Genomic DNA, 55797 nt, shown 5'->3' on the forward strand with positions numbered 1-55797 from the left:
AGCGGCAAGCGCAGCGGCCGAAGACCGGTGCGTGGCGGCCGTGCGGGACCGCGAGGCGTCCTCTTCCTCGTTGCCAGCATCGTTGCCAAATATGATCCGCATCTGGCCGCTTTCCAGCAAAGGTTGCAGGCCGCCGGAAAGGAAAAGATGGTCATCCGCATCGCTCTCGCCAGAAAGCTGCTCGTCATTCTCAATGCAAAAGCACGCGATGCGCGAAGCGAGTTCGCAAATGCAACTTGACACCTCAGATAGTCGCTCATCCGACCTCGCTTCGCGAGGCCACCTTCTCCCACAAGGGGAGAAGGAGGAGCCTGGCGCATTCGGCTCAGCCACTCTCCAACATTGGCAATTAGCCATGACATCGATGGCTCTTCCTTCTCCCCTTGTGGGGCCCGAAGGGCGGGCGAGGCCCGTGACTCGTCCAGGGCGGTGGATCGGCGCGTAGCGCCGAGACGGTTGAGGGGTGATCCAGCTAGACGCGACTCCTCAAGCCGCTTGCAATCGCCGCCCCAGCCCCTCACGGATATGCCGTGCGAACTCCTGCGCCGCCGGCCCGACGCCGTGCCTCGGCAGATGCAGGTTGATGGCAAAATTCGGCAGCGGCGGCAGGCCGGCGTCGAACGGCAATATGTCGAGATCCGGAGGCACGGTGGAAGCCAGCCATGTGGTGACGGCGAGGTCCGAGCGCACCGTCGCCGTAGTCGCGTCGATGTTGCCGTTCTCGAACACGCTGCGCCATTCCAGCCCGTGCTCGTTGAGTGCCGACAGCACCGCCGGCCGGAAGGCGCAGGTGTCGGCGACGATCGAGACCGGCAGCGGCCGCTTGGCGCGGGCCGCCCCGCCCCTTGCGCCGACCCAGACCAGCCGGTCGATGGCCAGGCATTCGCCTGACGTCGGACCGACCCGCTCCTCGATCACCGCGAGGTCGATGGTTCCCGCAGCAAGTGCTGCCGCCAGTTCCGGCGAGGAGGCGCAGACCAGCGATATCTCGACCTGCGGATAGGCCTCGGCATAGGTCTTCAGCACCGGCGCCAGCAAGGTGCCGACAAGGTCGTAGGGCACGCCGAGCCGCACCTGGCCGGCGACAGCACTCCCCACCATGTCGGTCCAGATCTCGTCATTGAGGCTGAGCAGGCGCCTGGCTTTGTCGAACAACCGCTCACCGGAATGGGTCAGGCGCAGACCGCGCCGGTCGCGCTCGAACAGGCTGCAGCCGAGCGTGTCTTCCAGCCGCTTGACCTGCTGGCTGACGGCGCCCTGCGTCAGGTGCAGCACGTTCGCCGCCGCCGTCATGCTCGCTTTGTCGGCGACGGTGACGAAGGTGCGCACGAGGCTGGTATCGAGATTGCGGATCATTACAGCATTATAGATGCTAATGCTGATCATCGCAAACATTGCATTTACTGATGCGAGCCGGCGCCTACCATGGAGCTTCCGACAAGGGATGTCCCATGCTCCAGCCTATCCTGCCGCTGATCCTGTTTGCCTTCGTGGCCACTGCCACACCAGGCATCGCCACCACCCTGTCGACCGCTTCAGGCGCGCAGTTCGGCTTTCGCCGCTCGGTTCCGTTGATGATCGGCAGTGCTGCCGGCCTCGCGACCGTGACGGGTGCGGCGGCCGCCGGGCTTGCCGGTCTGCTGCTCGCCATGCCGTCGCTGCAGCTTGCCATGAAGATCGCCGGCTCGCTCTACCTCGTCTGGCTGGCAATCAAGATCGGCCGCGCCGGGCCGCCCAATCTCGATGTGGCCATGGCCAGGCCCAACAGTTTCCTGGGCGGCGCCGGCATCCAGTGGATGAACCCGAAGGGCTGGGCGATGGGGCTGGGCGCGGCTGCCTCCTTCGCCGCGCTTGCCGACGGGCCAGGCCAACTGGCGCTGCTGCTCGGCTCGACCTTCGGCCTCACCGCCGCCATCTCGCTGTCCGTCTGGTGCGTGGCCGGCATGGTGCTGGCACGGCTGCTCAAGACCGAGTGGCAATGGCGCGTGCTCAACATCGTGCTAGCGCTGGTGCTCGCCGCCTCGGTCATCCCGATGTGGCGGTCGGCGTAAGGCGCATACCCATTTCCTCTCCCCCGCGTTGCGGGGGGCGAGAAACCTAAGTCTTGCAAAGTCGGCGCCAGCCTTCCCGTCCAGCCTCAAGCGGCGTAGCGAGCTGCCGGCTTGTCGGCGTGCAGGCTGCCGTAGAAGGCCTGCCGGGCGCCGAGGAACGTGTCCAGCGTTCCCGTATCGGCAAGCGCCGGCACGGTGACGGCTTCGCCCCGCGCCAGGCCGACAAGGGCAGCATCGACCATATCGTCGGCGGTCATGACGATCTCCTTCGGAAGGGTATCGATATCGCCGCCGGAAAGCTCCCAGAAATCGGTCCGGGTCGCGCCCGGCAGCACCACCTGAACCCTTACCTCGGTATCAGCGACCTCGCGTTGCAGCGCTTCGGTGAAGTTGACGACATAGGCCTTGGTGCCGCTGTAGATACCGCCGAAAGAGGTATCGAAGGCCAGCACCGAGGCGATGTTGACGATCCCGCCGCGGTTGCGCGCCAAGAGCCCAGGCAGCACGGCGCGCGTCAGCCGGGTCAGCGCCACGACATTGACCTTGATCATGCGCTCGGCCCCGTCGGCGTCCGCGGTTGCCACCACCGCCTGACCGCCAAGGCCGGCATTGTTGACCAGCAGCGTCACGGTTTCGTCTGCCGATACGGCCTGTTCGACACGGCGCACATCGTCGTCGTCCGAGAGATCGGCGCTGATCACGCTGACCTTGCGATCATAGACGTAACGCAGCTTCTCGGCCAGCTCCTGCAGCCGGTCGGCACGCCGCGCCACCAGCACCAGATCGTAGCCCTGCCCCGCCAGCCGATCCGCATAGACCGCGCCGATACCCGATGAAGCGCCGGTTACGACCGCCGTACCCTTGTTTGCTTGTTCGCTCATTGTCCTGTTCCTTCTATCTCGAATTGTTGCTTCGACCTGGCCGAGGCATCGCAGGCATCAGCCTCTAGGCGCCCGGGCAAGTCGCCTGATTGATTTAGTGGTATATGCCACTTTTGTGAAGTAGGCATATGCCACTATCTTGTCAATGAGCGCATCCGGGATTATTTATCAGGCAGCAGCCGGACAGAATGTCGTCGCTGCCAAGGAACCATCATGTCGAAAGAGGCACCGTCCGGACTGACGCTCTGCAACAATGCCATGCTGCGTCGCGCGACGCGCAAGATTGGCCAGTACTATGACGATGTGCTGGCGCCCTCGGGTCTCAAGGCCACGCAGCAGGGCCTGCTCTACCAGATCCACGTCGGCAACGAGCCGGCGATGGGCGCCATAGCGGCTTCCCTGATCATGGACCTGTCGGCGCTCGGCCACACGCTGAAGCCCCTGATCCGCGACGGCTATGTCGAGACCTTCGCCGACCCCGCCGACCGCCGCGTCAAGCGGGTGCGGCTGACGCCGCAAGGCCTCGTCAAGCTCGATGAGGTGATGAAACTGTGGCATGTCGCCCAGCAACGCTTCGAAGCGGTGGTGGGCAAGGATCAGGCGGCAAACCTCCGCGCGGTGCTGGATGACATCAGCGCGCTGGATTTCGATATGCCGCCGGCCGCTTCTTCTGAGTGAAGAGCGGCCGGCATCATTCAAGTCCAGGTGTTATTCCGCCGGCATCGCCACCGGTCTGGCAAACATCCGCCCGGCCAGAATGATGCCGAGCCCGATGACCGGGAAGGCCGCCGCGATCAGGCCGAGATCGGCCGGCGCGCCGTAGCGCAGCACTGCCCCGCCGACCACCGCGCCCAGCGCCACGCCGAGATAGAGCGCCGAGGCATTGAGCGACAGCACGATCGGGGCCGCGTCGGGTGCGAGCTTGATGATGCGGCTCGCCTGCGCCGGCGGGAAGGCCCAGCCGACGATGCCCCACGGCACCATCATGCCCATCAGCGCCGGTCCGGCGAGGTGATGCGGCAGGAAGGTCGGGATAAGCGAGAACGTGACGAGCATGGCCGCGCTCAGCGCCAGCGACCAGCCGACAGTGCGCGTTGCGCCGAAACGATCGGCTGCCTGGCCGCCGGCAATGTTGCCGATGACGGCGCCGACACCGAAGGCGAGCAGCATGCCCGGCAGCGCGATCGGCGACAGCCCGGCGCCTTCAATGGCCAGCGGCGCGATGAAGCTGAACACGGTGAACGCGCCGATGAGGGCAAGCACCGTCGTCACCAGGATCGGCATCACGCCGGGACGCATGGCCGCCGCCAGCCGGCGCTTAAGCGGCAGCCTGGTGCCGATGATGCCGCGCGGCAGCCGGTACCACAGGATGGCGCCGGCGAGGGCGCCGAGGCCGGCAATGGCATAGAAAGTGCCGCGCCAGCCGGCGATGGCCGCGACCAGCGCGCCAAGCGGCGCGCCGACGGCGACCGCCACCGTGGTGCCGCCGACGACGACGGCGATGGCACGCGCCCGGTGATGGTCATCGACCAGCGCCACCGCCGTGCCTTGCGCGGTCGCCGCGAACAGGCCCGACGACAGCGCCATGATGATGCGTGCGACGAGCAGCACTTCGAAGGACGAGCTCAGGGCGGCGACGACATTGCCGATGACGAAGAACACCAGCGTCCACAGGATGACGCGGCGCCGGTCCCATTCACCGGTCAGCGTTGCCAGGACCGGCGTGCCGATCGCATAGGCGAGCGCGAAGGCGGTGATCAGCGAACCGGCGAGCGGCACCGAGATGCCGGCATCCCTGGCGATATCGGGCAGAAGGCTGGAGATGACGAAGCCTTCGGTCGAGATCGCAAACGATCCGAGCGCAAGCCAGAAGATTCTCTTGTCCATGGGAAAGCGTCCTTAGTTCAAAAGTTATTGAACAATTGGACATAAAAGGGCATCATGTCAATGAGCCAGGGCAAAATAGCAGAACCATGCTGACAGCACTGTGTCAGGACGGTCATGAAGTGGAGAAACCGTGTGTATGGGCTGAGCAGGATCGACGCGTTGAAATCGGCCCGAACTGCGCTTAGGTTCCAGCCATGAGCTTGCCACACCCCAATACGGACCAGATCAGCCTGCCCATCGTGCTCGGCGTGCTCGGCGACCCGACGCGGCTCGCCATCGTGCGCTATCTCGCCAGCAAGGAAGGCGTGCCGCTGAACTGCAGCCGCTTTCTCGACCTCGCCTCCAAGACCAACCTCAGCTACCACCTCGCCAAACTGCGCGAGGCTGGCGTCACCCGCGCCGAAGTGGTCGGCACCAACCGCATGATCACGCTCCGCCGCGCCGACCTCGACGCCCGTTTCCCCGGCCTGCTCGACAGCGTGATCGCGGCCGCCGCCGACGACGCCGCCCTGCCGGCGGTAGGCGGTCATGATTTGGAAGTGCCGGTCTGAACCTTTTCCTCGCGAAGCGGGGAGGAACCAAGTCCTGCCGCCCACCCAGGGAAGCTCCTCATGCGCATCGCCGTTCTCGCCGACATCCACGGCAATGTTCTCGCCCTCGAGGCCGTGCTCGACGATCTCGGGCATCGCGGCGGCGCTGATCTCACCGTCAATCTCGGCGACAGCGTTTCGGGTCCGCTCTGGCCGCGCGAAACGATGGAACGGCTGGAAGCGCTCAAGCTGCCGACGGTGCGTGGCAACCATGACCGCCGCGTCGCCGCCGATCCGGCCGATGAGACCATGTGGGCTTCCGACGTCTATGCGCAGCAGCGATTGACGCCAGCGCAGCGCGACGCATTGTTCGCCCAACCGCTGACCCTTGAGATCGCGCCTGGCGTCATCGCGTTCCATGCCCGCCCGGATCACGACGAGAAATACCTGCTCGACGCGATCGTCGATGGCCAGTTGGTGCGCGCGCCGCTGGCCACGATCCGGCGGCGGCTGAAGGCGCTCGACCCAGCCTGCCGCATCGCGCTCTGCGGCCACAGCCACCGGTCCGAGTTGATCCGCATTCCCGATGGTCCCGTCATCTTCAACCCGGGCAGCATCGGCTGCCCCGCCTATGACGACGACACGCCGCCGGCGCATGTCTCCGAACAGGGCTCGCCGCATGCGCGCTATGGCATCGTCACCTTGGGCGGCGGCGGTCAACCGGATCGCTTCGAGATGATCGCGGTGGACTACGACCACGAGGCGGCGGCACGGCAGGCCGAACAGGCGGGATGCCCGGAATGGGCGCACGGCCTGCGCACCGGCTTCATGCCGGAAGCGGCGCGGCCGTAATCCTTGAACCGCACCACCCGGCGCCATGGTTTGCCATCATGATTGGGCTGAATTTTCCGGCTTTCATGGCCGCGCGCCGTCCCCTATAAAACCGGCCGGATATGCGGCGAGACGGCCGCGGTGATTTGAGTATCGGCGCACGGCCAAATGATGAGGCGCACAGTTACGCTCCGAAAAAGTTTGCAGGCGCTGATTGCCGCTCCGCTGCTGATGGCGGCGTGGCCGGCCGTTGTTCCGGCGCATGCCGAAGAGGCGCCGTTCATCTCCGTCGTCACCGGGCTAGCCCCCGACGACCTGCTCAATGTCCGCGCCAAGCCGTCGGCGATCGGTAAGACCGAGGCCCGCCTGGCTGCCGGTGCGAGCGTGAGAAACCTCGGCTGCAACGACATTGACGGCCATCCCTGGTGCAAGGTCGAGTCTGACAATCCCAAAGCCAGCGGCTGGGCCCCCGCGCGCTACCTGGTGCCCCTCAATCCGGCGACGGTGCCCGGCCAGGCGGGGGACGCCGTGGCCACAGAAGCCGGCGCGACACCCGATGCACCCGACCTGACCGCCCGGCTGGGTAGCGCGGACCAGCCGGCCAGTCCCGAAACCATGCCGAAATCCGCGGCGGAGATCGCGATGCAGGATGCCTATGGCCTGGCGCTGGCGGCGAATGGAACCCTGCAAATTCCCTGCGCCCGCTACGTTGGACAGCCCATGGCGCCCTGCGCGGCGAGCGTGACGCGCAAGGGCACGGACAAGGCCGACGTGACCGTGACCTGGCCCGATGGCGGCAGCCGCGTCATCTCCTTCGATGCCGGCCTGCCGACAAGCTCGGACGCCGGCAGCAACTTCCGCTTCACCAGGGAAGGCAAACTCAACATGATCCGCATCGGCGTGGCGGAGCGGTTTGAGATCACGGATACGGTGGTGCTGGGGGACTAGGCACGCTCCAAAGGTCGGCGCGAGGGAATGAGGCGCTTGTTTGCTTAGCCCTGTGAACCCTTCATTTTCGGGGTTACATCGGGCAAAACTCTTCCCTATAAGGCCCTCCTAGCCTGATACGAGAATCGCGAGCACAACCGGCCGGGTCTTCCCGTCCCGGTTTTTTGTGCAAGCCCGCTGCCGAACGGAATTCACAGACATGCCCAGACGCACCGACATCAAGTCGATCCTGATCATCGGGGCCGGCCCCATCGTCATCGGCCAGGCCTGCGAGTTCGACTATTCCGGCACCCAGGCCTGCAAGGCGCTGAAGGAAGAGGGCTTCCGCGTCATCCTGGTCAATTCCAACCCGGCCACCATCATGACCGACCCGGAACTGGCCGACGCCACCTATATCGAGCCGATCACGCCTGAGGTCGTCGCCAAGATCATCGCCAAGGAGCGGCCCGACGCGCTGCTGCCGACCATGGGCGGCCAGACCGCGCTCAACACCGCCCTGTCGCTGCGCCGCATGGGCGTGCTCGAGCGTTACAATGTCGAGATGATCGGCGCCGACGCGCATGCCATCGACAAGGCCGAGGACCGCGCGCTGTTTCGCGAGGCGATGAAAACGATCGGGCTCGAAACGCCGAAGTCGATGCTGGCCAACGCCACCGACGTCAAGAACGCCGACCGCAAGACGCATGAGGCCGAGCGCGCCGCGCTGAAGGCCGAGAAGCCCGACAATCTCGACGCCGAACTCGACGCGCTGGAAACCCGCTGGAACCTCGGCGAAGGCGACCGCAAGCAGCGCTACATCAGCCATGGCATGGCGATCGCCGCCCAGGCGCTCGACCATGTCGGCCTGCCGGCGATCATCCGCCCCTCCTTCACCATGGGCGGCACCGGCGGTGGCATCGCCTACAACAGGGCTGAATTCTACGACATCGTCCAGTCCGGCCTCGACGCCTCGCCGACCACCGAAGTGCTGATCGAGGAAAGCGTGCTCGGCTGGAAGGAGTATGAGATGGAGGTCGTCCGCGACAAGGCGGACAATTGCATCATCGTCTGCTCGATCGAGAACATCGACCCGATGGGCGTGCATACGGGCGACAGCATCACCGTCGCCCCTGCCCTCACCCTCACAGACAAAGAATACCAGATGATGCGCAACGCCTCGATCGCGGTGCTGCGCGAGATCGGCGTCGAGACCGGCGGCTCCAACGTGCAGTTCGCCGTCAACCCCGCCGATGGCCGCCTCGTCGTCATCGAGATGAACCCGCGCGTCTCGCGCTCATCCGCGCTCGCCTCCAAGGCGACCGGTTTCCCCATCGCCAAGATCGCCGCCAAACTCGCCGTCGGCTACACGCTGGACGAGTTGGAGAACGACATCACCGGCGGCGCCACGCCCGCCTCCTTCGAGCCAAGCATCGACTATGTCGTCACAAAGATCCCGCGCTTTGCCTTCGAGAAATTCCCAGGCGCCGAGCCGGTGCTGACCACCGCCATGAAGTCGGTCGGCGAAGTCATGGCCATCGGCCGCACCTTCCAGGAGTCTTTGCAGAAGGCATTGCGCGGTCTGGAGACCGGCCTCACCGGCCTCGACGAGATCGAGATTCCCGGTCTCGGTCATGCGCTAGGTAACAACCCGGACGACCGCAACGCCATCCGCGCCGCCTTGGGCACGCCGACGCCAGACCGGCTGCGCATGGTGGCGCAGGCAATCCGCATGGGCACGTCGCTCGAAGACGTGCACGCCATGTGCAAGATCGACCCGTGGTTCCTCGAACAGATCGCTGGCATTCTCGCCATGGAAGCCCGCATCCGCGAGCACGGCATCCCCCAGGATGCCGTCAATTTGCGCATGCTGAAGGCCATGGGCTTCTCCGATGCCCGCCTCGCGTCGCTGACGAAGACCGACGCCGAAGTGGTTCAGAAGATTCGCGAAAAGCTCGACGTTCATCCGGTTTATAAGCGCATCGATACCTGCGCCGCCGAGTTCGCCTCGCCCACCGCCTACATGTACTCGACCTATGAAGTGCCCTTCGCCGGCGCGCTCGCCAACGAGGCCCAAGTGTCATCGCGCAAGAAGGTCGTCATCCTTGGCGGCGGGCCGAACCGCATCGGCCAGGGCATCGAGTTCGACTATTGCTGCTGCCACGCGGCCTTCGCGCTGCGCGACGCCGGCTATGAAGCGATCATGATCAACTGCAATCCCGAGACCGTGTCGACCGACTACGACACCTCGGACCGGCTCTATTTCGAGCCGCTGACGGCGGAGGACGTGCTGGAGATCCTCCGCGCCGAGCAGGCCTCGGGCGAGCTGGTCGGCGTCATCGTCCAGTTCGGCGGCCAGACGCCGCTGAAGCTGGCGGACGCGCTGGAGAAGGCCGGCATACCGATCCTCGGCACCTCGCCCGACATGATCGATCTGGCCGAAGACCGCGACCGCTTCCAGAAGCTGCTGCACAAGCTCAACCTCAGCCAGCCGAAGAACGGCATCGCCTATTCGGTCGAGCAGGCCCGCCTCGTCGCCGGCGAGCTCGGCTTCCCGCTGGTGGTGCGCCCCTCCTATGTGCTCGGCGGCCGCGCCATGCAGATCATCCATGACGAGGGCATGCTGCAGAATTACCTGCTCGACACCGTGCCCGGCCTGGTGCCGGAGGACATCAAGCAGAAATACCCCAACGACAAGACCGGCCAGATCAACACGCTCTTGGGCAAGAACCCGCTGCTGTTCGACACCTATCTCTCGGGCGCCATCGAGGTCGATGTCGACTGCCTCTGCGACGGCAAGGCGACCTTCGTCTCCGGCATTCTGGAACACATCGAGGAAGCCGGCATCCATTCGGGCGACTCGGCCTGCTCGCTGCCGGTGCACTCGCTGCCTTCGGACCTCGTCAACGAGTTGGAGCGCCAGACGGCGGCCCTAGCCCGCGCGCTCAATGTCGGCGGGCTGATGAACGTGCAGTACGCGATCAAGGACGGCACGGTCTATGTGCTGGAGGTCAACCCGCGCGCGTCGCGCACCGTGCCCTTCGTCGCCAAGACCATCGGGCGCCCGATCGCGAAGATCGCCGCCCGCATCATGGCCGGCGAGACGCTGGAAGACGCCTTCTCCCATTACGGCGCCATGTCCGACCCGCGCAATCCCGGCCACATCGCGGTCAAGGAAGCCGTCTTCCCCTTCGCCCGCTTCCCCGGCGTCGACATCCTGCTCGGTCCGGAAATGCGCTCGACCGGCGAGGTCATGGGCCTCGATCGCGATTTTGCGCTCGCCTTCGCCAAGAGCCAGCTCGGCGCCGGCGTCGACCTGCCGCGCTCCGGCACGCTGTTCGTCTCGGTGCGCGACGAGGACAAGAAAGGCATATTGCCGGCCGTCAAGCGCCTCGCCGGCCTCGGCTTCAAGGTGCTGGCCACCTCGGGCACGCAACGCTTCCTCGCCGAAAACGGCGTGGTGGCCGAGAAAATAAACAAAGTCCTCGAAGGCCGCCCCCACATCGAAGACGCCATCCGCAACCGCCAGGTCCAGATCGTCTTCAACACCACGGATGGCCAGAAGGCGGTGTCGGACTCGAAGTCACTGCGCAGGGCAACGTTGATGCAGAAGGTGCCGTATTACACGACGCTGTCGGGGGCGGCGGCGGTGGCCGAGGCGATCGCGGCGCTGAAGGCGGGGAGCCTGGAGGTGCGGCCGCTGCAGGAGTATTTTGCTTGAGTGCTATGAATTAGCACTGTTAGGTTAGCACCTAGGCAGGTAGAGCCATGTCACTTTGAAGGAATATTCACAATATTCTTCCAAGCTCGACCGGGTCGAGCGTGCTATCCAATGCGAATCACTCGCATATGGAGTTGACAAATCGATGAGAACAAACTAGGAACGAGTGGTTGGAACGCACTGGATGACTAGTCAACGGGTTCGCGATCCCCTGCATGACTTGGTGCCGTTTTCGAACTCAGAGCTGGAAAAAACGCTGTGGGATGTCATTCAAACCAGGCCTTTCCAGCGCCTTCGCCGGGTTAAGCAGTTAGGATTTTCCGACCTGGTGTATCCTGGCGCGAGCCACTCGCGCTTCGCTCATAGTCTTGGGGTTTTTCATACCGCACGACAATTAAAGGAGATAATCGAATCCTCGAAAATGGAACAGAATAGCAAACAACAACGGGCGTTGGCTGCTGCTTTGGTACACGATTTAGGACATGGACCGTTTAGTCACGCCTTCGAAAAAGTCGGCAAACGGCTAGGTTTAAAATTGTCTGACCATGAAAATATGAGCGACTTGCTCGTTCGCGACAGCGAAGTTTCAGAAAAGCTAAATGAGCTTGGAAGCGGCTTTGCTGATGATGTAGCGAATATACTGAAAAAGGATGGTGTTAAAACTGTTCACCACGCGGTCGTATCAAGTCAATTTGATGCAGATAGGCTTGATTATATGCGACGCGACCGCCTGATGACCGGAACGCAACACTCGGCAATCGATTTCCCTTGGCTATTAGCGAATCTAGAAATCGGTTCGGTTCCTTTTGGTGTAGACGATACGAAACTTGGCGAAGTTGAGACGTTCGTGCTGGGTCCAAAGGCCATTTACGCGGCAGAGCAATTTGTACTTGGGCTTTTCCAATTGTACCCAACGGTTTACTTCCACAAGACAACGAGAGGCGCTGAAAAGATATTCACAGAGCTGTTGGTCCGAGTTGTGGAACTCGTTAAGGACAACAGCGTGAAATCTACTGGCCTTCCCAAGAATCACCCACTCGTTGAGTTTGCTCGATATCCTGAACGTATTTCTGCGGCGCTCAATCTGGATGACTCAGTGATTTGGGGCGCTTTATCCCTCCTATCGGGATCGACCGATGCGCTCGTAAGTGAGTTTTCAAGGCGCCTTCGCGATAGGCAGCTCTATAAATGTTGCGACATAAGAAACGAGGTAGCTCACGCCCTTGACTCAAGCGACAACGGAGGGAACGAAGCTGTTGAAAAAATTGATAAATGTTGCGCTTCCATCAATGAGAAATTGACGGAATGGTCGGCGACAAATAGCCAGTTTCGCCCAAGGTTGTTGTTCGATGATGAAAAAAGGTCGCCCTACAAGCCTGTAGGCCAATCGAAAGGCCCTCTTGATAGAATAAATATTCGAACGGCCGGCGGATCGTTGGTGGATTTGGCAGAGCGATCAAATGTTGTAGCGGCTCTGAAGACCTTCAAACTCTATAGAGTATACGTAGACAAAGATGATGCAGAAGCAAGAGATGTCATCGTTAAAACGATGAAAGAGGAGATAGAAAATGTCGCGCGCTGAAGCTCAAATCGCACGAGAGATTATCCGAGATGCCGGCGGCAGGGTGGTTGGGCGGACTCGGCTCCAAAAAATTGCATATGTATTATCTGCTTCTGGCCTGTATAACTCTTTCACATTTTCATACAAGCATTACGGGCCGTTTAGTGAAGAGCTTGCCACAGCTGCACGGGAAGCTAAATTGCTTGGACTCGTTGATGAAACTGAGCAGATGGCTGCTTGGGGAGGAAGCTATTCCATTTTTCATGTCAATGCAGATATCCCAGCGGAGGTCCCACAAGCCCGGCTTGGCTTGGCTAGACTTGCTGCTCAGGCAGATGCAATTGCATTGGAGTTGGCAGCTACAGCTCTCTTTCTTTCAAAAGAAGGGATAGATGACCCATGGGAAGAAACAGAACGGCGCAAGCCGGAAAAAGCGGATCAAGTTCATCTGCAGGCTGCAAAAGATTTATATCTTCAGTTTCGTCAAATTCCTGCTCCTGAACCTTGGCCAAATATTCTGTAACCTCTCACCCCACCGCCACGCACTCAATCTCGATATCAAACTCCATCGGCCAGGACGCCACCGGCACGAAACTGCGCGCCGGCGGGTTCACGTTGAAATACCGGGCATACACCCTGTTTATCGCGTTGTAGAAGCCGGAATTGACGGCGTAGATGCGCACCATCACCACGTTTTCCAGCGAGGTGCCGGCCGCTTCCAGGCAGTGTTTCAGCGCCTTCAGCGACGCGTCTGTCTGGGTTTCGATGTCGCCGCGCACCATCTCGCCGGTCCCCATGTCCACCGGCGGCGTCGCCGAGATGAACACGAAGCCGTTGGCCCTCACCGCCGTCGAACAAGGCAGGCCCAGCGCCCGCACCTTGTCCGACATGATTGGCACTTCGATGATTTCTTTTTTCATGGTGGTGCTCCCTGGGTTTGCAGGGAGCTTAGCGCGGCGGCGGGCGAACGCCAGCGCTTCTTCCTTCTCCCCTTGTGGGGTCCGAAGGGCGGGCGAGGCCCGTGACTCGCCCAGGGCGGTGGATCGGCGTGCAGCGCCGAGACGGTTGAGGGGTGCGTGACGGAGTGAGACGTTGCCGATTTCATCCGTTTTCACCCTGAGGTGCCGTCGGGCATGACCGTATCGCCAAGCTGGAACACCCCTCATCCGTCTTGCCGCTTCGCGGCAATCCACCTTCTCCCACAAGGGGAGAAGGAAGAAGCGCCGCGCCTCCCAGCCCTCACCCCTGCCCCGGGTACAGCGTGCCGTCCTTGTGCAGGAACCGCCCGTCCGAACTCGGGCTCATCATGTCGATGTCGGAGCAGGTGATCACATCATCGGGATTGCGCGAGCCGACTTCCAGGTAGCGCGCGGTGGCCGACGAGCGGTTGATCATATGATGGCCGTTGCCGCTGTTCTTGGCGAAGGTCGCGCAGTCGCCGGCCTTGAGCAGCGTCTCGCCGCCGTCCTCGACCAGCACCAGTTCGCCCTCCAGCACATAGACGAGCTCGTCCTCGTGGCTGTGCCAGTGGCGCTGGCTCGACCAGCCGCCCGGCGGCAAGGTCATCAGGTTGACGCCGAAATCGGTGAGCCCGCCGGCATCGCCAAGGCGGCGGCGGGTGCGGTCGGCGCAAGGGGCGTCGAAGGGTGCGGGATAGCCGGAGCCCTTGCGGACGGGCACGGATGCGAGGTCGATCTTGGGCATGGGGAGCTCCCGGGTGATGTGCGCAGTCTAGCGCATGCGGGTGGAGGCACAGGGCCAAGTTGCGGGTGGGGGTTTGCCGGTGCCAGGATAGTTGCGGTAGCGCTCCACGGCGCCCCCCTCTGTCCTGCCGGACATCTCCCCCTCAAGTGGGGAGATTGGCAGCTTCGGTGCCGGCTCTCTTTCTGGCAATGTTGAAAATTGGCGAAGGCCGCGATGACAGCCAATCTCCCCCCAAGAGGGGGAGATGTCCGGCAGGACAGAGGGGGGCGCCGTAGAGCGCCAGCTTGATCCCCTAATGCGCCGCGCCGAGCTCCTTCACGTGCTTTTCATGCTCCTTCAGCGTCGGCAGCGTCTTCTTGGCGAATTCCTTCAGCGCGGGGTCGTCGCCCGATTTCGCATAGGTGCTGAACAGGGCGACCGCCTGCTTGTGGGCCTCGGTCTGCATCATGACGTATTTCTGGTCGAACTCCTTGCCGCTGGCGCCTTTCAGCTGGTCCAGCATCTGCTGGTCCTTGGGCTGCAGCGCGGGTCCGGCGGGTTTGATCGAGGCTGTGGTCTGCCCCTTGCTCAGCGCCTGCTTGAAGTCCTCGCCGGCCTTGGTGTGGTCCTTGATCATCTGGCCGGCGAAGGCCTTGACGTCCGCCGAGGCGGATTTCTGTTCGGCCAGCCTGCTCGACTGGATCTCGAATTCATTGGCGCTGGGCACGGTGCCGACAAAGGTCGGGGTGTCGACCTTGCTGTCGGGCAACATGGGCGCTACCGCGTTCGAATTGGTGCCGTTCGTCTGGGCGAGCGCGGCGGGCGCGACGGCGGTCAGCGCGACGGCGGCCATGGTCAGGAGGATTTTCATCTGGGATCTCCGATCGGAATGGTTCCCTCGGGATTCCAACGCCGCAGGCGAGACGAAGTTGCGCCAGGCCCCTCAGTGGCAGCAGGCGTCGCCATATTGCAGCTGCTCGTGCCAGTTCGGCCGGCCCTCCGGCGTGAAATCCATCAGGTTCCACAGGATCTCGCAGGTGCCGATGGCGCGCGGGTCCTGGCCGGGCTCGGCCGGCGCGAAGCCGAGTTCGGACGACCAGAAATGCCTGATGCCGTCACCGTCGCGGTGGAACACCGACAGCAGCGGGATCTGCGCGCCGTCGGCATCCTCGGCGTTGTAGTCGCGCTTGAAGCTGTTGTTGGCCGAAGACACCAGCCGCATGTTGCGCCAGCGGCGATCGCGGCCGAGCGTGACGAGGTTTTCCAGCGCCGTCTTGGCCACGACGGCGAAGTTGAAGCCGGCCGCCTCGAGATGGCCGACCGCGCCATCGAACTGGTCGAGCAGCGCCGTGCAGGAGGGGCATGGCTGGTCGGGCCGCGCGAGCTTCGCCGTGCCGCCGCTGGTCGCGATGTCGCGCGTCTCCTGCGGGTGGCGCGGGAACATCATCTGGTAGAGGATCAGCGTGTCCTTGCCGGGCGCGAACAATTCCGAGAGTTTTATCTTCGCGGTCTTGCCTGACATATCCAGCCCATCGAACACATAGTCCTGCGGCACCAGCCCGCCCGGCGGCAGCGCCCGGCGCGCCTCGGCCACGGCTTCCATGGCGCGGCGCAGCTCGATTTCCTTCTTCAGCAGCTTTTCGCGCGCGGTGCGGTATTTGGCGGTTTCGTTGGGAAAGGTGATCATGATCGGCTCCTTCAAGTCGTCGCGCCGGCGTCCCGGCAGGGTTGCTCTGCGACCCAAGGACGTTTCGCCGTAACCGGTTCCGACATTTTTACGCGCCCGCAACTGCCTCACCCCTTCACTCCGCCGGCGGTCAGGCCGGAGACGATCTTGCGCTGGAAAATCAGCACCAGCACCACCAGCGGCACGGTGACGATCACCGATGCGGCCATGATGTTGCCCCAGGGGATTTCGAACTGCGAATTGCCGGAGAGCAGCGCGATCGCCACCGGCACGGTCCGCCGCGCATCGTTGGAGGTGAAGGTCAGGGCAAACAGGAACTCGTTCCACGCGCCGATGAAGGCCAGCAGTCCGGTGGTCGCCAGCGCCGGCCACATCAGCGGCAGGAAGATGCGCGTGATGATGATCCATGGCGTCGCGCCATCGAGGATCGCCGCCTCCTCGACCTCGACCGGCAGGTCGCGGACGAAAGCGGTGAGCACCCAGACGGTGAACGGCAGCGTGAAGATCATGTAGGAGAAGATCAGCGCGAAGAGCGAATTGTAGAGGCCGAACATCCGCACCAGTTCGAACAGCCCGGCCAGCACCGCCACCTGCGGGAACATCGAGACCCACAGGATGGCGAACAGCAATGCCGAGCGGCCGCGAAAACGGATACGCGCCAGCGCGTAGGCGGCGGTGACGCCGAGAAACAGCGAGAGCGCCACCACCGCGCCGGAGACGACCAGCGAATTCAGGAGGTTGTGCACGAAGGCGCCTTCGGCCAGCACGTTGCGATAATTGCCGAGGCTGGGTGCCTTCGGCCACGGATCGGCCTGGAACAGCGCGGTCCCCGATTTCAGGCTGGTGACGATGGCATAATAGAACGGGAACACCGCGATAAGCACGATCGCCCCGATCAGCAGATAGAAGGCTATGCGCTTCAGGAGCCACATCTCAGCGGCCTCCTTCCAGGCTTATCCGGCCGATGCGGATGGTGAGGATGGTGAGCAGAGCGAGGATGAGGAAGAGCAGGGTCGAGGCGGCCGAGCCGTAGGCGAACTTGTCGAATTCGAACAGGTTCTCGCGGGCGAACACCGACATCGACTTGGTGTGCGCATTGTTGGGCGTCAGCACATAGATCAGGTCGAAGATGCGCAGCGCATCGAGTGCCCGGAAGATCACCGCCACCATCACCGCAGGGCGGATCAGCGGCACGGTCACCCGCCAGAAGATCTGCCAGGGATTGGCGCCGTCGAGCCTGGCGACCTCGATGATCTCGCGCGGCAGCATCTGCAGCGCGGCCAGGATCAGCAGCGCCATGAAGGGCGTCGTTTTCCAGATGTCGACGATCAGCACGGCCGCCATCGCTGTGTCGGCGCTGGCGGTCCAGGCGATCTTGTGGTCGATCAGCCCGAGATTGATCAGCACGACATTGATGATGCCGAACTGGTCGTTCAGCATCCACTGCCACATCTTCGCCGAAACAATGGTCGGGACCGCCCAGGGGATGAGGATCGCCGCCCTGACGATGCCGCGCCCTGGGAATTCGGCGTTGAGCACCAGGGCGACGACCATGCCGAGGATCGTCTCGCAGGTCACCGAAACCACCGCGAAGCGCACGGTGTTCCACACGGCGCCCCACCAGACCGGATCGAGAAGCAGCCCGTCGTAGATGACCCTGCCACTCGGCATGCGCAGCACCGAGACATAATTGGCGAAGCCGACCCATTGGCGGGCGTCGAGATCGGACAGCGAGGCATCGGTGAAGCTGAAATAGACCGTGCGCGCCAGCGGCCAGCCGGCGGCGGCGGCGAGCACCAGAAGCATCGGCGCCAGGAACAGCCATGCCGAGCGCACGCGCTGGCGCATCAGCCGCGAGCCTGGGCGCCGGTCAGCGGCCGGTCGCGCGCTCACCAGCCCTTGCCCTTCAGCCGGGTCAGCGTCGCTTCGAGGTCGGCCAGGTTGTCGGCGGCGCTGCCCTCGCCGGACAAGGTCTTGTGGACCGCGTTCCAGAACTGGCTCGACGCCTCGTTGTACTTGTTCCTGGTCACCGCCGAGGGCCGCGGCCCGGCATTGAGGAACACCTCTTTCCAGTGCGGAATGATCGGCTGTTGCCTGGCGATGTCGGCATCGTCATAGAGCGCCTGGATGGTCGGCAGGTTGGCGGTCTTGAGCGTGCGGTATTTCTGCATTGCCGGCGAGGCGATGAACTTGACCAGTTCGATCGCCGCATCCGGGTGCCTGGAATATTTCGAGACCGCAAGGTTCCAGCCGCCGAGCGTCGCCGCCGGCCGGGCGCCCTCGCCCGTGCCCGCCGGCAGCGGCGCGACGTCGAACTTGCCGTTGATCGGCGACCCCTGGCTGTTGCCCAGCGCATAGGCATAGGGCCAGTTGCGCATGAAGACCGCATTGCCGGTCTGCCAGACGCCGCGCGATTCCTCTTCCTGGTAGGCGAGCACGCCGGGCGGCGCGATGGTGCCGATCCAGGCCTTGGCCATGTCGAGCGCGGCCGCCGCCCGGGCGTTGTTGATGGAGATGGCGCCATCCGGCTCGACGATATGGCCACCGCCGTTCGACACCACCCATTCGAACGCGTCGCAGGTCAGCCCCTCATAGGCATTGCCCTGGAAGACGAAGCCCCAGATATCCCTGTTGCCCGAGGCCCGCTCCTTGTCCATCACCAGACGGGCGGTGTCGCCCAGTTCCTTCCAGGTGGCCGGCACCTTGGCGCCATATTTGTCGAGCAGATCCTTGCGGTAGTAGAGCGCCGGCGCATCGGTGAAGATCGGCAGCGCCACCAGCCTGCCGTCGACGGTCTGCGACTGGATGATCGACGGGAAATGCTTGCCCACGACATCCCTGGTCGCCTCGGTCAGGTCGACGAACTGGCTGGCGAGCTGCGGCGCCCAGATGACGTCGGTCTGGTAGACGTCGACATCGCTGTTGCCCGCGGCGAGCCACAGCCTGTACTGGCCGAACTGGTCGGTCCCGGACGACGGCATAGCGACGATGGTGACCTTGTTGCCGCTCTCTTTCTCATAGCGGTCGAGGATCTCGCGCAGCACCTTGATGCCGTTGCCGGTGTCGCCCGACACGATCGACAGCTCGACCGCGCGCGCCGAACCTACCGCGAGAACGGCAGCGACGCTCAACGCCAGCAATGCGTGGAAAACCTTCATCGGTGGATCTCCCTTGGCAGCCGGCGGCGCACAGCGCCGGCAGCCGGTCAGACCCCACCGTTCATTGAATGCGGAGCAGCGCTTTGGGTTCCCGAACAGGCCGGTGGCGATGACGGCACCGATCAGCGTCGCTGGTCAGCCTTCCCAGGCGACGGGCCTCATGCCCAGCCGCTCGTAGAGCCGCACGGCGGCGGCGTTCTCGAGCGTATTGGTCTTGAGGTCGACATGGGCGGCACCCCGGTCGCGAAAAATGGCGAAGGCGTGCCACATCAAGGCTTCGCCAACGCCCTTGCCGCGCGCCCCGGGATGAACGGCCAGATCCTTGACGAAGGCCGAGCTCCAGCACAGTGCAGCCGCCGCCAGCCGGCCCTTGGCATCGATGACAAGGAAACACAGCGCCGGGTCGAATTCGGGGTCTTCGGATATCCGCGGCCACCATTCGTCGAAAGGGCCGTCGGTGCCATCGGCGAAAACTTCGCCCAGCAACGCATGCAGGGGCAGGGCGTCGCCATGTCCGAAGCAGCGCACGGCAAAGCCGTCCGGCCAGTGCGGCGCAACCAGCGTCTCATCGAGGATTTTGCGCAGCCGGACGTCGTTTGGAGCCGGCGGGCGCGGTTCGGGCATCGCGCTCAGGCGTCGGGCTGAAGACGCCCGCGCCTGCGGTCGACACCGAGGCCGGTCGCCTCGAGCAGGCCCTTGCGCTTGGCGTCGAAATAATAGCCGGTCTGGTAGAGCCAGTCGGCCTTCTTGGCGTTGCCGTTCGACACCAGCCAGGCGCCGCGCAGATATTTGACCGCGTATTTGAGGTTGGTCTCGGCGTCGAACAGGCCCTTGGCCGGCCCGTCATAGCCCATGCCGCGCGCCGTCGCATGCTTGATCTGCATTAGCCCCCAATGGCCGTTATTGTAGGCCTTGGGATTGAAGGTGCTTTCGCGGTTGACGACATGGCGCACCAGATCCACAGGCACCTGGTAGAAGGCGGCGTATTTGACGATCAGCCGGTCGACGTCGCCGCGCATGCCTGTCGCATGCTGCTCCGGCTCGACGGGCGCCGACGGGAACTGCACCAGTGCGGCCGGGTTCTGCGGCACGACATAGGCTACCTGCTGCACGCCGGGCATTTTCTGGCCGCCCTTGGCAACCGCCGGCACGACAAGCCCGGCGGTCGTGTAGGTCCCAGCCGCCTCGATCGGCTGGCCGGCCTTGGACGGCGGCGGCGCCTGCCAGGCATTGGCGGCCATCCCCGCGGGCATAGCCGGCGAGGTTGGGGTCGCCCCGGCAAAGGCGGCGGTCGCCGCGGCCGGCTGGACGGCCGGATCGAGTGCCGGCGTGGCCGGGCTCGGGGTCAACTCAGCGGTCTGAGCCGGTGTGATTCCGGAGGATTGCGGCAGCACCGAAACCGTGTCCGGCAGCGGCACGGTGAAGCCGGCATCGTTGCCTGCCGTGGTCGCGGTTTCGGTCAGGGGCGGCGCGGCCTTCATCTGCGAGGTCGAGGTGCAGCCGCTCATGCCGGCTGCCGCCACGATCACGCCGATGGCGATAAGGGTTTGTTTTGCTGGCAAGCCGCGCTCGGAGTCCGGTTTGTCGGGTTATTAAGATTTCCCTTACACCAGCGATTCTTGGGTAGCAATCGGGGCCATCTGGTGGTTTTCGGGTGGCGGGACGCAGGCAGCGATGCCATATTGTTCCTGATATGTACCGGCGGGAATCCCGGATTCCGCCGCTTTGCGGAAAGGAGCGCAGCATGAAAACGGCATCTTCGATCACGGCTGGCCACGCAGTGTTAGAAACAGTGATCGGTTTCATGGGCATCGCCTGGAGTGAAAAGGGCCTGATCCGGCTCTGCCTGCCCGAACGCAGCCGCGAAGCGGTGGAGCGGCGGCTGATGCGCCACCCCGGCGTTTCCGCCTCCACGGCCCAGCCGTCATGGGTGGTCGAGCTGATCGCCTCGATCAAGGCTTATGCCGCGGGCGAGGACGTCGATTTCACCGGCTTTCCCGTCGATCTCGACGGCATCGACGACTTCCGCCTCGCCATCTACGACGCGGCACGAAAACTCAGCTATGGCGAAACCACCACCTATGGCGAACTCGCAAAGCGCGCCGGCCATGCCGGCCTGCCACGCGAAACCGGTGCGGCCCTTGGGGCCAATCCGGTGCCGCTGGTCATCCCCTGCCACCGCATTCTCGCCGCCGGCGGCAAGATCGGCGGCTTCTCGGCGCCCGGCGGCTCGGTCACCAAGGAAAAGATGCTGGCCATGGAAGGCGTGCGCGTCGGCCCCCCGCCGCCGGCGCAGGTGTCCTTCGGGTTTTGAGAGCAGTAACCGCTCCTGGGTGTGAGCACCGGAAGCGCAGGAAGCCACGGTTTGCAGGCCGGCATCACCTGAATATCGATACACCCTAATGGCGTCGGATGAACCGGTGCCTGAAACGCTCATTGTCCGGCCGCTTGCAGATGTAGACCGGGCAGGACTTGGTGTCGGCGCTCGGCACGTAGGCGCGCGTCCTCACCTCGCCCATGGTGCAGAACTGCTGGCTCAGGACATAGCGGTCGTAGAGCGGCAGCCCCGGTACCCGCGTCGACTGATAACGCAGGATGACCGCACCTTGGCGCGCGATCGTCGACTGGACCTTGCCGCAGCTCATACGCGTCGGGTCGTAGCGCGAGATCGCCTGCGCCTGGGCGGCCACCAGCGTGAGGCAGGCGGCAAGCAGGATGGTTTTCATGGTCCCCTCCCCTCGATCCGCCGCCCGGGGACGGCACCGATCTTGCGCCACGGTTTCACCAGATTGGGGCGGCCGTTGGGCGGCCCCGATCACGGCTTTTTCACGCAGTCTTGTTTTTTGTGCGAAAGCAGCCTATATCAGCCCCATTGATATTTCGGCCGATCGATCCGGGCCTCGCGATCTTCGCGTTTGCTGACGTCTATCTCCAAAATCTCGATGCACACCGGCTGGACTTCGGTCCGGTCATACCAAAGCAAATGTGAAGGACTATTTATATGGCAACTGGAACGGTCAAGTGGTTCAATGCCACCAAGGGTTTCGGCTTCATCCAGCCTGACAGCGGCGGCGCGGACGTTTTCGTCCACATCTCGGCTGTCGAGCGCGCTGGACTGTCGACCCTGGTCGAAGGCCAGAAGATCAACTTCGAGATCGAGCAGGACCGCCGCACTGGCAAGTCGTCCGCTGGTTCTCTGAGCAAGGCAGCCTGATTTTGAAAATGGCGCGCGCCGGACGAGAGTTCGGGGCGCGCGGCAAGTCACGGATGTACTGACGGTCGCGCGAGAAGCGCGCCGGAGTGGAAAGACCCGATAAGCTGGAACAGCAGATAGCTGCCAGCCCGGACCGGACGCTCCCGATCAGGCTACCGAAATGGGAAGGCGGGATTCATCCCGCCTTTTTATTTGTCTGGATTTTGGATGCCAGATCGCGCTCAACGGCGCGGGCGGTGGTATAGGCCCAATGGTGGTACCTTTCCGTCATGACGAAGCTTGAACAAATCGAAAAATCCATCACCGAGTTGAGCCCGGAAGAACTGAAGGCGTTTGCCGCCTGGTTTGAGGCGCTGCGGGCCGCTCAATGGGACAAGCAGATTGAAGCTGATGCCAAGACAGGCCCGCTGGACAAGCTTGCCGCACAAGCTATGGCCGATCATCGCGCCGGTCGGACCCGGCCCCTTTGAATCACTTTGCCGCTCCCTCTTTCTGGGGCGCATATGGCAAATTATCCTCGGCAATTCAGGCGAAGGCAGACACCAGCTTTGCCAAACTCCGCGCCGGCGCGAATTGATCTCAACCACCGCGCAGTCGCTATCCGCGACGAGGACGATTTCGTCTGGTTCTGGATCGGCACCCACGCCGAATATGACCGTCTTCTCAAGTAGTTGAGGGCACCCACTCGATCGGCACATGCTCCGGGTCCGCTTCCACGCGGCCGAGCCAGGCGGCCACCGCGGGATAGGCGTCGAGCTGGAAGCCGCCCTGCTCCGCCGTGTGCGTGTAGGCATAAAGCGCGATGTCGGCGATGCTGAACGCGCCGGCGAAGAAGTCGTTGTTTTCCAGATATGTGTTCATGACGCCAAGCGCCTTGTTGCCGCGCTCCAGCGTCACCGCCAGCCGCTCGGGCGTGGCATCGGCGGCGCGTTCGGGAAAGGTCAGCAGCGCCTTGCGCACGGCGATATAGGGCTCGTGGCTGTACTGCTCGAAGAACAGCCATTGATAGGCGAGCCCACGCTCGTATTTGTCCGCCGGCAGCAAGCGCGTGCCTTCGGCGAGATAGAGCAGGATGGCGTTGGATTCGGCCAGCCGCCGGCCGTCGTCCAGCTCCAGCAGCGGCACCATGGCGTTCGGGTTCTTGGCGACAAAATCGGCTTTGCGCGTATCGCCGGTATGCGAACTCACCTCGACAGTGGTGAAGGCGAGGCCCAGCTTGGCCATCAGCAGCCGCGGCTTGTAGCAATTGCCGCTGTCGATCATGCTGTAGAGTATCATTGTGGTTCCCCGGAGCGCTGCTTCTGCGTGCGGATTATCGCAGCGGCGCCATCCTCAACCAGTGATTTCTTTTGGCGCGACCATCAACGCCGCTTATGCAACGGCACGACCTTGTTGTCGAAGCCCAGCAGCGCATCGACCGCAAGCGGCTCCTCGTTGAAGATGGTGCCGGCAAGCGCGGGACGCCCGAGAAGAAAACCCTGCAGCAAATCGACCCCGCCTTCGAGCGCGACACGCAGGTGGGTGGGCTGCTCGATGCCTTCGACTAGCACCTTGGCGCCGCGGTCGTGCAGGCTGGACACGAGCGGGCGGAAGAAGCGTTCCGCGGCGGTGTGACGGCAGAATTCCGCGAACCAGCCGCCATCGATCTTGACGATGTCGGGCTGAAGCAGGCTCACCCGCTCCTCGGTCGAATGGCCGGTCCCGAAATCATCGATGGCGATGCGGATGCCGTCGCGCCGCATTTCACGAACCAGCCTTGCCAGCAGCGCATCGTCCGCCGCCTGTTCGGTGATTTCGCAGACCAGCATGGCGGGCGCCAGGCCGAGTTCGTCGAGATGCCGGCTCATCAGCCGGATCTCGGCCAGCGCCCGTCCAGCATGGTCGTTGACCAGTGGATTGTAGTTGAAGAACAGGTCGAGCCCGTCGACGCCGATATTGTGGAAATTCCTGAGATGCAGCACGCGGCACATGGTTTCGACGAACAGCCGGTCCGCAGCCGCGACACTGTCGAAGAACATCCGCGGCGACCCCGGCCGGCCGGCGCGGTGCGGCTCGATCAGGCCTTCGACGGCCACCGCTTGCAAGCTGCCGCCGCGCGGGGCGTAGATCGGCTGGTAGGCGCTGCGCAGGCGGAAGTCGCCATGGACGCCATATTCGATGCCGATCTCGTCGGCGAAGATCGCATCGCCGATGGTGCGCCGCCGCTCGACGCTCATGGCGATACCCTGCGTCCGAAGGCTTTTGCGGGCCGCCCCTTGCGCGGCGTCGCGGTGACGGGAGCGGACGCATGGCTTGCGGCGGGGGCAGGTTCCGGACTGCTCTTTGCGAAAGCGCGGAAACTCGTCGGCGCCAGTTCGGGACGGGCCAGCACGTAACCCTGGACCATCGAGGCGCCCGATCGCTCGGCCAGCTCCAGTTGCCAGCCTTCCTCGATACCCTCGAACACGGTGCGGATGCCCTGGTCCTCGAAGCTCCTGACCATGGACGTCAGCAGCGCGAAACCGGCGCCCGATTCCATCAGTTGCGTGATCCAGTGCGCATCGAACTTGACGATGTCGGGCCTCAGCTCCTTGACGCGGGTGATGTCGGAATCGTCGGCGCCATAATCGTCGACGGCGATCCGGAAGCCGTTGGCTCTGAGCGCGGCGACGAAGCCGTGCAGGGTCTCCTGCGATGCCGATCTCTGCTCCGTCACCTCGCAAACGACGCGGCCCGGATCGATACCGGCTTCGTGCAGCACCAGCCGCATGTCACGCAAGGCGTTGTCGACGATCGATCGCTCGGTGAACACCGACGGGTCGAAATTGACGAAGATCGATGCCTCCCGCGGCAGGCAGGCGCCGGCATTGAGCAGATGCAGTGTCCTGGTCAGCGCTTCGACATGCAGGCGGTCGGCCGCCGGACATGTCGAGAAGAAGGTCATCGGCGATTGCGGCTCGCCGTCGCGAAATGGGCGGATCAGCCCTTCGAAGGCGGCGACCGACAGCTTGCCCTCGTTGAAGGCAAAGATCGGCTGGAAGGCGCTTTGCAGCGTATAAATGCCCCAGACACCGCTCGAGGTGCCGTCTTCATGACGGATGATATGGGCAAGTCCGAGGCTGCGTGACAAGGGTTCCTCGCTCCGCGACCAGGCGGAATTGAACAGCGATCCTGCCATGCAAGCCTCTACCGCCCGTTAATGAATTTATTGTTGCCGATCACGCCTCATTGACCGCGCCGCCCCACCTGGCCCAGCCGACAAGGCTTGCACTGACGGGAATGTTGCGACATGAGAAGCGCCGCGGCCGCTCCTGGCCGCGCCGATCCTTTGGAGAGACAAAAGGTCATGGCCTTTCTTGCCGACACCCTTTCCCGCGTTAAGCCTTCCGCCACCATCGCGGTGACGCAGAAAGCCCGCGAGCTGAAAAATGCCGGCAGGGACATCATTGGCCTTGGCGCCGGCGAGCCTGATTTCGACACGCCCGACAACATCAAGAATGCGGCGATCGAGGCCATTCGCCGTGGCGAGACCAAATATCCGCCGGTTTCGGGCATCGTGCCGCTGCGCGAGGCGATCGCGAAAAAGTTCAAGCGCGAGAACAATCTCGACTACAGGCCNGAGCAGACCATCGTCGGCACCGGCGGCAAGCAGATCCTGTTCAACGCCTTCATGGCGACGCTGAACCCCGGCGACGAGGTCATCATCCCTCGCCCCTACTGGGTCAGCTATCCCGAAATGGTGGCGATCTGCGGCGGCACGTCGGTGTTTGCCGACACCTCGATCGACAACGGCTTCAAGCTGACCCCCGCGGTGCTGGAAAAGGCGATCACGCCGAAGACCAAATGGCTCTTGATGAACTCGCCGTCGAATCCGTCGGGCGCGGCCTATACGGAGGCCGAATTGCGCGCGCTGGCCGATGTGCTGTTGAAGCATCCGCAGGTCTGGACGCTGACCGACGACATGTATGAGCACCTGACCTATGGCGACTTCGTCTTCAAGACCATCGCCGAGGTTGAGCCCAGCCTCTACGAGCGCACGCTGACCATGAACGGTGTCTCGAAAGCCTATGCGATGACCGGCTGGCGCATCGGCTATGCCGCCGGTCCCGTCCAGTTGATCAAGGCGATGGACATGATCCAGGGCCAGCAGACCTCCGGCGCCTGCACCATCGCGCAATGGGCCTCCGTCGAGGCGCTCAACGGCCCGCAGGACTTCATCGCCAAGAACAAGGCGATCTTTCAAGGCAGGCGCGACCTCGTCGTATCGATGCTCAACCAGGCGCGCGGCATCACGTGCCCGTCGCCGGAAGGCGCCTTCTATGTCTATCCGTCCTGCGCCCAGCTGATCGGCAGGAAGACAAAGGCCGGCAAGGTGATCGACACCGACGAGACCTTCTGCTCGGAACTGCTCGAGGCCGAGGGCGTCGCGGTGGTGTTCGGCTCGGCCTTCGGCCTCGGCCCCAATTTCCGCATCTCCTACGCCACCTCCGAGACGCTGCTGGAGGAAGCCTGCACGCGCATCCAGCGCTTCACGGCATCGCTGACCTGATCAGGTAAGTCCGAAACAAACCCGGCGTCACCGCTTTCGGCGTTACCGCCGGGTTTTGTCAATCCAGACTCAGCACTCAGCCGCCATATTGCGTCGGCGTCACCGCTTCCAGCCAATCGGCATGGATGCCGTCGAGCGCCTCCTGCATGGCGATGTGCGTCATCGCCGATTTCGGTGCCGCGCCATGCCAATGCTTCTCGCCAGGCGCGAATGAGATGACGTCACCGGCCCTGATTTCCTGGATTGGTCCATCCCATGTCTGGGCCAGGCCGGCGCCAGCGGTCACATAAAGCGTCTGGCCAAGCGGATGCGTGTGCCAGTGGGTGCGCGCGCCGGGCTCGAAACTGACCAGCGTGGCCCTGAGCCGCGCCGGCGCCTCCGTCTCGATGATCGGCGTCTGCAGAACCCGGCCGGTGAAGTATTTGTCCGGCGCTATGATGGTCGGCACGCTGCCGCAAGCTATGATCTTCATCGTCTGTCCCTGGAGCTGGTGGGAGCTGGCGAGACGCCGGTCCTTGAAGTCAATGCATTCTCGGCCCGGATTGGCCCGGACGCAACCGGCCGGGTCACCTCGCTCGGACGAAGGCCTGATTTTTTCTTGACCACGAACCTTGCCCCCATGGGACCGCCGCGCTGCTTGCCGGCCGCTCGGTCGAACCGCTCGCGCTCAGCGCCTGAGCCGGCCAGCCCCACCGGCTCCTATTTTCCTTGCCCTCCCGGCAAACAAGTGGGACGATAATCGCGGGCAGGTCGAAACAGACCCACCCGCGACGGTCGAACAGGCCGGCCGCCGCTCAGGACCGATTGACCTTGGCCTGAACCATGAATGCCAGTCGGTCCCCAGGAAAAACGCCTGAGTGGAGGTCAGCCATGGGTAATCGCGCCGGAGGACGACGCACGGGACCGAAATGCATTGCCATAGTCGGTCCCTTCGCAAGCGGTAAGACGACACTTCTCGAAGCCATATTGGCCCGTACCGGCGCCATTCCCCGCCAGAACCCGGTTTCCTCTGGCAATACCGTTTCAGATCATTCGCCCGAAGCCCGCGCCCACGCCATGAGCGTCGAGGCGTCAATCGCCACCACCGAATTCATGGGCGAACAGTTCACCTTCATCGACTGCCCCGGGTCGATCGAATTCTCCTTCGAGGCCGAACCGGTGCTGGCCGCCTGCGATGTCGCGGTGGTCGTGGCCGAGGCCGACGAAAAGAAGATCCCCGCCATGCAGCTCATCATGCGCAAGCTCGACGATCTCGGCGTGCCGCGCATCCTGTTCCTCAACAAGGTCGACAAGGCGATCGCGGGCGTGCGCGACACGCTGAAGATGCTGCAGCCGACAAGTGCCGCGCCGCTGCTTCTGCGCCAGATCCCGCTGCGCAAGGACGGCGTCGTCATCGGCTCGATCGATCTGGCGCTGGAGCGCGCCTACATCTACCGCGAATATGCCGAGAGCGAGGTGGCTCAGATACCCGGCGACGACAAGGCGCGCGAACTGGAGGCCCGCTTCTCCATGCTGGAGACGCTGGCCGACCATGACGATCAGCTGATGGAGCAGTTGCTGGAAGAGATCGAACCGCCCAAGGACGCGATCTTCGACGATCTCGCCGCCGATCTGCGCGACGGCGCGGTGACGCCGGTGCTGATCGGCACCGCCGAGAAAGGCAATGGCGTGCTGCGCCTCTTGAAGACGATCCGCCACGACGCGCCCGACATCGACGCGACCCGCAAGCGGCTCGGCGCCCCGGACGGCAACGCGGCGGTGGTCCAGGTGATGAAGACCATCCACACGCCGCATGGCGGCAAGCTGTCGGTGTCGCGCATCCTGTCCGGCCAGGTCGCCGACAGCTCGGAACTATGGCTGCCCGGCGGCGACACCGCCAAGGTTTCCGGCATCTACAGGATGCTGGGCAAGGACCAGGTCAAGCTGACCGCCGCCAGGGCCGGCGATACCGTGGCGCTCGGCAAGCTGGACGCGGTCAAGACCGGCCAGACGCTGACTTCGGCCAAGGGCGGGGCCAAACAGCTCTTCGATATCGAGCCGCCGCAGCCGGTCTTCGCCTTCGCGCTGCGCCCCAAGGAACGCAAGGACGAGGTCAAGATGTCGGCTGCCATCCAGCGCCTGGCCGAGGAAGATCCCTCGCTCAGCCTGCATCACAACCAGGACTCGGCCGAGACCGTGCTGTCAGGCCATGGCGAGATGCATCTGCGCGTCGTGCGCGAGCGGCTGGAGGGCAAGAACCAGATCCCGGTCGAGGGCCATGCGCCAGCGGTGCCCTATCGCGAGACGATCCGCAAACCGGTGCAGCAGCGCGGCCGTCACAAGAAGCAGTCGGGCGGCCACGGCCAGTTCGGCGATGTGGTGATCGAGATCAAGCCGCTGCCGCGCGGCTCCGGCTTCCAGTTCACCGACACCATCACCGGGGGCGTCGTGCCCAAGACCTACATCCAGTCGGTTGAAACAGGCATACGCGATTACCTCAAGTCCGGCCCGCTCGGCTTCCCCGTTGTCGACGTCGCGGTCAACCTGTCGGACGGCTCGTACCATGCGGTCGATTCCTCCGACATGGCTTTCCAGATGGCGGCCAAGCTCGCCATGAAGGAAGGCATGGCCGCCTGCTCGCCGGTGCTTCTGGAGCCGGTGATGAAGGTCGAGATCGTCACGCCGTCGGACGCGACGTCGAAGATCATCGCGCTGATCCCGCAACGGCGCGGCCAGATCCTCGGCTATGACGCGCGGCCCGACTGGCCTGGATGGGATGTCGTCGAGGCGACCATGCCGCAGGCCGAGATCGGTGATCTGATCATCGAGCTGCGGTCGGCCACTTCAGGCGTTGCCAGCTACCGGGCCGCCTTCGACCACATGGCCGAGCTGACTGGCCGTCTCGCCGACGAGGCGATGGACGCCAACGGCAAGGCAGCCTGATTTCGCCCGGTGGCCGATTTGGAATGCATGTGAAGCGCCCCCTTCGAAGGATCGAGGGGGCAAAAACCAAAAACGACGCCCGGGGGGCCGGACGCCGTTTTGTTTTGCGGACCGTTTTCTTGGGAGGAAAAACGGCAGGTCCGCCGCGTGCAAGATCGCCGCGCTTCGGCGGGAAAAGGTTCGGACGCGGTAGCCGCCTGAGCCCGGGTCGTCCGAGTGATGCCCCCATCTCCCGTCCGAACCACACCGCGTCCTATGATCCACCTAGCAGATGAGGGGTATCCTTGTCATGTTACCAGAGGTTACATGACACTGTTACGCGGCAATTCTGGTGAACTTTTCAGCCATCCCATTGGCATGCAGGCAACAAAAAAGCCGGATCAATGAAGATCCGGCTGAGTTTGATTGGAAGTGCCTGTTAAGGCTAACCTCCAGAGGGGAACACTCGAGGGCGCTAATGGGAGGAGAACGCGCCCAGGAGATGATCTATATATGTGCTCATCATGCCCAAGAAACAAGCATCTATTTTGCAACACACGCATGCAAAAAGGCACAGGCTGTGGTCCAACCCGTTTCAGAAGCCAATAGGACCAGCAGAATCGTGAAAATGAAGCTCGCTTTCAGGTCATTGTCGTCTCGAAAACGCCGATGCCGGCCGATTCTGCTCCCCAAATGCCGAAAAACACTGATGATGTGGAATGAGGCAGCAGCGGTTTAATTCAAAGGCAGTCAAGCGGAGATCAACCAATGCGCAGGTTTTCGGCGATTGCCGGCAGCGGCATTTTCCTGATTGCGGCCCCCGGCGTGGTCGCCGGGCTGATTCCCTGGCTGCTCAGCACTCGCTGGGGCCTGCCATGGTCGCCCCTGCCCGGCCTGGTCTTCGCCGGCGGCGTGCTCATCGCCGCCGCCGCCGCCGTGCTGCTGCATGCCTTCGCCCGCTTCGCACTGGAGGGGCTGGGCACACCCGCCCCTGTCGCACCGACCGAAAGGCTGGTGATCGGCGGCATCTATCGCCATGTCCGCAATCCGATGTATGTCGCCGTGCTGTCGATCATTCTCGGCCAGGCGCTGCTGTTTTCGAGCTGGTCGATCGCCGCGTACGCGGCAATCGCGGCGGCTGCCATGGTGACCTTCGTCAGGCTCTATGAGGAGCCGACGCTCGCCGGCCGCTATGGCGCCGAATACGAAGCCTACCGCCGCAACGTACCGGGCTGGCTGCCGCGGATTACACCTTGGAAAGAATAGGCTCTGACCTTGGATCAGAAGGACCAGCTTCTGGCCTTGGCGATGATGAAGTCGCGGAACACGTGCAGCTTGGCCTGGTTCTTCATCGCGTCGGGATAGGCGAAATAGGTGTCGAAGGACGGCACCTCGGTTTCCGGCAGCAGCTGCACCAGGCCGGAATCCTTGCTGATCACATAGTCCGGCAACATGGCGATGCCGGCACCGCCCTGCACGGCGCGTTTGATCGACAGGATGTCGTTGATCTGCAGCGACGGCACGCGCTGGCCACTCTCGAAATCGCCGACCGTCTCCAGCCAGTTCAACTCCGACAGATGCGACGGCACAGGCAGGCCGAAGGTGACGATGCGATGGCTTCTCAACTCTGCGATCGAGCCCGGCTTGCCGTGCTTGGCGACGTAGGAGGGCGCCGCGTAGAGATGGAAATGCACGGTGAACAGGCGGCGCTGGATCAGGTCCGGCTGTTGCGGCTGGCGCAGCCGGATGGCGCAATCGGCCTGGCGCATGGTGAGGTCGAGCTCCTCATTGGCAAGGATCAGCTGCAGGCTGACTTCGGGATAGAGTTCGATGAACTCCTGCACCCGCTCGGTTAGCCAGCCGGCGCCGAGGCCGACGGTCGTCGTTACCCTGAGCACGCCGGACGGCCGGTCCTTGGTCTCGGTCAGCCGCGACTTGATGGTTTCCAGCTTCATCAGCACGTCATGCGCCGTGCGGAACAGCATCTCGCCCTGTTCGGTCAGCACCAGGCCGCGTGCATGGCGGTTGAACAGCGGCACGCCGACATCGTGTTCGAGCGCGCTGACCTGCCTCGAGATCGCCGATTGCGACAGATGCAGGGTCTCGGCCGCATGCGTAAACGACCCCGCTTCCGCCGCAGCGTGAAACACGCGTAGCTTGTCCCAGTCCAACGCCATGATTTCCCCTCGTTCCGGTTGGCGTTTGAATGAAAAATCAGGCTTTTACACGGCGCTTCTAAGCCGATTTTCTAACAGTTTTGCGAGCCGCCTATTCCGCTGCCTCGCGATGCACCTCGATGCCGGCCAGATATTTTTCCGCTTCGAGCGCGGCCATGCAGCCGAGCCCCGCCGCCGTCACCGCCTGCCGGTAGATATCGTCCGTCACGTCACCGGCGGCGAAGACGCCAGGCACGTCGGTGCGCGTCGAATCCGGTGCTGTCCACAGATAGCCGTTCGGCTTCTGCTTCAGCTTGCCGGCGAACAGCTCGACCGCGGGCGCATGGCCGATGGCCACGAAGACGCCGTCGACCTTGAGGTGGCTCTCGGCACCGGTCACGGCATGCCTGAGCTTCAGCCCCTCGACCGAAGGCGGCAGCGGTGCCTTGCCGGGGCGCCCGGTGATCTCGTCGACGATCGTGTCCCAGATGACGCGGACATTGTCCTTCTTCAACAGCCGCTCACGCAGGATGCGCTCGGCACGGAAGTCCGAGCGCCTGTGGATGACAGTGACGCTCTTGGCGAGGTTGGACAGATAGAGCGCCTCCTCCACCGCCGAATTGCCGCCGCCGACCACCGCGACATCCTTGCCGCGATAGAAGAAGCCGTCGCAGGTGGCGCAGGCGGAAACGCCAAAGCCCATGAAGTCCTGCTCGGTCGGAATGCCCAGCCACTTGGCCTGCGCGCCGGTGGCGATGATCAGCGCATCGGCCGTATAGGTCGTGCCGGAATCGCCCTTGGCGCGGAACGGCCGCACATTGAGGTCGACCTCGGTGATGATGTCGTTGATGATGTCGGTGCCGACATGCTCGGCCTGCTTGAGCATCTGCTCCATCAGCCACGGCCCCTGGATCGGATCGGCGAAGCCGGGATAGTTTTCGACTTCCGTGGTGATCATCAGCTGGCCGCCCTGCTGCAGGCCGGCGACGAGCATCGGCTTCAGCATCGCACGCGCGGCATAGACCGCCGCCGTATAGCCGGCCGGACCGGAACCGATGATGAGAACGGGCGCATGCTTGGTGATCATCTGGAGCCTCTGCGGGGCGGACACGGGTGTGCCTTGGAAAAAGACGTGGAATATCGCGCTTAATGTAAGGGCTGCCAGCCACGCCAGCAAGACGAACGGACCGTCGTCCCCGGAAAGCTTCGGCCCATATGGATTTTCGCGCGACGAGCGCTTTCGTTAACCTCTCTAAAATCGCGTCGACGGGGGCTGGCTTCGCCACAAAAGTCGTTTAATTACAAAATCGCGAAAGATTCTTGCGCCATACCGATCATCGAGAACCCCAATGCCCCTCAAGGCCGACCTTGACGCCATTGACTGGAAGATCCTGCGCGAGCTTCAGTCGGACGGGCGCATGACCAATGTCGAGCTCTCGAACCGCGTCGGCATTTCCGCACCGCCCTGCCTGCGCCGGGTCAAGCGGCTGGAGGAAGCCGGCATCATCCGCGGCTATCGCGCGCTGCTCAACGCGCCTGCGCTCGGGCTCGACGTCGTCGCCTTTTGCCTGGTCGGGCTGCATCACCAGGCCGATGCCGAACTGCGCATTTTCGCCGAGCGCACGCGCGGCTGGCCGATCGTGCGCGATGCCTGGATGGTGTCGGGCGAGTCCGACTTCCTGCTGCATTGCGTGGCCAGCGATCTCGGCAGCTTCCAGACCTTCGTCATCGAGGAACTGACCTCGACGCCGAACGTCGACACGGTGCGCACGGCGCTCACCATCCGCCGCGTCAAGGATGAGGGTTTGGTGTCGTTCGAACGCCCCTGAGGCCAGGCGAACGCCCGTGCGCTGGGCGAATTCCTTGCGTTCGCCACATCGGCGCCGCGTTGCTATTCGAAAGACGCCGGTATGCAAGGCCGAACGGCTCTGCCGGACTTCACTGCTCGACTGGGCGCTTGACTGGTTTCTCAAGCAATTCCAGGAAGGGTGTGTAACGGTTTTCCGCCCGGAATTGCTTGAGAACAGATGGCACGAGCAGCGTGAATTCCGAGATAATCCGCCATGGGAAGGGGACCATGACCCGTTTTGCAAGTCCGGTCTCGGCGCTCATCATCTGCGTGAACGAGGCCGACATGATCGGCCCGTGCCTGGAAAGCATCGATTTCTGTGCCGAGATCATCATCGTTGATTCCGGCTCGACGGATGGCACCGTCGAATGCATTGAAAGCTATATCGCAAAGGGCTATCCGATAACGCTGCTGCACAATGATTGGCCGGGCTTCCCCCGCCAACGGCAATTCGCGCTCGACCACGCCAACCAGCCCTGGTGTCTTTCGATCGACCCGGACGAGCGCGTCGACGACCGGTTGCGGCAGTCGATCGTGGCCATCACCCAGGCGGCCGGCGGCAAGGCCAGCGGATGGTACATGCGCCGCCGCGACTGGCTGAAGGGCTACGGCTATGCCCATCGCTGGGTGCTGCACAACAGGCTGCTCAGGCTTTTCCGCAGGGAAGGCGCCACCATGGATCTCACCGCGCGGGTGCATGAATCCGTTCGCGTGCCGGGCGAGACCGACACGATCGAAGACGGTGTCCTGCTGCACCGCCGTGAAATATCGGTCGAGGAGGATATTGCCAGGGCCAACGCCTATTCCGGCCTCAAGGCGGTCACGCTGGTCGAGAAAGGCAAGAAGCCCGGCCTGGTGCGGCTGGTGCTATCGCCGTTCGGCAATTTCCTCAAATTCTACCTGGCCAAGCGCTACTTCCTGTGCGGCCACCATGGCTTCGTCTACTCGATGTCGGTGATGATCTATTCCTTCGCCACCGAGGCCAAGCTCTACGAAGCCTCGCAGCGCAACGACCAGGCGTAGGGCCTACGATCCGAGCGCGTCGATGGCGGCGAGCAGGCCGCCCAGATCGTGGTCGTCATGCAAGCGCCTGATGGCGAAGCCGGGCTGAAGTGCCGCCTCACCATCGACCAGCCACCCCTGCGCAAGGCCCGCGCGTTGGCCCGCCTGCATATCGGCCAGCTTGTCGCCGACCATCAGGGAGCGCTGGAGGGCAAGATCAAGGCGCCTGCCCGCCTCGATCAGCATGCCCGGATTGGGCTTGCGCATCGGATGATCGGCTACAGCGAGAGGCCCGCCGCCCGCCTCGTGATAGGCGCAGGCCAGCACCATGTCGACGGACACGCCCTGCCGGCGCAGCAGGTCGAGCACCCGGCCGTTCACGGCGGCAAAGGCACTCCAGCCGAAATAGCCGCGCGCGATGCCGGACTGGTTGGTGACCATGACGACCGGGATTCCGGCCCGGTTGGCGGCGGCGATTGCCGGCAGCATCTGCGGCCTCAGCTCGATCTTGGCCGGATCGCTGGGATAGTCCGTGTCGACATTGATGGTGCCGTCGCGGTCCAGGAACAGCGCCGGCGACCGTGCCGGGAAAACCCGGCCGCCGATCCGCTCCACCCACAGGCCCGGTTCGGTCAATGGGTGCGGCTTCCCGATCCTGTCAGCCATTCGACAGGCGCGCTTCGACCACCTCGCACAGATAATGATAGAGGCACAAATGGCCCTGCTGGATGATCGGCGTTGAGGTCGAGGGCACGTTGAGCAGGATGTCGGTGAGCGGCTTCAGCTTGCCGCCAGTATCGCCGGTCAGGCTGACCACCGTCATATCCATCATGCGCGCCTGTTCGGCCGCGGCGAGAATGCTCGGCGAATTGCCGCTGGTCGAGATCGCCAAAAGCACGCCGCCTGCAGCGCCATGCGCTTCGACCTGGCGCGAAAACACCGTGTCGAAGCCGTAATCATTGCCCCAGGCGGTCAGCATCCCGGCGTTCGCCGGCAGCGCAATCACATTGTAGGCCTTGCGCTCCTTCAGGAAGCGGCCGACCAGTTCAGTGGCGATATGGATGGCGTCGCTGGCCGAGCCGCCATTGCCGCAGACCAGCAATGCCTTTCCAGACGAAAGCGCCAACACGACAGCGCTCACCGCTCGTTCCATCTCGCTGGTCAAATCCCGCGCGACCGTGGCGGTGATGGCGGCCGCCGAGCGGACCAGATAATCGTTCAATTCGGACATGAGATCCCTCAGTTGGTGGCGCTGCCGGCGCGTAGTTTGCCGATGGTGCCAGTGGTGCTCTTGCCGGCGACCAGGTCGACCAGCACGACGCGGCCGCCCGCCTTCTGCACTACATCGGCGCCGATCACGGTGTCGATCGTGTAGTCGGCGCCCTTCACCAGTATGTCGGGCAGAAGCGCCTCGATCAGCGCCAAAGGCGTATCCTCCTCGAACACCACCACGGCATCGACCGAGGCGAGCGCGGCGAGCACGCAGGCGCGATCATGCTGGTCGTTGACCGGGCGGCCCGGCCCTTTCAGCCGCCGCACCGAGGCATCGCTGTTGAGCCCGAGCACCAGCCGGTCGCACTGGCTGCGCGCCGCGTGCAGCAGGCTGACATGGCCGGCATGCAGAATGTCGAAGCAGCCATTGGTGAAGCCGACGCTCAGACCTTCCGCCTTCCATCCCGCCACCATGCGCGCGGCCGAAATAGCGTCGAGGATGGCGTCCTTGTGGGCGGTCGGTCCGTGCGAGCGGAACAGCGCGCCGGTGAGTTCCTCGACACTCAGCCGCGCGGTGCCGCGCTTGCCGACCACGACGCCGCCGGCGGCGTTGGCGATCGAGGCCGCGGCGACAGGATCGGCACCGGCCGCAAGCGCCAGCGCGAAGGTCGCGATCACCGTATCGCCGGCGCCCGAAACGTCGAACACCTCGCGCGCCTGGGTGGCGATGTGGTGTGCCTCATCGGGGCCGACCACGCTCATGCCCTTTTCGCTGCGGGTGGCGACGACGAAGTCGAAGCCGTGCGCCGAAATCAGCTCGCGTGCCGCCGCGACGATCTCGTCATCGGCGAATACCGCATGGCCGACGGCCTCGCCAAGCTCCTTGCGGTTGGGCGTGACGGCGGTCGCCCCGGCATAGCGCGCATAGTCGCGACCCTTCGGATCGACCAGCACCGGCTTGCCCGCCTCTCGGCAGATGGCAATCAGTTCGGCGGCGACGCCGTCCAGCAATATGCCCTTGCCGTAATCGGACAGGATGACAATGTCCGCCTGTTTCAACGCGTCGCGGAAACGGCGGACCAGCTCCGCCCGTTCGGCCTCGCCGAGCGGCTTGATCTCTTCCTCGTCGAAACGCAGCACCTGCTGGTTGAGCGCGCTGAAGCGGCTCTTCGACGAGGTCATGCGGCCGCGCTGCTGCACAAGCCCCGCCGTATCGGCGCCAAGCTCGCCCAGCATCCGCACCAGGCTGTCGCCGGTGGGATCAGTGCCGATCACCGAGACCGGAACGGCGCGCGCGCCAAGCGAGACGATGTTGGCCACGACATTGCCGGCGCCACCCATCGCCGAGCTTTCGCCGCGCCCATGCAGCACCGGGATCGGCGCTTCCGGCGAGATCCGTTCGATGACGCCATTGACGAAGCGGTCGAGGATGAGGTCGCCGGCCACCAGCACGGCGACGTCGCCGAAGCGCGCGATGGCGCGGTGCAGGGGCTCGGGTGAAGGCGGATTGTGCTTGATCATGTCATCTGCCACGCGCGGAAAACGCCGATCTCAGATAGGTCGAAACACCAGATTTGCGAGGCCGGCCGGTCATGCCTGCCGATATACCGCAATTCGGCACAGCGCAACGCCAGGGGCAGAGGCAAACCCGGACAGGTCAGGTTTTCTGCAGGGCGACGTGGAGGCCGAGCCCGACCAGTACCGCGCCGCCGGCCCGCTGCATCAGGCGCTGCGCCCGGCTCGAACGCCGCAGCCGTCCGATCACGAGGCCGGCCAGGAACACGCAGACGATGTCGGCCGAGGAGAACATCAGGTTGACGATCGTGCCCAGCACGACGAATTGCAGCCAGACCGGCAAGGTCGCCGAGGCATCGATGAACTGCGGCAGGAACGCCATGAAGAAGATCGCGGTCTTGGGGTTGAGCACCTCGACGGTGATGCTCTCGAAAAACGCCCGGCGGGCCGATTTGCGCTCGATCGCCGGCAGCGCCACGTCGCCCTCCACGCGCTTGCGAAACAGCGAAATGCCGAGCCAGATGAGGTAAAGCGCGCCGACCAGCTTGACCGCCATGTAGAGCGGCGGCACGGCGTGGAACAGCACGGACAAGCCGGCGGCGGCGGCGAAGACATGCACATAGCCGCCGAGATGGATGCCGAGTGCCGCCGTCAGTCCCGACCAGCGCCCGCGCGCCATCGTCTGCGCGGCGGCGTAGAGCATGGCGGGACCCGGAATATAGGCGAAGATCGCCGTGGTGGCGAAGAACGCGATCAGCAGTTCGGTCGACGGCATTTCTTGTCCCTCATGATCCCGTCCAGCGGCGAACCGACAGAAGCGGCAGCTTTGCGGCGCCACTGTGGCGCAATCACCTGCTTTGTCGACAGCCCGGCCAGCCTCCCTTATAAGGACCGGAATCGCACGCAACCAGAGGCCTTCATGATCATCGTCACGGGCGGCGCCGGCATGATCGGCTCCAACATCGTCGCCGCGCTCAATGCGGAAGGCCATGACGACATCCTGGTCGTCGACGACCTCACCGACGGTCACAAGATCGCCAACTTGGCCGATTTGACGATAGCTGACTATCTCGACAAGGACGATTTCCTGGCCCGCATGGAGGCCGGCTCGCTCGGCCGCATCGAGGCAGTGTTCCATCAGGGCGCCTGTTCGACCACCACCGAGTGGAACGGCAAGTTCATGATGGAGGTGAATTACGCCTATTCGAAACGGCTGCTGCATGCCTGCCAGGCGCTGCGCGTGCCTTTCCTCTACGCCTCCTCCGCTTCGGTCTATGGTGGCGGCGCCGAATTTCGCGAGGAGGCTGCGCTCGAGCGGCCGCTCAACGTCTATGCCTATTCCAAGAAACTCTTCGACGACTATGTCAGGCGCACGGTGTTCGACAGCGATCATTCGCAGGTCGGGGGGCTGCGCTACTTCAATGTCTATGGCCCGCGCGAAGCGCACAAAGGGGCCATGGCCTCGGTCGCCTTCCATCTGTTCAACCAGGTCGAGCGCGGTGAAAATCCGAAGCTGTTCGGTGCCCATGACGGCTTCGGGCCAGGCGAACAGAGCCGCGACTTCATCCATGTCGGCGACGTCGCCGACGTCAATCTGTGGCTGTGGAAGCGCGGCGCGAGCGGCATCTTCAACTGCGGCACCGGGCACGCCCAGCCGTTCCGCGCCATCGCCGAAACGGTCATCGACACGCTGGGCAAGGGCGAGATCGAGTTCATCCCCTTCCCCGACCATCTCAAGGGCAGCTACCAGAGTTTTACCCAGGCTGATATGTCCCGCTTGCGCGCAGCCGGCTATAACGGGCAATTCCGCACAGTAGAAACCGGCGTCAGAGACTATGTCGAATGGCTGAAAGCCCAACGATCCTCGTGATCGGCCCACGCTGGGTGGGCGATATGGTGATGGCGCAGTGCCTGTTCTCGGCGCTGAAGGAACGCCATCCCGACGCCGCGATCGATGTGCTGGCGCCCGCCTGGGCCGCACCACTGGTCAAGCGCATGCCCGAAATCCGCCAGCAGATCGACTTTCCGCTGCAGCCCGGCGCGCTCGAATTCACCCATCGCCGCCGCTTCGGCCGCCTGCTGCGCGGCCGCTACGACATGGCCTATGTCCTGCCGGGCAGCTGGAAGTCGGCGCTGATCCCGTTCTTTGCCCGCATTCCGCGTCGTTTCGGCCACCTTCGGGAAATGCGCTACGGCCTGCTGACCGACATGGTGCCATTGCCCGACGCCGTGAAACGGCGCACTGCTCAGGCCTATTTCGGGCTCGCCCAGGGCGGCAGTTTCCGCGCGCCCCGGCTGACCGTGGATCCAAAAAACCAGGCCGCCCTGCTCGACCGGTTCGGTCTGGCGTCGCGGGAATTCGTGGCCCTGATGCCCGGCGCCGAGTTCGGTCCGGCCAAGCGCTGGCCAAGTGAAAGCTATGCCGGCCTTGCCCGCGAATTCATGGGCAAAGGCTTGAAGGTCGCCCTGTTCGGTTCGAAGAACGATCGCGACGTGACGGCGGAGATCGCCGCCCTTGCTCCCGGTGTCGTCGACCTCGCCGGCCAGACGCGGCTGGAGGACGCCATCGACCTGATCGCGGCGGCAAGGCTCGCGGTCTCCAATGATAGCGGGCTGATGCATGTCGCGGCCGCCGTCGGCACGCCGATCGTTGCCGTCTATGGCTCGACCTCGCCTGAAAATACACCGCCGCTGGCGGAGCGACGCGAACTGGTCTGGCTCGGGCTGTCCTGTTCGCCCTGCCACCGGAAAATCTGTCCGCTCGGCCACCTTAACTGCCTGAAGACATTGGAAGTCCGGCAGGTCGCCGCGGCGGCCGACCGGCTGCTGGAACTTCCGGCCGCCGCATGAAGGTGCTGATCGTCAAGACCTCGTCGATGGGCGATGTCATCCACACCTTTCCGGCACTCGAGGATGCCAGCCGCTCACGGCCCGATATCGCTTTCGACTGGTGCGTCGAAGAGGCCTTTGCCGGCATCGTCGCCCTGCATCCGGCGATCGGCACCATCCACACGGTGGCGATAAGGCGCTGGCGAAAGACCCTTTTCGACACGAACACCTGGCGCGAGGCGGCGGCCTTGCGCCGTGCTTTGCGCGCCTGCCGGTATGACCTCGTCATCGATGCGCAAGGCCTGCTGAAGTCGGCCCTGGTGGCGCGCCAGGCGCGTGCGCCGATTGCCGGCTTCAACCGGTCGAGTGCGCGCGAACCCTCGGCGACGCTGTTCTACGACATCACCCACGCCGTGCCGCGCGACCTGCACGCCATCGAGCGGACACGGCGGCTGTTCGGATTGGCGCTTGGCTACCAGCCCGATTTGTCGACCCTCGACTCCGGCATTGTGCCACCCTCCGGCAGTCTGGCCGGCATCGACGGCAAAACCGCCTTCCTGCTGCACGGCACCAGCCGCGAGGACAAGAAATGGCCGGTCGAGGACTGGATCGGAACAGGCCGCCTGCTGGTCGAGCGCGGCATGACGCCGGTCACCACCTGGTCGAACGAGCGTGAGAAGACGGTGGCCGAAGCGATCGCCAAGGCCGTGCCATCCACGGTCGTGGTGCCGAAATCGCCGCTGGCCGACATCGCTGCCATCCTGGGGCGCTCGACACTGGTCATCGGCGCCGATACGGGTTTGACCCATCTCGCCAGCGCTTTCGGCCTGCCGACGGTCGCGGTGTTTTTGGCGACGGAGCCGGGCTTGACCGGGCCGCGTGGGCCTTATGCGTCGACTTTGCTGGCGCCAGCCGGCGGGGGCGTGACGCCGACCGAGGTTGTGGCTGAGGCGGAGAAACTGTTGGCACTGAAATTACAAGCGCCGGTTTAGGACCTTTCAGAATTCGCTCTGGCGAGTCAAATAGCGTGGTTCTTCGAGAACCGGAGCGTACTTTAAAGGACGTTGAGCACCGGAAACGCAGAAACCCGGGCTAGTTGGCCGCCAGAGTAGAATTATCAAGGGTCCTAAATAAACTGCACCTGGACGATCTCGTACCCGCGTGCGCCACCAGGCGCATTGACCTCGATGGCGTCGCCGACTTCCTTGCCGATGAGCGCGCGGGCGATGGGCGAGGAGATCGAGATGCGGCCCGATTTCACGTCGGCTTCCTGGTCGCCGACGATCTGGTAGGTCTTCTTCTCCTCGGTGTCCTCGTCGACCAGCACGACGGTGGCGCCGAACTTGACCTTGTCTCCGCTGAGCTTGGTGACGTCGATCACCTCGGCGCGCGCGATATAATCCTCGAGCTCGTTGACGCGGCCCTCATTGAGGCTCTGCGCCTCTTTCGCGGCATGGTATTCGGCGTTTTCGGACAGGTCGCCATGCGAGCGCGCCTCGGAGATCGCCTCGATGATGCGCGGCCGCTCTTCCTGCTGGCGCCAACGCAGTTCTTCCTTCAATGACGCGAACCCCTCGCCTGTCATCGGGACCTTGTTCATAGTGCCTGACCTTTCCTGCCGCCGCCCCCGCGTTTCGGGGGAAGCCTTGTCGTTGGGTATAAAAAGAAAACGGTCCGGCAGCCTCGGGCTAACGGAACCGTTTCACCGCAATTTCCCTGAATATAGCAATCTTTGCGGGCTTTTCACGCTCAAAAATCGGTTTTGCAAAAATCATCCCTTCTTTTGTCGGCGAAGGTGCCTGTGGGATGGAGCGAACAAAAAACGGCCGCGATTGCTCGCGGCCGTTTCGAGACCATGAAGCCCGATCAGCTTCTCATGAAATGCTCGATCTGCTCGGCCAGCATGCCGTATTCGCGCGAACCCTTGCCGGTGCGCTTTTCGATCTCCGTCAGCTGCTGCTGGGCGCCGGCCAGGTCGCCGATCTGCAGATGCGCCTCGCCGAGATATTCGCGCACCAGCGTGTAATTCGGGTCGATGCGCAGCGCTTCCTCATAATAGCCGAGGCCGACAGTGACGCGGCCGGAATGGCGGTGCGAGTAGCCGAGATAGTTGAGGATGCGCGGATCCTGCTTGTTGGCGGCAAGAACGAGGACCGAGATCGCCTCGTCATAGCGGCCGGCCATCGCCAGCGCATGGCCAGCGTCATAGATGCTGTCGTCGTCCAGCATGCCTTCCTTGGGCGGCACGCATTTCTGCTTCTTCTTGTCCCAGACTTCACCCTTTTTGCATTGGGTAACGGTCTGATCGTTACCGCCACCGCTACCGGCCGCAAACACCGGAACGGCAAAAAACTGCACGGCGACAAGCGCGGCGGCTGCCTGGATCAGCATTCTTTTATGCATGGAAAACCTCCTGAGGGTGTGACAATGCAACACTAACGCCGAGCGGCCCGCGTTTCATCCCGGAAAAAGCCCGTCTGGAGAACATGAGGTGACGGATGCCGCAAATCCGGTATCATCGCCGTCGAATGAGACTGACCCACGGAGAGGGCCCGTGCAGCGGCGGCTTGACAAAGACTGGGATCTCACGATCGGCCCCGATACCGTGCGGCTGTTCATTCTCAAGGCCAAGGCGCTGAGCGCGGCCGTCAACGAGGACTATGCCGGCGGCGCCGAACACGAGGTCGAGTTCGACGGCGACAGGCATGACAACCACCACCATGACGGCCTTGCCGAGGAAAGCTCGGAAAACCTCACCGAGGAAGAGCTGCGCGAGCTGATCAACGACCTCAATATCGACGAGGCCGCCGAGCTGATCGCGCTGGCCTGGGTCGGCCGCGGCGACTACGACGCCTCGGAATGGGCCGACGCAGTGGCGGCGGCGCGAGAGCGGGCCAACAAGCGCACGGCGAAATACCTGCTCGGCATGCCGCTGCTCGCCGACTTGCTGGAAGAGGGACTGGAAGCGATCGGCGCGTAACGCGGAGGTAACCGATTGTGATCGGGTCGAAGCGCCTGTCCAGGCAACTTCAGCCGACCGGCGCCGTTTCGTGGGTGATGGCAAAGCTGAGCTCTTCCCGTAGATCCAGGATGATTGCATCGGCGATGGCCGTCACGGCTCTGCTGGTCATGCCGGCCGAGGCCAAACATCGTCACAAACATCACAGGGCGCTAAGCCTGCGCGTGGAGCAACCGCTGACACAGCGGGCCGATCAGCCGCTGAACCCGCGAGGCAAGCGGCAGTCGAGAGCGCGGGCCAGGCAGCATCCGGCGCCAAATCCAGCACCGCGGAAAACGCAGGATGCCCAGCCATCCGCCGATGTTCCGGTGCCCGAGCCACGTCCGGCGGACACTCCAAAGGTCGAAGCTCCAAAGACGCAAGACCGGAACGCTGAAAATCCAAAGCGCGGCGGAGCGCCCGATCTGCTCAAGGACCCCGATCTGCTCAAGGACCCCGGTCTGCTCAAGGACGAAGAGGCCCATCGGAAAAGCCAGACACCGCTCGAACCGTCAGCCGAAACGGAAAGCGAGCCGGAGCCGCCAGCCGTGGTGCCAATACCGACGCCAAAGCCGGGCATCACGACGCCCGAGCCTCAGCCGCCGGCCGTCGCCCCGCAGCCGACGCCAAAGCCGGCGGACGCGGGCGACGAGGAGAAGATGCTGCCCGATCCACGCTCGGCCGATCTTCCCGCCGACAAGATGCCGGCGGACGAAGTCGCCTGCCGCGAGCGCCTGAAGACACTCGGCGTCGAATTCGAGGAGCACAAAGCCGAGAGCAACCCCGAAATCGGCTGCTCGATCCCTTACCCGATCGTACTGAAGACGCTCGGCAAGTCGATCGCGATTGCCCCCGGCACCGAACTCAACTGCCCGATGGCCGAGGCGGCGGCGCGTTTTGCCGCCGACGTCATCCAACCGGCGGCGAAAGCTGAATTCGGCGCCGATCTGAAATCGATCGGCCAGGCGTCGGCCTTCATCTGCCGGCCGCGTAACGGCACGCGCAAACTGTCGGAACATGCTTTCGGCAACGCGCTCGACATCGCCAGCTTTACGCTTTCCGACGGCAAGACGATCGAGGTTGGCCCGGCACCGCCCGAGAAGGACGGCAAATTCCTCGACGCGGTGCGCAAGGCCGCCTGCGGCCCGTTCAAGACCGTACTCGGCCCCGGCGCCGATGCCGACCACGCGCTGCATTTTCATTTCGATCTGGAGCCTCGCCGGCATGGCGGTACGTTTTGCCAGTGAGCGGAACCTCCGCCGCAATTCAGCCGCAGGCATGAACACGGGCGCTGAGTTTTTCTTTACCCTTGATCGTTAAAATGCCGGATATCCAGAATTGGGATTCCGCCAATGGCCGGCACATTTCGCGCCGTTTTCCTCGCCGCACGCCAATTGAAACCTGCTGCGTTGCTGGCCGCCAGCCTTGCACTTGCCGCGGTTTCGGCCTGCAATACCGGCAGCGTGCTGTCGTTGCAGCCTGCCGTCGATGTCGGCTCGCAGACCGCGGCCGTGCCGCAATATACGGGCATGCAGAAGCTTGTTCCGTCCAATCCCTATATGACGCAGGCCGCCTATGCGCGGATGGATGAGCCGATGTCGCCGGTCGAGCAGATTCCAGCCAGCGAAACCGATTGCCGCCAGCAGCTGAAGCGCCTCGATGTCGCCTATACCGATCTGGCGCCGATCCACGAGGGCCAGTGCGGCATCGACTATCCGGTCAAGGTCTCGGCCATCGGCGGCATCCAGATGAAACCCGCGGCGACGCTGACCTGCGACATGGCCGCCACCTTCGCCGCCTGGACGAAGAACGAACTCGTTCCCTCCGCCCGCTGGCGCTACTTCTCCGGCGTCAGGACCATCCACCAGGGCTCCAGCTATTCCTGCCGCAACATTGCCGGTGAAGGCGTGCTGTCGGAGCACGGCAAGGGCAACGCACTCGACGTCATGAGCATCGAACTCAACAATGGCGACGACATCGACGTGCGCAAGCCCGGGCTGTTCGCCTTCCGCACCCGGGGCTTCCTCAACAATGTGCGCGCCGACGGCTGCCAGTATTTCACCACCGTGCTCGGCCCCGGCTACAATTACGATCACCGCAACCATTTCCACTTCGACATCAAGAACCGCAAGAACGGTTATCGCGCCTGCCGGTAGAGCACGGCAATCAAAGACGATGGAGTTTAGCCGGAACCCATGCTTCGTCATCCTGGGCGGAGCAGTCGCGAAGCGACGTCGCGGAGACTCTAGGATGACGAAGGCATGGTGGCCGCAACGAGACAGTGAGTAGATGACCCACAGAAGTCTTCGGCGACGCATTGCGATCTGGATACCGGCCTTATTGGCCGGGTATGTGGCGCTCGCCTATGTCGCCGCGCCGGAATTCTGGACATTCCGCGATCGCGGCTTTCGCAACCAGCGCTTCGAGATGGTCACCCACACGCCGCAAGGCATTCCCGGCGACCCCATCAATATCGGCATGGTCGGCACGGAGAAGGAGCTGGTGCACGCTTTCGCCGTCGCCGGCTGGGACACCGCCGACGCCGTCACCTTGAGGACCGCCATCGACATCGGCGAAAGCGTCCTGTTTTCCCGGCCCTATCCCGACGCTCCGATGAGCCGCCTGCTGTTCGAGGGCCGCGCCCAGCAACTCGCTTTCGAAAAGCCGGTCGGCGACAGTGCCGACCGGCGCCACCATGTCCGCTTCTGGCGGACGGATACGGTCGGCGACGATGGAAGGCCACTCTGGCTGGGCGCCGCCAGCTTCGATCGCGGCGTCGGCTTGAGCCACGACACGGGCGCCATCACCCATCATATCGGTCCCGACCTCGATGCCGAACGCGACTTTGTGATCGGCGATCTCAATGCCGCCGGCCTGTTGCTTTCAACCAGTGACGTGGCAGGCATCGGCCCCACCCGGACCGGCCGCAATGGCGGCGGCGACCCCTATTTCACCGACGGCAAGGCAATCGTCGGCGTGCTGAGGTAATTGCCGTGACCGGAGATCAGGCCGTGGTGATGACGATCTTGCCGAACGGCCCCTTCTCGAGATGCTCGAAGGCCCGCGGCACCTCGTCGAATCCAAAGATCTTGTCGACGACCGGCTTGATCGCCAGCGCCTCGATCGCCTGGTTCATCCGTTCGAAGGCGCGGCGGTGGCCGATCGAAATGCCTTGCACGACAATCCGGTTGCGCAGGAAGGGCACGATCGGAAAGCTGAGCTCCATGCTGCCCAGGAGGCCGATGATCGACAGTCGGCCGTCGGCGGCCAGCGCGTCGAGCGAGCGCCGCGCATTGTCGCCGCCGACCATTTCGAGGATATGGTTGACGCCGGCGCCACCTGTCAGCTCGCGCGCCTCCTCGTCCCATGCCGGCCTGGTGCGATAGTTGATCACTTCCCATGCGCCGAGCCTCTTTGCCTGCTCGAGCTTGCCGTCGCTGCTTGACGTGACGATGGCGCGCAAGCCGAAGGCGTGGGCGAATTGCAGCGCAAACAGGGAGACGCCGCCCGTGCCCTGGATGAGAATGGTCTGGCCAGGCACAGGTCTTGTCGCCTCTGCCATGGCGAACCAGGCCGTCAGCGCCGCGATCGGCAGCGTCGAAGCCTCCGCGTCGCTGAGCGATGCCGGCGCCAACACAGCGGCATCCTCATGCAGGACCAGGTAGTCGCTCAACGTGCCGGGCAGCGACGATCCCAGCGTGTGCTTGTGCAGCACCGGCGGCGCATCGCCGTCCGGCCAGTCGGCAATCACGTGCCCCAGCACGCGCTGGCCGGTCCGGAAACGGCTGACATCGCCGCCGACCGCCACCACTTCGCCAACCGCATCCGATGTCGGGACGAACGGAAAGCCAAGGTCGGGGATCAGCACGCCATCGACGATCATCCTGTCCTTGTAGTTCAGCGATATGGCCTTGATCCGCACCAGCAGGTCATGCGGTCCGGGCTCGGGGACCCTCCCTTCGGCCAATTCCAGCCTGGGCAGGCCGAAGCCGGTCATCCGCCAGGATCTGTTGATGTCGCTGCTCATTGTGTCTGCTCCCGATTGCATGGCGATATTTTACGCTGTTTCACTGTGGAAAAAAGCGCTTCTATGATCCATAATCGGAAACGAGTTGGTGATCAGACTTCTACAATGGGAATAGATCGATGGAATCCGCGGATCTGCAAGGCATCGTCGCCTTCGTTCAAACGATCGAGGCAGGAAGCTTCACCGGCGCCGGAGAGCGGCTGCGCGTGACGAAATCGGCGGTCGGCAAATCGGTCGCGCAGTTGGAACAGCGGCTTGGCATTCGCTTGCTCAACCGCACCACGCGCAGCCTCAGCCCGACAAGTGAAGGCCTGTCCTATTATGAAGCCTGCGTCAGGGCGCTGTCCGAGATCGAAGCCGCCCAGGCGCTGCTTGCCTCGCGCCGGCAGGTGCCCTCGGGCCGTCTTCGGGTCGACCTGCCCTCGGCCTTCGGCCACCGCTGCGTGGCTCCCGTGCTGTTCGACATTTCCAGGCGATTTCCCGATCTGGCCATGGAGATTTCCTTCAACGACCGCCGCGTCGACCTCATCGAGGAAGGCATCGACCTTGCGATCCGCATGGGCGACCTCGACGACAGCCTGTCGCTCGCCGCACGCCGGCTCTATACCCAGCGTTCGGCCATATGCGCCGCCCCCGCCTATCTCGACAGAAACGGCAGACCACGGACGATCGAGGATCTCGCCGGCCATGACCTGATCGGCTACACCCGCAACGGCGTCGCCCACCCCTGGAGCATCAGGCAGGCCGATGGCCATGTGGTGAAGTTCACGCCGCGGGCAAGGCTGGTGCTCGACAATGGCGAACCGATGCTCGGCGCGGTCCTTGCCGGTTGCGGCATCACCTTCCTGCCGACCTGGCTGGTGGCGGACAGCCTCAGGAGCGGCGCGCTCGAAATGGTGCTTATGGACACGCTGGTCGAAAACATTTCCGTCCATGCCATCTGGCCGGTGACACGGGCCTTGACGCCCAAGGTGCGGGTCGTCGTCGACGCGCTGGTCGCGCATTTCTCATCGCCACCCTGGGACGCCGTCTGATCGCCTCGCATCGGCCGTCATCTTTCTAAAATGGTCGCCGACTATTTTCGAAAGCCGTGCGGCAATGCTATTGAGCCCTCATGCTATACGTTGAAATCGCGACCGTGGTCGTCCTCATCTGCGTGAACGGCCTTCTGTCGATGTCCGAACTCGCCATCGTCTCGTCGCGGCCGGCTCGCCTGAAGGCGATGATCGACCGCAACGTCAAAGGCGCCGGCCGCGCTTTGGCGCTTGGTTCCAATCCGGGCAAATTCCTGTCCTCCGTGCAGATCGGCATCACGCTGGTCGGCGTGCTCTCGGGCGCCTTTTCCGGGGCCACGCTCGGCCAGAGGCTGGCGCAATATCTGGCTTCGACAGGCATCCGCGAGAACATCGCCGATCCGCTCGGCGTCGGCATCGTCGTGGCTATCATCACCTATGCCTCGCTGATCATCGGCGAACTGGTGCCCAAGCAGATTGCGTTGCGCGATCCCGAGCGGGTCGCGGCGCGCGCGGCCCCGGCAATGACCATCCTTGCCTCCGTCTCGGCCCCTCTGGTCTTCCTGCTCGATATTTCGGGCCGTTCCGTGCTCTGGCTGCTCGGCCATCGCGGCGAAAGCGAGGAAAAGGTCACCGACGAGGAGATCAAGATGCTGGTCGCCGAGGCCGAGCATCACGGCACCATCGAATCCGACGAGCGGCGCATGATCGCCGGCGTCATGCGGCTTGGCGACCGCGCCGTGCGCGCCGTCATGTCGCCGCGCACCGATGTCGACTGGATCAACCTGCAGTCCGACGAAGCCACGATCCGCAAGCTTCTGATGGACACCCAGCATTCGCGCCTGCCCGCCGGCGACGGCGGGGTCGACGCCATGATCGGCGTCATCCAGACACGCGACGTGCTGGCCGCACTGCTCGGCGGCCGCGCGCTCGACCCGCGCAAATATGTGCGCGCGGCACCCATCGTGCACGACCAGGCCGATGCGCTGGACGTGCTGCAGAAGCTGAAGGAGAGCAACGTGCCGATGGCGCTGGTGCATGACGAATACGGTCACTTCGAAGGCATCGTCACCCCCGCCGACATTCTGGAAGCCATCACCGGCGTCTTCCGCTCGGACCTCGAGGCCGGCGAGGAAGAAAACGCCGTCCAGCGCGATGACGGCTCATGGCTGCTCGCCGGCTACATGCAGGCCGACGAGATGGCCGAGGTGCTGGGCATCGACCTGCCGGAGAACCGCGACTACGAGACCGTCGCCGGCTATGTGCTGTCGCACATGCACCATCTGCCGGCGACCGGTGAATGCGTCGACGCGCAGGGCTGGCGCTTCGAGGTGGTCGACCTCGACGGACGCCGCATCGACAAGCTGATCGCCACCCGCCTGCCCAGCGGCCACCGCGAGATCGCACGCTGATCGTTCAAATGTGTAAAGAGATCTACTGCTCAGCGAAGGCGCGCGCGAATGAATCGAGCATCGGCCGCGCGAGATACTCGAAAAAAGTCCGGTCGCCGGTGCTGATGAACGCCTCGACCGGCGTCCCGGGATAAAGTTGATCGCGCCTCACGCCGGGCGGCAGGTCGGCGGCAATCGTCAGCTTGGCGCGGAAATAGGGCTCACGCGTGGTCTGGTCGATGAGCCGATCCGCCGAAATCTGCGTCACTGTGGCTGAAACCTCTGGCGTGAGCCGCGAGTTCAACGCGGACAATCGCAGTTTCGCCGGCTGGCCGATACGGACCTGATCGATGTCCTTCGGCCGCAGCTTCGCATCGACGACGAGGCCCGACGCAGTGGGCAGTATCTCCATGATCTTTTCGCCCGGGGCAATCACGCTGCCCTTGGAATTGTAGGTCGACGACACCACGATGCCCGCTGCCGGCGCCTTGATCGTCGTGCGCCGCAGCACCGCCTCCGCCGCCCTGATCTGTTCGTCGACGTCGGCCAGATTGGAGCGAACGTCGTCCAGTTTCGTCAGCGCCTCCTCGACGCGTTGCGTGGTCAGGCGCTCGGTCTGCTCCTGGCCTTCGACGATCTGGGTGTTGGCCGTCGCGAGATTGGCCTCCAGCGCTCCGGCTTGCCCGACGAGATCGGCTTCGCTGCGCAATAGCTGGGAGTATTCGGTACGGTTGGTGAGGCCCCTGTCCAGCAAGCCGGTCTTGATGCCGAGTTCTTTCTTTACGACTTCGGCTTGTTGCTGAACGGCCTGTTTCTGGGCCTGTAACCCCGCCACCGACTGCCGGTGCATGGCGACCCGTTGTGCCAGGATCGATTTTTCCGACCGGAACCGGGCAAGCCTGGCGTCGAATTCCTTTTGCTGTTCTCGAATCAGCATCTCGAAATCGGGCTGGAAAGGTGCCGACGCCGCTTCGGTGATTGGTGCCAGCCTGTCCAACCCGTCGCGTTCCGCCTCCAGCCGTGCCGCACTCGCTCTGAGCGCTATCGACTGTCTCGTCAGCCGGTTGAGTTCGGCCTGCGCGGCCGTTGGGTCTAGCACGATCAGATCCTGGGCCAGTTGCACGCGATCGCCTTCATGGACCAGCAACGCCTGGACGATACCGCCCTCGCGATGCTGGATCTGGATGTTTCCGCCGGTTGCCGAGATCGTGCCTTGCGTGATCACCGCTCCCGACAAGGGGGCGCTGACGGCCCAGTAGCCGAAGCCGCCCGCCAGCAGCGCTATGGCGGCATAGCCGGTGAGGGCCACGCGTCTTATGTCGGTGCGTGGCTGACTGTCCCAGGCGAGGCTCCGTGTCGTCATCTCAGGATCCGAAACTGCCACCCGCGCGGATCGTCGGGGCGAACGACCCGGTCACCACCGTGCTCTGCTGGACCGCCTTGCCGGTAACCGACCGCCGCAGCACCTCGCCGCTTGGACCGAAGGCTTCGATCATGCCGCCGCGCAAAAGCATCACGCGGTCGCAAGCAGCGGCGATCGAAGGCTGATGAGTGATCACGACGACCGTGACGCCCGCCGTCCGCGCGGCCGAAAGCACCGCCTCGAGCGCGGCCTCGCCGCTACCGTCGAGATGGGAGCTGGGCTCGTCGAGCACCAGGAACCGCGGATTGCCGTAGAAGGCGCGCGCCAGCCCTATTCGCTGGCGCTCGCCGCCCGACAGCGCCCTGTCCGACGGGCCGATCATGGTCTGGTAGCCGTCGCGCTGCGCCAGGATCAACTCATGCACCTGGGCGCGCTTTGCCGCCTCGACGATCGCTCCGTCGTCCGCCTCCGGATCGAAGCGGGCGACGTTTTGCGCGATCGATCCTGGAAAGAGCTCGACCTCCTGCGAGAGGTAACCGATATGCTTTCCGAGCTGGCTTTCGTCCCAGGTCCCGAGGTCCGCGCCGTCGATCCTGATTGAGCCGCCGGTCGGTTGGGCGGCACCCACGAGCAACCGCGCCAGCGTCGATTTGCCGGCGCCGCTCGGGCCGACGATGGCCAACGCTTCGCCGGCGCCGATCGCAAAGGTCAGCCGCTTGAGGAGGGGCTCCGTGCCGGGTCGGGCATTCGGCGCCATGAAGAAAACGTCCTGCGCGGAAATCGCGCCTGCCGGATCGGGCAGGATCAGTTTTCGCGACCCGGCCGGACGTGCCGCAAGCGCCTTTTCCAGCCGTGCCCACGCCCGCCGGGCGTCGGCGATCTGCCGCCAGGCGCCGATCAGCTGGTCGAGCGGCTGCAGCGCGCGCGACGAGACCAGCGAAGATGCGAAGATCATGCCGGCCGTCATCTGCCCCTGAAGCACCAGCCATGCGCCGGCGCCGAGGATCGCCAGTTGCAGCATCATGCGCAACGCCCGCGAGGCGCCGCTGAAGATCGCATTGGCGCTCGAGGAACGGTCATGGAAGGTGAGCGCCGCCCCTACATGCCGTCCCCAGACCCGCGCGGCGTTCTCCACCATACCCATGGCACGCAGCGTCTCCGCATTGCGGGCAAAGGCCTGTTCCGCCTGGCTGGCCAAGGCCGAACGCTCCGTGGACAAGGCATCGTTCCTGCCGATGGCAAGCTGGTTGGCCACGACCAGGAAAAGCAGAAGCACCGCGCCGGCGACCGTCACCCAGAACAGCACCGGATGGATGAGATAGAGCAAGGCAAGGAAGACAGGGGCGAAGGGCAGGTCGAACAACACCGCCACGCCGCGCGACCTGATGAAGGCGCAGACCGAGGCGAGGTCGCGCAGCGGCGACAGGCCGCCGGCATATCTTGCGCCGAGGGAAACGGCGAAGGTGCTGGCACCCAGCTTGCGGTCGACGGTCGCCGCGACGCGCTGCGTGTAAACGGCGCGGATCGCGTCCAGCAGCCCGAGGAAGGCGAGCGCGAGAACCGCGATGGCCGAAAGATAGACAAGCGTCTCGACGCTGGAGGACGGCAGCACGCGATCATAGACCTGCAGCAGGTAGAGCGGAATCACCAACAGCAGGATGTTGATCAGCAGCGAGAAGACGCCGACATCGGCGATGGCGCGCATGAAGACCGGCCGCAGGCCGGAGGGTCCAGTCATTTCCGCATTTCCCGCCGCTGCATGATCCCGAGACCTTAAACGTGGCCCCCGAATTCGGAACCGCCGTGCTGCGTGCTGCTGGCGATGCTGTGCGTGGCGGTGCTGCTGGTGAGGTGCAGAGCGCTCGCCGGCGCGTTGTCCAGCGTATAGGCGCGGATGTAGTCGATCTTCATCTCGGCAGGCGTCGCCAGATGATCGGGAGGCGCGCCGGCAATGCCTCCGACCGCGAGATCGGCCAGCATGTACATTGGCTTGTGCATATCGGACGGCGTCGCCGTTTCCGCGACCTGGACACCGTCATAGGTCCAGACGAGCTTGTCCGGCGTCCACAGCACACCATAGGTGTGGAAGCCGGCGGTATCCATGGTATTCACCGTCAACGTCACCTTGGTGTGCGTTCCCGTTTCATTCGAGTGCGCCGTCATGATCAACGAGTTCGGGTCCTGTCCGCGCGTTTCGATCACATCCAGTTCCGGCGGCCACGAGCCGTCTGCCGGCAGCAGCCAGAAGGCCGGCCAGGCGCCGGCGTTCTCGGGCAGGTCGGCGCGCATTTCGAAATAGCCGTAGGTCTGCGAGAAAGTGCTGTGTGTGTTGAGGATGCCTGACGTGTATTCGTAATTGTTGATCAGCGGCTTGATGTCGGCCGGCGCCTGCGCGGCGGTGATGGTCAGCACGCCGTTGTTCACGCTGAACGGATGGACGGAGCTCGTCGGCCCATAATTGGCATCGATGTACCATTGCAGCTCGCCATTGCCGGTCAATGTGCTTCCGTTCGGCGCCCCCCATGAGAAATTGGTATCCCATGTGCCACCTTGGGCATTGTGAAGATTGAGCGTGTTGAAGTCGTCGCTGAACGACAGCTTCATTCCGGACATGTCGATCGGCAACTGGAACTGGTTGGAATGCAGGTTGTCGACGGTCGTATCCTTGAACTCGAGGATCTCGCCGGATCCGAGGTTCAACAGCACGTTCGATCCCGCCTGGACCATGTTCGAGTGGATGGCGTCGAACGACGTGAACCCATAGCCATTGAGGCGGACGGTGTCGGTGGCGGCAAAATTGGCGATCAGGTCGCTTCCGTTGCCTTTCGAGATGATGAAGGTGTCGTAGCCGCCGCCGCCGTCGATCAGAACGTCGTTTCCCCGGCCGCCGTCCAGCGTCTGGTGCCCGGCCGTGGCGGTGATGATGTTGTCCAACCCATTTCCGAAGGCGTAGTTATTGGGGTTTGTGACGATGAGGTTCTCGACATTGTCGGGGAGCTTGTAGCTCATCCATGTGCTGATCGTGTCGATGCCTGCCCCGGCGGCCTCGGCCACCTTGTTGCCCGCCCCATAGAGGTAATAGATGTCATCGCCCGTGCCACCGTGCATCGTGACGTTGGCACCGCCTGCTCCCCAGAAGGAATCGTTTCCGGCGCTGCCATACATGTCCGGCCCGGCCCCTGTCGCTGAGTACCAGTGGTTGGACGTGCCGCTATAGGGAAGAGGAACACCCACGGCGTTGACGAAGAAGCTCATCGGACAAATCCTCCTCGCGATGCCGGGCCAGCTCGAATCGTTCGATACGAACTTCGGATGGCCGCATTGGATCAATGCTGAAAGGAACGATATCGTTCCGGGGAATCATTACACAATCCACCATAACATCGATCTTTCGGAAGACATATACTTATTATCCGTGAAGAGAGCGCCGGTTAACCGCAGCTATTTAGTAAAATTGTGTATAAACCAGAAATTGCAAAGGATCTACTTAGATGAAGGATCCATTTGGATGAAGGGGGGAAGCTTACGCCCTCAGACAGCGGCTTCGATCGGCTCGGCAAGCCTGGGATTTGAACGTGCCGCGATCAGGCAACTGGCTACGATGAGGCCCGCTCCCGCCAGCGTGGTCCAGGTCACCGCCTCGTCGAAGAAGAGGAAGCCAAGCGCGATCGCCCAGATGAAGGCGGAGTATTCCGTCGGGATCAGATACTGCGCTTCGGCCCGCGCATAGGCCCAGCTCATCAGGAACTGGCCGGCGAGCGACAGTGCCGTCACTCCGGCCAGCGGAAGCCAGAGCTCGCGCGGCAGGGCAATGGCGAGCCAGGGTGCGGCGAGACCGAGGATGACCGCCACGCAAAGGTTCTGGAACAGCATGATCTCGATCGGTTTGGCCAACAGCGCCTGCTGCCGCGCAAGGATCAGATTGTAGGCATAGAACACCGTCGACACCAGCACCGCCGCAGTGCCGAGCAAGGCATCCCTGGCATGGCTTGTCTGCCCGAACTGGCCGCCGACGATGATTGCGACGCCCGCAATGCCGGCCAGCGAGGCCCAGATCGCCTGACGCTGGATTCGTTCACCCAGCAGCAGCGCGGCCAGCAGCAGGGCAAACAGCGGCGCTACGAAACTCAATCCGATCGCCTCCGCCAGCGGCAGCCGGGCGAGCCCCCAGAAGAAGGACAGCAAGACAAAGCCGACGACGGCGGCGCGCAGCGCATGCAGCTTGAGCACGGAAGGCGTGGGCAGCCTGCGTGGCCCCATCGACCAGCCGGCACCCGCGACCACGGTCGCCAGCATGCTGCGCCACAGCACCGTGTTGTAGACGCCGACGGCGATGACCAGGACCTTCATGGCCGCGTCCATCCCCGACAGAAGGAAGATGCCAAGCGCGCAGACAAGCACCGGGACCATGGGAGAAACGGCGCCTGCCAGGCTGGATGACTTCACGAGGCCCCTCATGTGATGGATCGCAGCCGGATGTATCAGGGCCGACCGGCGGGGCCAGATGGCAGCCCCGCCGATATGGCGGTCCAACCAAGCCGGCTTGTGGCCTGGCTGGGGGCACGACTACTGGGGGCGACTACTGGGGCCCCGACTAGTGAGGATCCGAACCATTGTGGACCTGAACTGCTGGCGACCTGAACTTTCTTGCCGCGCGTGTCGATTTCGCCATTGCCCGTTCGTCATATGATTGAACCAACCCAACCCAGGAGAAAGACCATGCGGTTTATGATGCTGATGATCCCCGGCGGCTACGCGGACGCCGCGCCCGATGTCATGCCCGGCGCCGAGGCGGTGGAAGGGATGATGAAATACAATCACGAGCTGAAGAAAGCCGGCGTGTTGCTGGCACTCGACGGCCTGCACCCGCCATCCTCCGGGGCGC

The 55797-nt window shown here is 63.8% G+C and carries 56 protein-coding genes and 1 pseudogene (1 of these 57 only partly in view); 27 read left to right on the forward strand and 30 right to left on the reverse strand.

Going from position 1 to position 55797, the window contains the following annotated elements; translation table 11 throughout:
* Positions 1-240: pseudogene (locus M653_RS01000000132335) on the forward strand (IS110 family transposase); the annotation flags it as partial.
* A gap of 246 nt (positions 241-486) precedes the next feature.
* Here M653_RS01000000132335 and M653_RS0110115 read toward each other — a convergent pair.
* On the reverse strand, positions 487-1395 hold the full coding sequence (locus M653_RS0110115; RefSeq protein WP_051442643.1) for a LysR substrate-binding domain-containing protein: 909 nt from the start codon (positions 1393-1395) through the stop codon (positions 487-489).
* Between the two features lie 56 nt (positions 1396-1451).
* On the opposite strand from M653_RS0110115, the gene M653_RS0110120 reads away from it, so the two are divergent.
* A complete protein-coding gene (locus M653_RS0110120) occupies positions 1452-2051 on the forward strand; it encodes a LysE family translocator (RefSeq protein WP_027143248.1) in 600 nt (199 codons plus the stop codon).
* Between the two features lie 86 nt (positions 2052-2137).
* Here the strand turns inward: M653_RS0110120 and M653_RS0110125 are convergent, their stop codons facing one another.
* Positions 2138-2932, reverse strand: a complete 795-nt coding sequence (locus M653_RS0110125; protein ID WP_027143249.1) for an SDR family oxidoreductase — start codon at positions 2930-2932, stop codon at positions 2138-2140.
* Positions 2933-3145: 213 nt separating this feature from the next.
* On the opposite strand from M653_RS0110125, the gene M653_RS0110130 reads away from it, so the two are divergent.
* Positions 3146-3610 carry a MarR family winged helix-turn-helix transcriptional regulator gene (locus tag M653_RS0110130; protein WP_027143250.1) on the forward strand — a complete coding sequence of 155 codons (465 nt, stop codon included), beginning with the start codon at positions 3146-3148 and terminating at the stop codon, positions 3608-3610.
* A gap of 30 nt (positions 3611-3640) precedes the next feature.
* On the opposite strand, the gene M653_RS0110135 is transcribed toward M653_RS0110130, so the two are convergent.
* The gene (locus M653_RS0110135) at positions 3641-4819 is read right to left on the reverse strand and encodes an MFS transporter (RefSeq protein ID WP_027143251.1); all 1179 of its coding nucleotides are present in this window, start codon (positions 4817-4819) and stop codon (positions 3641-3643) included.
* A gap of 194 nt (positions 4820-5013) precedes the next feature.
* Between M653_RS0110135 and M653_RS0110140 the strand changes: the two genes are divergently transcribed.
* From M653_RS0110140 to M653_RS01000000132340, 6 genes are all read left to right on the forward strand, one after another.
* Positions 5014-5370, forward strand: a complete 357-nt coding sequence (locus tag M653_RS0110140) for a helix-turn-helix transcriptional regulator (RefSeq protein ID WP_027143252.1) — start codon at positions 5014-5016, stop codon at positions 5368-5370.
* Positions 5371-5430: 60 nt separating this feature from the next.
* On the forward strand, positions 5431-6201 hold the full coding sequence (locus tag M653_RS0110145; RefSeq protein ID WP_027143253.1) for a metallophosphoesterase family protein: 771 nt from the start codon (positions 5431-5433) through the stop codon (positions 6199-6201).
* A 147-nt stretch (positions 6202-6348) separates the two neighbouring features.
* Positions 6349-7128: an SH3 domain-containing protein gene (locus M653_RS0110150; RefSeq protein ID WP_027143254.1), complete on the forward strand. Its 780-nt coding sequence runs from the start codon at positions 6349-6351 to the stop codon at positions 7126-7128.
* A 199-nt stretch (positions 7129-7327) separates the two neighbouring features.
* Positions 7328-10825, forward strand: a complete 3498-nt coding sequence (gene carB / locus M653_RS0110155; RefSeq protein WP_027143255.1) for a carbamoyl-phosphate synthase large subunit — start codon at positions 7328-7330, stop codon at positions 10823-10825.
* Between the two features lie 184 nt (positions 10826-11009).
* Positions 11010-12407, forward strand: a complete 1398-nt coding sequence (locus tag M653_RS0110160; RefSeq protein ID WP_156938180.1) for an HD domain-containing protein — start codon at positions 11010-11012, stop codon at positions 12405-12407.
* A complete protein-coding gene (locus M653_RS01000000132340) occupies positions 12394-12909 on the forward strand; it encodes a hypothetical protein (protein WP_156938181.1) in 516 nt (171 codons plus the stop codon). The genes M653_RS0110160 and M653_RS01000000132340 overlap by 14 nt, the downstream gene beginning before the upstream one ends.
* A 4-nt stretch (positions 12910-12913) precedes the next feature.
* Here M653_RS01000000132340 and M653_RS0110170 read toward each other — a convergent pair whose 3' ends face one another.
* From M653_RS0110170 to M653_RS0110210, 9 genes are all read right to left on the reverse strand, one after another.
* Complete coding sequence (locus M653_RS0110170) at positions 12914-13306, reverse strand: RidA family protein (RefSeq protein ID WP_027143258.1); 393 nt, start codon at positions 13304-13306, stop codon at positions 12914-12916.
* Positions 13307-13625: 319 nt separating this feature from the next.
* A complete protein-coding gene (locus M653_RS0110175) occupies positions 13626-14090 on the reverse strand; it encodes a cupin domain-containing protein (protein WP_027143259.1) in 465 nt (154 codons plus the stop codon).
* Between the two features lie 292 nt (positions 14091-14382).
* Positions 14383-14940, reverse strand: coding sequence for a DUF4142 domain-containing protein (locus M653_RS0110180; protein WP_027143260.1), 558 nt, complete (start codon positions 14938-14940; stop codon positions 14383-14385).
* A gap of 72 nt (positions 14941-15012) precedes the next feature.
* Positions 15013-15756, reverse strand: coding sequence for a DUF899 family protein (locus M653_RS0110185; protein WP_032935187.1), 744 nt, complete (start codon positions 15754-15756; stop codon positions 15013-15015).
* Between the two features lie 107 nt (positions 15757-15863).
* Positions 15864-16688: a carbohydrate ABC transporter permease gene (locus tag M653_RS0110190; protein ID WP_027143262.1), complete on the reverse strand. Its 825-nt coding sequence runs from the start codon at positions 16686-16688 to the stop codon at positions 15864-15866.
* Between the two features lies 1 nt (position 16689).
* The gene (locus M653_RS0110195) at positions 16690-17604 is read right to left on the reverse strand and encodes a sugar ABC transporter permease (protein WP_084636587.1); all 915 of its coding nucleotides are present in this window, start codon (positions 17602-17604) and stop codon (positions 16690-16692) included.
* A gap of 41 nt (positions 17605-17645) precedes the next feature.
* On the reverse strand, positions 17646-18914 hold the full coding sequence (locus M653_RS0110200; RefSeq protein WP_027143264.1) for an ABC transporter substrate-binding protein: 1269 nt from the start codon (positions 18912-18914) through the stop codon (positions 17646-17648).
* A gap of 135 nt (positions 18915-19049) precedes the next feature.
* A complete protein-coding gene (locus tag M653_RS0110205; RefSeq protein WP_027143265.1) occupies positions 19050-19538 on the reverse strand; it encodes a GNAT family N-acetyltransferase in 489 nt (162 codons plus the stop codon).
* Positions 19539-19543: 5 nt separating this feature from the next.
* Complete coding sequence (locus tag M653_RS0110210) at positions 19544-20476, reverse strand: lytic transglycosylase domain-containing protein (RefSeq protein WP_027143266.1); 933 nt, start codon at positions 20474-20476, stop codon at positions 19544-19546.
* Positions 20477-20658: 182 nt separating this feature from the next.
* Here M653_RS0110210 and M653_RS0110215 point away from each other — a divergent pair, with 182 nt between their 5' ends.
* Positions 20659-21228 carry a methylated-DNA--[protein]-cysteine S-methyltransferase gene (locus M653_RS0110215; RefSeq protein ID WP_027143267.1) on the forward strand — a complete coding sequence of 190 codons (570 nt, stop codon included), beginning with the start codon at positions 20659-20661 and terminating at the stop codon, positions 21226-21228.
* Positions 21229-21313: 85 nt separating this feature from the next.
* On the opposite strand, the gene M653_RS0110220 is transcribed toward M653_RS0110215, so the two are convergent.
* Positions 21314-21640: a hypothetical protein gene (locus tag M653_RS0110220; RefSeq protein ID WP_027143268.1), complete on the reverse strand. Its 327-nt coding sequence runs from the start codon at positions 21638-21640 to the stop codon at positions 21314-21316.
* Positions 21641-21915: 275 nt separating this feature from the next.
* Between M653_RS0110220 and M653_RS0110230 the strand changes: the two genes are divergently transcribed.
* Positions 21916-22128, forward strand: a complete 213-nt coding sequence (locus M653_RS0110230) for a cold-shock protein (protein ID WP_015316174.1) — start codon at positions 21916-21918, stop codon at positions 22126-22128.
* A gap of 269 nt (positions 22129-22397) precedes the next feature.
* Complete coding sequence (locus M653_RS0110235; RefSeq protein WP_027143269.1) at positions 22398-22598, forward strand: hypothetical protein; 201 nt, start codon at positions 22398-22400, stop codon at positions 22596-22598.
* A 193-nt stretch (positions 22599-22791) separates the two neighbouring features.
* Here the strand turns inward: M653_RS0110235 and M653_RS0110245 are convergent, their stop codons facing one another.
* The 3 genes from M653_RS0110245 to M653_RS0110255 form a co-directional block, all read right to left on the reverse strand.
* Entirely contained in the window at positions 22792-23406 is a 615-nt protein-coding gene (locus M653_RS0110245) for a glutathione S-transferase family protein (RefSeq protein ID WP_027143270.1), read from the reverse strand.
* Between the two features lie 83 nt (positions 23407-23489).
* The gene (locus M653_RS0110250; protein WP_027143271.1) at positions 23490-24344 is read right to left on the reverse strand and encodes an EAL domain-containing protein; all 855 of its coding nucleotides are present in this window, start codon (positions 24342-24344) and stop codon (positions 23490-23492) included.
* Complete coding sequence (locus M653_RS0110255) at positions 24341-25237, reverse strand: EAL domain-containing protein (protein ID WP_027143272.1); 897 nt, start codon at positions 25235-25237, stop codon at positions 24341-24343. Before M653_RS0110255 ends, M653_RS0110250 begins: the two co-directional genes overlap by 4 nt.
* A 216-nt stretch (positions 25238-25453) precedes the next feature.
* Here M653_RS0110255 and M653_RS0110260 point away from each other — a divergent pair, with 216 nt between their 5' ends.
* The gene (locus M653_RS0110260; protein WP_027143273.1) at positions 25454-26656 is read left to right on the forward strand and encodes a pyridoxal phosphate-dependent aminotransferase; all 1203 of its coding nucleotides are present in this window, start codon (positions 25454-25456) and stop codon (positions 26654-26656) included.
* Positions 26657-26732: 76 nt separating this feature from the next.
* Here the strand turns inward: M653_RS0110260 and M653_RS0110265 are convergent, their stop codons facing one another.
* On the reverse strand, positions 26733-27128 hold the full coding sequence (locus tag M653_RS0110265) for a cupin domain-containing protein (RefSeq protein ID WP_027143274.1): 396 nt from the start codon (positions 27126-27128) through the stop codon (positions 26733-26735).
* Positions 27129-27526: 398 nt separating this feature from the next.
* Between M653_RS0110265 and M653_RS0110270 the strand changes: the two genes are divergently transcribed.
* On the forward strand, positions 27527-29578 hold the full coding sequence (locus M653_RS0110270; protein ID WP_027143275.1) for an elongation factor G: 2052 nt from the start codon (positions 27527-27529) through the stop codon (positions 29576-29578).
* 747 nt (positions 29579-30325) lie between these two features.
* A complete protein-coding gene (locus M653_RS0110275; protein ID WP_027143276.1) occupies positions 30326-30823 on the forward strand; it encodes an isoprenylcysteine carboxylmethyltransferase family protein in 498 nt (165 codons plus the stop codon).
* Positions 30824-30837: 14 nt separating this feature from the next.
* On the opposite strand, the gene M653_RS0110280 is transcribed toward M653_RS0110275, so the two are convergent.
* Together M653_RS0110280 and trxB are read right to left on the reverse strand one after the other, a co-directional pair.
* Positions 30838-31734: a LysR family transcriptional regulator gene (locus M653_RS0110280; RefSeq protein WP_027143277.1), complete on the reverse strand. Its 897-nt coding sequence runs from the start codon at positions 31732-31734 to the stop codon at positions 30838-30840.
* A 91-nt stretch (positions 31735-31825) separates the two neighbouring features.
* Positions 31826-32800: a thioredoxin-disulfide reductase gene (gene trxB, locus M653_RS0110285; RefSeq protein ID WP_027143278.1), complete on the reverse strand. Its 975-nt coding sequence runs from the start codon at positions 32798-32800 to the stop codon at positions 31826-31828.
* Positions 32801-33062: 262 nt separating this feature from the next.
* Here trxB and M653_RS0110290 point away from each other — a divergent pair, with 262 nt between their 5' ends.
* On the forward strand, positions 33063-33542 hold the full coding sequence (locus M653_RS0110290) for an Lrp/AsnC family transcriptional regulator (RefSeq protein ID WP_027143279.1): 480 nt from the start codon (positions 33063-33065) through the stop codon (positions 33540-33542).
* 248 nt (positions 33543-33790) lie between these two features.
* Positions 33791-34585 carry a glycosyltransferase family 2 protein gene (locus tag M653_RS0110295; RefSeq protein ID WP_027143280.1) on the forward strand — a complete coding sequence of 265 codons (795 nt, stop codon included), beginning with the start codon at positions 33791-33793 and terminating at the stop codon, positions 34583-34585.
* Positions 34586-34588: 3 nt separating this feature from the next.
* Here the strand turns inward: M653_RS0110295 and gmhB are convergent, their stop codons facing one another.
* The 4 genes from gmhB to M653_RS0110315 all read right to left on the reverse strand — a co-directional run bounded on the left by gmhB (position 34589) and on the right by M653_RS0110315 (position 38066).
* On the reverse strand, positions 34589-35230 hold the full coding sequence (gmhB, locus tag M653_RS0110300; RefSeq protein ID WP_027143281.1) for a D-glycero-beta-D-manno-heptose 1,7-bisphosphate 7-phosphatase: 642 nt from the start codon (positions 35228-35230) through the stop codon (positions 34589-34591).
* The gene (locus M653_RS0110305; protein ID WP_027143282.1) at positions 35223-35795 is read right to left on the reverse strand and encodes an SIS domain-containing protein; all 573 of its coding nucleotides are present in this window, start codon (positions 35793-35795) and stop codon (positions 35223-35225) included. Before M653_RS0110305 ends, gmhB begins: the two co-directional genes overlap by 8 nt.
* A gap of 8 nt (positions 35796-35803) precedes the next feature.
* Positions 35804-37297, reverse strand: a complete 1494-nt coding sequence (gene rfaE1 / locus M653_RS0110310; protein ID WP_027143283.1) for a D-glycero-beta-D-manno-heptose-7-phosphate kinase — start codon at positions 37295-37297, stop codon at positions 35804-35806.
* Between the two features lie 136 nt (positions 37298-37433).
* The gene (locus M653_RS0110315) at positions 37434-38066 is read right to left on the reverse strand and encodes a LysE family translocator (protein WP_027143284.1); all 633 of its coding nucleotides are present in this window, start codon (positions 38064-38066) and stop codon (positions 37434-37436) included.
* A 144-nt stretch (positions 38067-38210) separates the two neighbouring features.
* Between M653_RS0110315 and rfaD the strand changes: the two genes are divergently transcribed.
* From rfaD to waaC, 3 genes are read left to right on the forward strand one after another with little or no spacing between them, the layout of a single operon-like run.
* Entirely contained in the window at positions 38211-39161 is a 951-nt protein-coding gene (gene rfaD, locus M653_RS0110320) for an ADP-glyceromanno-heptose 6-epimerase (RefSeq protein WP_027143285.1), read from the forward strand.
* Positions 39134-40141, forward strand: a complete 1008-nt coding sequence (waaF, locus tag M653_RS0110325; protein ID WP_027143286.1) for a lipopolysaccharide heptosyltransferase II — start codon at positions 39134-39136, stop codon at positions 40139-40141. The genes rfaD and waaF overlap by 28 nt, the downstream gene beginning before the upstream one ends.
* The gene (waaC, locus tag M653_RS0110330) at positions 40138-41112 is read left to right on the forward strand and encodes a lipopolysaccharide heptosyltransferase I (protein ID WP_027143287.1); all 975 of its coding nucleotides are present in this window, start codon (positions 40138-40140) and stop codon (positions 41110-41112) included. Before waaF ends, waaC begins: the two co-directional genes overlap by 4 nt.
* 134 nt (positions 41113-41246) lie before the next feature.
* Here the strand turns inward: waaC and greA are convergent, their stop codons facing one another.
* Both greA and M653_RS0110340 read right to left on the reverse strand, forming a co-directional pair.
* On the reverse strand, positions 41247-41720 hold the full coding sequence (gene greA, locus M653_RS0110335) for a transcription elongation factor GreA (RefSeq protein WP_023671981.1): 474 nt from the start codon (positions 41718-41720) through the stop codon (positions 41247-41249).
* A gap of 266 nt (positions 41721-41986) precedes the next feature.
* Complete coding sequence (locus M653_RS0110340) at positions 41987-42523, reverse strand: tetratricopeptide repeat protein (RefSeq protein ID WP_027143288.1); 537 nt, start codon at positions 42521-42523, stop codon at positions 41987-41989.
* 151 nt (positions 42524-42674) lie between these two features.
* Between M653_RS0110340 and M653_RS0110345 the strand changes: the two genes are divergently transcribed.
* From M653_RS0110345 to M653_RS0110365, 4 genes are all read left to right on the forward strand, one after another.
* Positions 42675-43100 carry a DUF3775 domain-containing protein gene (locus M653_RS0110345; RefSeq protein ID WP_027143289.1) on the forward strand — a complete coding sequence of 142 codons (426 nt, stop codon included), beginning with the start codon at positions 42675-42677 and terminating at the stop codon, positions 43098-43100.
* Positions 43101-43303: 203 nt separating this feature from the next.
* On the forward strand, positions 43304-44365 hold the full coding sequence (locus tag M653_RS0110355) for an extensin family protein (protein WP_027143290.1): 1062 nt from the start codon (positions 43304-43306) through the stop codon (positions 44363-44365).
* 105 nt (positions 44366-44470) lie between these two features.
* Positions 44471-45274 (forward strand): extensin family protein, encoded by an 804-nt coding sequence (locus M653_RS0110360; RefSeq protein ID WP_027143291.1) that lies wholly within the window; start codon positions 44471-44473, stop codon positions 45272-45274.
* 133 nt (positions 45275-45407) lie between these two features.
* Positions 45408-46106, forward strand: coding sequence for an LssY C-terminal domain-containing protein (locus M653_RS0110365; protein WP_027143292.1), 699 nt, complete (start codon positions 45408-45410; stop codon positions 46104-46106).
* 16 nt (positions 46107-46122) lie between these two features.
* Here the strand turns inward: M653_RS0110365 and M653_RS0110370 are convergent, their stop codons facing one another.
* On the reverse strand, positions 46123-47145 hold the full coding sequence (locus M653_RS0110370; protein WP_027143293.1) for an NAD(P)-dependent alcohol dehydrogenase: 1023 nt from the start codon (positions 47143-47145) through the stop codon (positions 46123-46125).
* A 119-nt stretch (positions 47146-47264) separates the two neighbouring features.
* Here M653_RS0110370 and M653_RS0110375 point away from each other — a divergent pair, with 119 nt between their 5' ends.
* Positions 47265-48179: a LysR family transcriptional regulator gene (locus M653_RS0110375; RefSeq protein ID WP_027143294.1), complete on the forward strand. Its 915-nt coding sequence runs from the start codon at positions 47265-47267 to the stop codon at positions 48177-48179.
* Between the two features lie 80 nt (positions 48180-48259).
* The gene (locus M653_RS0110380; RefSeq protein ID WP_027143295.1) at positions 48260-49570 is read left to right on the forward strand and encodes a hemolysin family protein; all 1311 of its coding nucleotides are present in this window, start codon (positions 48260-48262) and stop codon (positions 49568-49570) included.
* 22 nt (positions 49571-49592) lie between these two features.
* On the opposite strand, the gene M653_RS0110385 is transcribed toward M653_RS0110380, so the two are convergent.
* The 4 genes from M653_RS0110385 to M653_RS0110400 all read right to left on the reverse strand — a co-directional run bounded on the left by M653_RS0110385 (position 49593) and on the right by M653_RS0110400 (position 55370).
* Positions 49593-50912 (reverse strand): HlyD family type I secretion periplasmic adaptor subunit, encoded by a 1320-nt coding sequence (locus M653_RS0110385; protein ID WP_027143296.1) that lies wholly within the window; start codon positions 50910-50912, stop codon positions 49593-49595.
* A 1-nt stretch (position 50913) separates the two neighbouring features.
* Entirely contained in the window at positions 50914-52650 is a 1737-nt protein-coding gene (locus M653_RS0110390) for a type I secretion system permease/ATPase (protein WP_027143297.1), read from the reverse strand.
* Positions 52651-52685: 35 nt separating this feature from the next.
* Positions 52686-54167 (reverse strand): family 16 glycosylhydrolase, encoded by a 1482-nt coding sequence (locus M653_RS0110395; protein WP_027143298.1) that lies wholly within the window; start codon positions 54165-54167, stop codon positions 52686-52688.
* Between the two features lie 276 nt (positions 54168-54443).
* The gene (locus M653_RS0110400; RefSeq protein WP_027143299.1) at positions 54444-55370 is read right to left on the reverse strand and encodes a DMT family transporter; all 927 of its coding nucleotides are present in this window, start codon (positions 55368-55370) and stop codon (positions 54444-54446) included.
* Positions 55371-55631: 261 nt separating this feature from the next.
* On the opposite strand from M653_RS0110400, the gene M653_RS0110405 reads away from it, so the two are divergent.
* Positions 55632-55797, forward strand: the beginning of a protein-coding gene (locus tag M653_RS0110405; protein WP_027143300.1) for a YciI family protein. It continues 239 nt past the right edge of the window; the window shows 166 of its 405 coding nt (coding positions 1-166); it begins with the start codon at positions 55632-55634; its stop codon lies beyond the right edge, outside the window.

The sequence above is a fragment of the Mesorhizobium sp. WSM3626 genome (genome assembly GCF_000513935.1).
GTDB lineage: Bacteria > Pseudomonadota > Alphaproteobacteria > Rhizobiales > Rhizobiaceae > Mesorhizobium > Mesorhizobium salmacidum.

Coding starts and splice junctions, on each gene's coding strand:
- M653_RS0110115 (WP_051442643.1), bottom strand. CDS start 1,395: ATGTTTGCGATGATCAGCATTAGCATCTATAATGCTGTAATGATCCGC.
- M653_RS0110120 (WP_027143248.1), top strand. CDS start 1,452: ATGCTCCAGCCTATCCTGCCGCTGATCCTGTTTGCCTTCGTGGCCACT.
- M653_RS0110125 (WP_027143249.1), bottom strand. CDS start 2,932: ATGAGCGAACAAGCAAACAAGGGTACGGCGGTCGTAACCGGCGCTTCA.
- M653_RS0110130 (WP_027143250.1), top strand. CDS start 3,146: ATGTCGAAAGAGGCACCGTCCGGACTGACGCTCTGCAACAATGCCATG.
- M653_RS0110135 (WP_027143251.1), bottom strand. CDS start 4,819: ATGGACAAGAGAATCTTCTGGCTTGCGCTCGGATCGTTTGCGATCTCG.
- M653_RS0110140 (WP_027143252.1), top strand. CDS start 5,014: ATGAGCTTGCCACACCCCAATACGGACCAGATCAGCCTGCCCATCGTG.
- M653_RS0110145 (WP_027143253.1), top strand. CDS start 5,431: ATGCGCATCGCCGTTCTCGCCGACATCCACGGCAATGTTCTCGCCCTC.
- M653_RS0110150 (WP_027143254.1), top strand. CDS start 6,349: ATGATGAGGCGCACAGTTACGCTCCGAAAAAGTTTGCAGGCGCTGATT.
- carB (WP_027143255.1), top strand. CDS start 7,328: ATGCCCAGACGCACCGACATCAAGTCGATCCTGATCATCGGGGCCGGC.
- M653_RS0110160 (WP_156938180.1), top strand. CDS start 11,010: ATGACTAGTCAACGGGTTCGCGATCCCCTGCATGACTTGGTGCCGTTT.
- M653_RS01000000132340 (WP_156938181.1), top strand. CDS start 12,394: ATGTCGCGCGCTGAAGCTCAAATCGCACGAGAGATTATCCGAGATGCC.
- M653_RS0110170 (WP_027143258.1), bottom strand. CDS start 13,306: ATGAAAAAAGAAATCATCGAAGTGCCAATCATGTCGGACAAGGTGCGG.
- M653_RS0110175 (WP_027143259.1), bottom strand. CDS start 14,090: ATGCCCAAGATCGACCTCGCATCCGTGCCCGTCCGCAAGGGCTCCGGC.
- M653_RS0110180 (WP_027143260.1), bottom strand. CDS start 14,940: ATGAAAATCCTCCTGACCATGGCCGCCGTCGCGCTGACCGCCGTCGCG.
- M653_RS0110185 (WP_032935187.1), bottom strand. CDS start 15,756: ATGATCACCTTTCCCAACGAAACCGCCAAATACCGCACCGCGCGCGAA.
- M653_RS0110190 (WP_027143262.1), bottom strand. CDS start 16,688: ATGTGGCTCCTGAAGCGCATAGCCTTCTATCTGCTGATCGGGGCGATC.
- M653_RS0110195 (WP_084636587.1), bottom strand. CDS start 17,604: ATGCGCCAGCGCGTGCGCTCGGCATGGCTGTTCCTGGCGCCGATGCTT.
- M653_RS0110200 (WP_027143264.1), bottom strand. CDS start 18,914: ATGAAGGTTTTCCACGCATTGCTGGCGTTGAGCGTCGCTGCCGTTCTC.
- M653_RS0110205 (WP_027143265.1), bottom strand. CDS start 19,538: ATGCCCGAACCGCGCCCGCCGGCTCCAAACGACGTCCGGCTGCGCAAA.
- M653_RS0110215 (WP_027143267.1), top strand. CDS start 20,659: ATGAAAACGGCATCTTCGATCACGGCTGGCCACGCAGTGTTAGAAACA.
- M653_RS0110220 (WP_027143268.1), bottom strand. CDS start 21,640: ATGAAAACCATCCTGCTTGCCGCCTGCCTCACGCTGGTGGCCGCCCAG.
- M653_RS0110230 (WP_015316174.1), top strand. CDS start 21,916: ATGGCAACTGGAACGGTCAAGTGGTTCAATGCCACCAAGGGTTTCGGC.
- M653_RS0110235 (WP_027143269.1), top strand. CDS start 22,398: ATGACGAAGCTTGAACAAATCGAAAAATCCATCACCGAGTTGAGCCCG.
- M653_RS0110245 (WP_027143270.1), bottom strand. CDS start 23,406: ATGATACTCTACAGCATGATCGACAGCGGCAATTGCTACAAGCCGCGG.
- M653_RS0110250 (WP_027143271.1), bottom strand. CDS start 24,344: ATGAGCGTCGAGCGGCGGCGCACCATCGGCGATGCGATCTTCGCCGAC.
- M653_RS0110265 (WP_027143274.1), bottom strand. CDS start 27,128: ATGAAGATCATAGCTTGCGGCAGCGTGCCGACCATCATAGCGCCGGAC.
- M653_RS0110270 (WP_027143275.1), top strand. CDS start 27,527: ATGGGTAATCGCGCCGGAGGACGACGCACGGGACCGAAATGCATTGCC.
- M653_RS0110275 (WP_027143276.1), top strand. CDS start 30,326: ATGCGCAGGTTTTCGGCGATTGCCGGCAGCGGCATTTTCCTGATTGCG.
- M653_RS0110280 (WP_027143277.1), bottom strand. CDS start 31,734: ATGGCGTTGGACTGGGACAAGCTACGCGTGTTTCACGCTGCGGCGGAA.
- trxB (WP_027143278.1), bottom strand. CDS start 32,800: ATGATCACCAAGCATGCGCCCGTTCTCATCATCGGTTCCGGTCCGGCC.
- M653_RS0110290 (WP_027143279.1), top strand. CDS start 33,063: ATGCCCCTCAAGGCCGACCTTGACGCCATTGACTGGAAGATCCTGCGC.
- M653_RS0110295 (WP_027143280.1), top strand. CDS start 33,791: ATGACCCGTTTTGCAAGTCCGGTCTCGGCGCTCATCATCTGCGTGAAC.
- gmhB (WP_027143281.1), bottom strand. CDS start 35,230: ATGGCTGACAGGATCGGGAAGCCGCACCCATTGACCGAACCGGGCCTG.
- M653_RS0110305 (WP_027143282.1), bottom strand. CDS start 35,795: ATGTCCGAATTGAACGATTATCTGGTCCGCTCGGCGGCCGCCATCACC.
- rfaE1 (WP_027143283.1), bottom strand. CDS start 37,297: ATGATCAAGCACAATCCGCCTTCACCCGAGCCCCTGCACCGCGCCATC.
- M653_RS0110315 (WP_027143284.1), bottom strand. CDS start 38,066: ATGCCGTCGACCGAACTGCTGATCGCGTTCTTCGCCACCACGGCGATC.
- rfaD (WP_027143285.1), top strand. CDS start 38,211: ATGATCATCGTCACGGGCGGCGCCGGCATGATCGGCTCCAACATCGTC.
- waaF (WP_027143286.1), top strand. CDS start 39,134: ATGGCTGAAAGCCCAACGATCCTCGTGATCGGCCCACGCTGGGTGGGC.
- waaC (WP_027143287.1), top strand. CDS start 40,138: ATGAAGGTGCTGATCGTCAAGACCTCGTCGATGGGCGATGTCATCCAC.
- greA (WP_023671981.1), bottom strand. CDS start 41,720: ATGAACAAGGTCCCGATGACAGGCGAGGGGTTCGCGTCATTGAAGGAA.
- M653_RS0110340 (WP_027143288.1), bottom strand. CDS start 42,523: ATGCATAAAAGAATGCTGATCCAGGCAGCCGCCGCGCTTGTCGCCGTG.
- M653_RS0110360 (WP_027143291.1), top strand. CDS start 44,471: ATGGCCGGCACATTTCGCGCCGTTTTCCTCGCCGCACGCCAATTGAAA.
- M653_RS0110365 (WP_027143292.1), top strand. CDS start 45,408: ATGACCCACAGAAGTCTTCGGCGACGCATTGCGATCTGGATACCGGCC.
- M653_RS0110370 (WP_027143293.1), bottom strand. CDS start 47,145: ATGAGCAGCGACATCAACAGATCCTGGCGGATGACCGGCTTCGGCCTG.
- M653_RS0110375 (WP_027143294.1), top strand. CDS start 47,265: ATGGAATCCGCGGATCTGCAAGGCATCGTCGCCTTCGTTCAAACGATC.
- M653_RS0110380 (WP_027143295.1), top strand. CDS start 48,260: ATGCTATACGTTGAAATCGCGACCGTGGTCGTCCTCATCTGCGTGAAC.
- M653_RS0110385 (WP_027143296.1), bottom strand. CDS start 50,912: ATGACGACACGGAGCCTCGCCTGGGACAGTCAGCCACGCACCGACATA.
- M653_RS0110390 (WP_027143297.1), bottom strand. CDS start 52,650: ATGACTGGACCCTCCGGCCTGCGGCCGGTCTTCATGCGCGCCATCGCC.
- M653_RS0110395 (WP_027143298.1), bottom strand. CDS start 54,167: ATGAGCTTCTTCGTCAACGCCGTGGGTGTTCCTCTTCCCTATAGCGGC.
- M653_RS0110400 (WP_027143299.1), bottom strand. CDS start 55,370: ATGAGGGGCCTCGTGAAGTCATCCAGCCTGGCAGGCGCCGTTTCTCCC.